The 56308-nt window shown below is 65.4% G+C and carries 56 protein-coding genes (2 of these 56 only partly in view); 26 read left to right on the forward strand and 30 right to left on the reverse strand.

The features are described 5' to 3' along the window. Positions 1-570: the 5' portion of a helix-turn-helix transcriptional regulator gene (locus ACZY1F_RS15755; RefSeq protein WP_463942880.1), read on the reverse strand. 381 nt of this gene lie to the left of the window's left edge; only the first 570 of its 951 coding nucleotides appear in the window; it begins with the start codon at positions 568-570; its stop codon lies off the left edge, out of view. 91 nt (positions 571-661) lie between these two features. Between ACZY1F_RS15755 and ACZY1F_RS15760 the strand changes: the two genes are divergently transcribed. After that, a complete protein-coding gene (locus ACZY1F_RS15760; RefSeq protein WP_463942882.1) occupies positions 662-1027 on the forward strand; it encodes a VOC family protein in 366 nt (121 codons plus the stop codon). A 181-nt stretch (positions 1028-1208) separates the two neighbouring features. After that, positions 1209-1745 carry a MepB family protein gene (locus ACZY1F_RS15765; protein WP_463942883.1) on the forward strand — a complete coding sequence of 179 codons (537 nt, stop codon included), beginning with the start codon at positions 1209-1211 and terminating at the stop codon, positions 1743-1745. A gap of 31 nt (positions 1746-1776) precedes the next feature. Here ACZY1F_RS15765 and ACZY1F_RS15770 read toward each other — a convergent pair whose 3' ends face one another. After that, positions 1777-2214, reverse strand: a complete 438-nt coding sequence (locus ACZY1F_RS15770) for a VOC family protein (RefSeq protein ID WP_463942884.1) — start codon at positions 2212-2214, stop codon at positions 1777-1779. Between the two features lie 180 nt (positions 2215-2394). Between ACZY1F_RS15770 and ACZY1F_RS15775 the strand changes: the two genes are divergently transcribed. Together ACZY1F_RS15775 and ACZY1F_RS15780 are read left to right on the forward strand one after the other, a co-directional pair. Then, positions 2395-3237 carry an arginase family protein gene (locus ACZY1F_RS15775; RefSeq protein ID WP_463942886.1) on the forward strand — a complete coding sequence of 281 codons (843 nt, stop codon included), beginning with the start codon at positions 2395-2397 and terminating at the stop codon, positions 3235-3237. A gap of 413 nt (positions 3238-3650) precedes the next feature. Beyond that, positions 3651-4442: an alpha/beta fold hydrolase gene (locus tag ACZY1F_RS15780; RefSeq protein WP_463942888.1), complete on the forward strand. Its 792-nt coding sequence runs from the start codon at positions 3651-3653 to the stop codon at positions 4440-4442. 102 nt (positions 4443-4544) lie between these two features. On the opposite strand, the gene ACZY1F_RS15785 is transcribed toward ACZY1F_RS15780, so the two are convergent. The 3 genes from ACZY1F_RS15785 to ACZY1F_RS15795 all read right to left on the reverse strand — a co-directional run bounded on the left by ACZY1F_RS15785 (position 4545) and on the right by ACZY1F_RS15795 (position 7081). Further along, entirely contained in the window at positions 4545-5312 is a 768-nt protein-coding gene (locus ACZY1F_RS15785; protein WP_463942890.1) for a glucosamine-6-phosphate deaminase, read from the reverse strand. A gap of 84 nt (positions 5313-5396) precedes the next feature. Beyond that, complete coding sequence (locus ACZY1F_RS15790) at positions 5397-6122, reverse strand: FadR/GntR family transcriptional regulator (RefSeq protein ID WP_463942986.1); 726 nt, start codon at positions 6120-6122, stop codon at positions 5397-5399. 155 nt (positions 6123-6277) lie between these two features. Further along, positions 6278-7081 (reverse strand): alpha/beta hydrolase, encoded by an 804-nt coding sequence (locus ACZY1F_RS15795; RefSeq protein WP_463942988.1) that lies wholly within the window; start codon positions 7079-7081, stop codon positions 6278-6280. Positions 7082-7292: 211 nt separating this feature from the next. Here ACZY1F_RS15795 and ACZY1F_RS15800 point away from each other — a divergent pair, with 211 nt between their 5' ends. The 5 genes from ACZY1F_RS15800 to ACZY1F_RS15820 all read left to right on the forward strand — a co-directional run bounded on the left by ACZY1F_RS15800 (position 7293) and on the right by ACZY1F_RS15820 (position 11362). Continuing rightward, positions 7293-8273, forward strand: a complete 981-nt coding sequence (locus tag ACZY1F_RS15800) for a GDSL-type esterase/lipase family protein (protein WP_463942891.1) — start codon at positions 7293-7295, stop codon at positions 8271-8273. Between the two features lie 167 nt (positions 8274-8440). After that, entirely contained in the window at positions 8441-9172 is a 732-nt protein-coding gene (locus ACZY1F_RS15805) for a GAF and ANTAR domain-containing protein (protein WP_463942893.1), read from the forward strand. Positions 9173-9423: 251 nt separating this feature from the next. Next, positions 9424-10206 (forward strand): ANTAR domain-containing response regulator, encoded by a 783-nt coding sequence (locus ACZY1F_RS15810; protein ID WP_463942895.1) that lies wholly within the window; start codon positions 9424-9426, stop codon positions 10204-10206. A 138-nt stretch (positions 10207-10344) separates the two neighbouring features. Continuing rightward, entirely contained in the window at positions 10345-11088 is a 744-nt protein-coding gene (locus ACZY1F_RS15815; RefSeq protein WP_463942897.1) for a GAF and ANTAR domain-containing protein, read from the forward strand. Further along, entirely contained in the window at positions 11075-11362 is a 288-nt protein-coding gene (locus tag ACZY1F_RS15820; protein WP_463942899.1) for a hypothetical protein, read from the forward strand. Before ACZY1F_RS15815 ends, ACZY1F_RS15820 begins: the two co-directional genes overlap by 14 nt. A 100-nt stretch (positions 11363-11462) precedes the next feature. Here ACZY1F_RS15820 and ACZY1F_RS15825 read toward each other — a convergent pair whose 3' ends face one another. From ACZY1F_RS15825 to ACZY1F_RS15840, 4 genes are all read right to left on the reverse strand, one after another. Continuing rightward, entirely contained in the window at positions 11463-12446 is a 984-nt protein-coding gene (locus ACZY1F_RS15825; RefSeq protein ID WP_463942900.1) for a ribokinase, read from the reverse strand. Beyond that, positions 12443-13870, reverse strand: a complete 1428-nt coding sequence (uriT, locus tag ACZY1F_RS15830; RefSeq protein ID WP_463942902.1) for a uridine transporter UriT — start codon at positions 13868-13870, stop codon at positions 12443-12445. Before uriT ends, ACZY1F_RS15825 begins: the two co-directional genes overlap by 4 nt. Next, positions 13871-14899, reverse strand: a complete 1029-nt coding sequence (gene uriH / locus ACZY1F_RS15835; RefSeq protein ID WP_463942904.1) for a uridine-preferring nucleoside hydrolase UriH — start codon at positions 14897-14899, stop codon at positions 13871-13873. 149 nt (positions 14900-15048) lie between these two features. Further along, positions 15049-16101, reverse strand: a complete 1053-nt coding sequence (locus tag ACZY1F_RS15840) for a LacI family DNA-binding transcriptional regulator (protein ID WP_463942906.1) — start codon at positions 16099-16101, stop codon at positions 15049-15051. 212 nt (positions 16102-16313) lie between these two features. On the opposite strand from ACZY1F_RS15840, the gene ACZY1F_RS15845 reads away from it, so the two are divergent. The 7 genes from ACZY1F_RS15845 to ACZY1F_RS15875 all read left to right on the forward strand — a co-directional run bounded on the left by ACZY1F_RS15845 (position 16314) and on the right by ACZY1F_RS15875 (position 24364). Further along, positions 16314-17492 (forward strand): Gfo/Idh/MocA family protein, encoded by a 1179-nt coding sequence (locus ACZY1F_RS15845; RefSeq protein ID WP_463942908.1) that lies wholly within the window; start codon positions 16314-16316, stop codon positions 17490-17492. 42 nt (positions 17493-17534) lie between these two features. Further along, entirely contained in the window at positions 17535-18233 is a 699-nt protein-coding gene (locus ACZY1F_RS15850; RefSeq protein WP_463942910.1) for a ThuA domain-containing protein, read from the forward strand. Next, the gene (locus tag ACZY1F_RS15855; protein ID WP_463942912.1) at positions 18218-19336 is read left to right on the forward strand and encodes a Gfo/Idh/MocA family protein; all 1119 of its coding nucleotides are present in this window, start codon (positions 18218-18220) and stop codon (positions 19334-19336) included. Before ACZY1F_RS15850 ends, ACZY1F_RS15855 begins: the two co-directional genes overlap by 16 nt. A 45-nt stretch (positions 19337-19381) precedes the next feature. After that, positions 19382-20419 (forward strand): LacI family DNA-binding transcriptional regulator, encoded by a 1038-nt coding sequence (locus ACZY1F_RS15860; RefSeq protein ID WP_463942914.1) that lies wholly within the window; start codon positions 19382-19384, stop codon positions 20417-20419. A 53-nt stretch (positions 20420-20472) separates the two neighbouring features. Continuing rightward, positions 20473-21582, forward strand: coding sequence for a GTP pyrophosphokinase (locus ACZY1F_RS15865; RefSeq protein ID WP_463942916.1), 1110 nt, complete (start codon positions 20473-20475; stop codon positions 21580-21582). Between the two features lie 177 nt (positions 21583-21759). After that, on the forward strand, positions 21760-23082 hold the full coding sequence (locus ACZY1F_RS15870; RefSeq protein WP_463942990.1) for a glycosyltransferase family 87 protein: 1323 nt from the start codon (positions 21760-21762) through the stop codon (positions 23080-23082). A gap of 61 nt (positions 23083-23143) precedes the next feature. After that, positions 23144-24364: a glycosyltransferase 87 family protein gene (locus tag ACZY1F_RS15875; protein WP_463942918.1), complete on the forward strand. Its 1221-nt coding sequence runs from the start codon at positions 23144-23146 to the stop codon at positions 24362-24364. Between the two features lie 97 nt (positions 24365-24461). Here ACZY1F_RS15875 and mptB read toward each other — a convergent pair whose 3' ends face one another. Next, a complete protein-coding gene (gene mptB / locus ACZY1F_RS15880; RefSeq protein ID WP_463942919.1) occupies positions 24462-26075 on the reverse strand; it encodes a polyprenol phosphomannose-dependent alpha 1,6 mannosyltransferase MptB in 1614 nt (537 codons plus the stop codon). A gap of 209 nt (positions 26076-26284) precedes the next feature. Here mptB and ACZY1F_RS15885 point away from each other — a divergent pair, with 209 nt between their 5' ends. Further along, entirely contained in the window at positions 26285-27811 is a 1527-nt protein-coding gene (locus ACZY1F_RS15885) for a SulP family inorganic anion transporter (protein WP_463942921.1), read from the forward strand. A gap of 34 nt (positions 27812-27845) precedes the next feature. Here the strand turns inward: ACZY1F_RS15885 and ACZY1F_RS15890 are convergent, their stop codons facing one another. The 4 genes from ACZY1F_RS15890 to ACZY1F_RS15905 all read right to left on the reverse strand — a co-directional run bounded on the left by ACZY1F_RS15890 (position 27846) and on the right by ACZY1F_RS15905 (position 33167). Further along, the gene (locus ACZY1F_RS15890; protein ID WP_463942923.1) at positions 27846-29804 is read right to left on the reverse strand and encodes a glycoside hydrolase family 32 protein; all 1959 of its coding nucleotides are present in this window, start codon (positions 29802-29804) and stop codon (positions 27846-27848) included. A 195-nt stretch (positions 29805-29999) separates the two neighbouring features. Continuing rightward, entirely contained in the window at positions 30000-31151 is a 1152-nt protein-coding gene (locus ACZY1F_RS15895; protein ID WP_463942925.1) for a GGDEF domain-containing protein, read from the reverse strand. Positions 31152-31200: 49 nt separating this feature from the next. After that, complete coding sequence (locus tag ACZY1F_RS15900) at positions 31201-31854, reverse strand: response regulator (protein WP_463942927.1); 654 nt, start codon at positions 31852-31854, stop codon at positions 31201-31203. After that, positions 31854-33167, reverse strand: a complete 1314-nt coding sequence (locus tag ACZY1F_RS15905) for a sensor histidine kinase (RefSeq protein WP_463942928.1) — start codon at positions 33165-33167, stop codon at positions 31854-31856. The genes ACZY1F_RS15900 and ACZY1F_RS15905 overlap by 1 nt, the downstream gene beginning before the upstream one ends. 165 nt (positions 33168-33332) lie before the next feature. Here ACZY1F_RS15905 and ACZY1F_RS15910 point away from each other — a divergent pair, with 165 nt between their 5' ends. The 5 genes from ACZY1F_RS15910 (at position 33333) to ACZY1F_RS15930 (ending at position 37906) form a co-directional block, all read left to right on the forward strand. Continuing rightward, positions 33333-34475, forward strand: a complete 1143-nt coding sequence (locus ACZY1F_RS15910) for an ABC transporter permease (RefSeq protein ID WP_463942930.1) — start codon at positions 33333-33335, stop codon at positions 34473-34475. 35 nt (positions 34476-34510) lie between these two features. Next, positions 34511-35287: an ABC transporter ATP-binding protein gene (locus ACZY1F_RS15915; RefSeq protein ID WP_463942932.1), complete on the forward strand. Its 777-nt coding sequence runs from the start codon at positions 34511-34513 to the stop codon at positions 35285-35287. 9 nt (positions 35288-35296) lie between these two features. After that, positions 35297-36001, forward strand: coding sequence for an alpha/beta fold hydrolase (locus ACZY1F_RS15920; RefSeq protein ID WP_463942934.1), 705 nt, complete (start codon positions 35297-35299; stop codon positions 35999-36001). Between the two features lie 664 nt (positions 36002-36665). Beyond that, the gene (locus tag ACZY1F_RS15925; protein WP_463942936.1) at positions 36666-37472 is read left to right on the forward strand and encodes an MBL fold metallo-hydrolase; all 807 of its coding nucleotides are present in this window, start codon (positions 36666-36668) and stop codon (positions 37470-37472) included. Continuing rightward, a complete protein-coding gene (locus tag ACZY1F_RS15930) occupies positions 37463-37906 on the forward strand; it encodes a nuclear transport factor 2 family protein (RefSeq protein ID WP_463942937.1) in 444 nt (147 codons plus the stop codon). The genes ACZY1F_RS15925 and ACZY1F_RS15930 overlap by 10 nt, the downstream gene beginning before the upstream one ends. Positions 37907-38018: 112 nt before the next feature. Here the strand turns inward: ACZY1F_RS15930 and ACZY1F_RS15935 are convergent, their stop codons facing one another. After that, on the reverse strand, positions 38019-39251 hold the full coding sequence (locus tag ACZY1F_RS15935; protein ID WP_463942939.1) for a multidrug effflux MFS transporter: 1233 nt from the start codon (positions 39249-39251) through the stop codon (positions 38019-38021). A 165-nt stretch (positions 39252-39416) separates the two neighbouring features. Between ACZY1F_RS15935 and arfB the strand changes: the two genes are divergently transcribed. Continuing rightward, positions 39417-39839 (forward strand): alternative ribosome rescue aminoacyl-tRNA hydrolase ArfB, encoded by a 423-nt coding sequence (arfB, locus tag ACZY1F_RS15940; RefSeq protein WP_463942940.1) that lies wholly within the window; start codon positions 39417-39419, stop codon positions 39837-39839. 53 nt (positions 39840-39892) lie between these two features. Here the strand turns inward: arfB and ACZY1F_RS15945 are convergent, their stop codons facing one another. The 9 genes from ACZY1F_RS15945 to ACZY1F_RS15985 form a co-directional block, all read right to left on the reverse strand. Continuing rightward, the gene (locus ACZY1F_RS15945) at positions 39893-40954 is read right to left on the reverse strand and encodes a HoxN/HupN/NixA family nickel/cobalt transporter (protein WP_463942942.1); all 1062 of its coding nucleotides are present in this window, start codon (positions 40952-40954) and stop codon (positions 39893-39895) included. Beyond that, complete coding sequence (locus ACZY1F_RS15950) at positions 40955-41824, reverse strand: urease accessory protein UreD (RefSeq protein WP_463942944.1); 870 nt, start codon at positions 41822-41824, stop codon at positions 40955-40957. After that, positions 41821-42435, reverse strand: a complete 615-nt coding sequence (gene ureG / locus ACZY1F_RS15955) for an urease accessory protein UreG (protein ID WP_141138964.1) — start codon at positions 42433-42435, stop codon at positions 41821-41823. The genes ACZY1F_RS15950 and ureG overlap by 4 nt, the downstream gene beginning before the upstream one ends. A gap of 43 nt (positions 42436-42478) precedes the next feature. Then, the gene (locus tag ACZY1F_RS15960) at positions 42479-43189 is read right to left on the reverse strand and encodes an urease accessory protein UreF (RefSeq protein ID WP_463942946.1); all 711 of its coding nucleotides are present in this window, start codon (positions 43187-43189) and stop codon (positions 42479-42481) included. After that, positions 43170-43655 (reverse strand): urease accessory protein UreE, encoded by a 486-nt coding sequence (ureE, locus tag ACZY1F_RS15965; RefSeq protein ID WP_463942948.1) that lies wholly within the window; start codon positions 43653-43655, stop codon positions 43170-43172. Before ureE ends, ACZY1F_RS15960 begins: the two co-directional genes overlap by 20 nt. A 24-nt stretch (positions 43656-43679) precedes the next feature. Beyond that, the gene (ureC, locus tag ACZY1F_RS15970; protein WP_463942949.1) at positions 43680-45392 is read right to left on the reverse strand and encodes an urease subunit alpha; all 1713 of its coding nucleotides are present in this window, start codon (positions 45390-45392) and stop codon (positions 43680-43682) included. Continuing rightward, on the reverse strand, positions 45389-45736 hold the full coding sequence (locus tag ACZY1F_RS15975) for an urease subunit beta (protein WP_463942950.1): 348 nt from the start codon (positions 45734-45736) through the stop codon (positions 45389-45391). Before ACZY1F_RS15975 ends, ureC begins: the two co-directional genes overlap by 4 nt. A 15-nt stretch (positions 45737-45751) precedes the next feature. Beyond that, complete coding sequence (locus ACZY1F_RS15980; protein ID WP_463942952.1) at positions 45752-46054, reverse strand: urease subunit gamma; 303 nt, start codon at positions 46052-46054, stop codon at positions 45752-45754. Positions 46055-46175: 121 nt separating this feature from the next. Next, positions 46176-46562, reverse strand: a complete 387-nt coding sequence (locus tag ACZY1F_RS15985) for a DUF1801 domain-containing protein (RefSeq protein ID WP_463942954.1) — start codon at positions 46560-46562, stop codon at positions 46176-46178. Positions 46563-46738: 176 nt separating this feature from the next. Between ACZY1F_RS15985 and ACZY1F_RS15990 the strand changes: the two genes are divergently transcribed. Beyond that, a complete protein-coding gene (locus ACZY1F_RS15990) occupies positions 46739-46960 on the forward strand; it encodes a hypothetical protein (protein WP_463942956.1) in 222 nt (73 codons plus the stop codon). Between the two features lie 87 nt (positions 46961-47047). On the opposite strand, the gene lhgD is transcribed toward ACZY1F_RS15990, so the two are convergent. From lhgD to ACZY1F_RS16015, 5 genes are all read right to left on the reverse strand, one after another. After that, positions 47048-48250 carry an L-2-hydroxyglutarate dehydrogenase gene (gene lhgD, locus ACZY1F_RS15995; RefSeq protein WP_463942958.1) on the reverse strand — a complete coding sequence of 401 codons (1203 nt, stop codon included), beginning with the start codon at positions 48248-48250 and terminating at the stop codon, positions 47048-47050. 63 nt (positions 48251-48313) lie between these two features. Then, positions 48314-50080 carry an acetyl/propionyl/methylcrotonyl-CoA carboxylase subunit alpha gene (locus ACZY1F_RS16000; RefSeq protein ID WP_463942960.1) on the reverse strand — a complete coding sequence of 589 codons (1767 nt, stop codon included), beginning with the start codon at positions 50078-50080 and terminating at the stop codon, positions 48314-48316. Positions 50081-50087: 7 nt separating this feature from the next. Then, positions 50088-51833 (reverse strand): 5-oxoprolinase subunit B/C family protein, encoded by a 1746-nt coding sequence (locus ACZY1F_RS16005; protein WP_463942961.1) that lies wholly within the window; start codon positions 51831-51833, stop codon positions 50088-50090. Between the two features lie 18 nt (positions 51834-51851). Then, positions 51852-53204: an MFS transporter gene (locus ACZY1F_RS16010; protein WP_463942992.1), complete on the reverse strand. Its 1353-nt coding sequence runs from the start codon at positions 53202-53204 to the stop codon at positions 51852-51854. A gap of 61 nt (positions 53205-53265) precedes the next feature. Beyond that, positions 53266-54024 carry a LamB/YcsF family protein gene (locus ACZY1F_RS16015; RefSeq protein ID WP_463942962.1) on the reverse strand — a complete coding sequence of 253 codons (759 nt, stop codon included), beginning with the start codon at positions 54022-54024 and terminating at the stop codon, positions 53266-53268. A 106-nt stretch (positions 54025-54130) separates the two neighbouring features. Between ACZY1F_RS16015 and ACZY1F_RS16020 the strand changes: the two genes are divergently transcribed. Then, on the forward strand, positions 54131-54859 hold the full coding sequence (locus ACZY1F_RS16020) for a GntR family transcriptional regulator (protein ID WP_463942964.1): 729 nt from the start codon (positions 54131-54133) through the stop codon (positions 54857-54859). Positions 54860-54876: 17 nt separating this feature from the next. Continuing rightward, positions 54877-55212: a hypothetical protein gene (locus ACZY1F_RS16025; RefSeq protein ID WP_463942966.1), complete on the forward strand. Its 336-nt coding sequence runs from the start codon at positions 54877-54879 to the stop codon at positions 55210-55212. A gap of 442 nt (positions 55213-55654) precedes the next feature. Here the strand turns inward: ACZY1F_RS16025 and ACZY1F_RS16030 are convergent, their stop codons facing one another. Beyond that, on the reverse strand, positions 55655-56308 hold the final stretch of the coding sequence (locus ACZY1F_RS16030) for a hypothetical protein (protein ID WP_463942968.1). The gene runs 1782 nt beyond the window's last position; the window shows 654 of its 2436 coding nt (coding positions 1783-2436); the start codon falls outside the window, past its right edge; it ends in the stop codon at positions 55655-55657.

The following is a 56308-nucleotide window of genomic DNA, read 5'->3' on the forward strand; positions in this document are numbered from 1 at the left end:
GTTGATGTCTGCCACCAAGTACCAACGGCCCGCCTTCGCCAGGAGACCGTAGGGGTCAACTGTGCGCCATGAGGCGCTCTGCTCTACGCTGCTCCGGTAAAGTATCCGCAATCGCCGGCCAGTCTGCAGATCTTTGCCAAGATCGGCGACGCCGGCACCGTGAATCTCGACGGTGAACCAAGGCAGGTTATCGACGACGACCAGCTCGGACAGCGGCAATAGGGAGCCGCCGGCCACGGAACGGCGCGAAGCGAGCTTCCTGTGGGCGGTGCGCGTTGGCGCTTCGATGCCCAGCTGACGTGCCTGCCCGGGATCCAGGCCCAGCAGTTTCAACACATCGATCTCGGTCGGGCTGAGTTTGGACACATCAAGTTGCGACCCGGGCAGCAGGACGATGCCGCCATACCGGCCGCGTTCAGCGAATACTGGCACGTCGGCATCTGCCAGGGCGGTCACGTCCCGAAGAACCGTCCGCACCGATACGTCCAACTCGCCAGCCAAGTCAGCGGCGGTCATTCTGTGGCGCGTCTGGAGCAGCAACATCATCGAGAGCAGGCGCCGGGACTTCACTTCATCATTATCGACCAATACCGGACATGAGATGTCATGTATTGCTGGCAGGCTGGCTCTGGTCAGAAAACCTCAATGAAGGAGCCTTCCCATGACAACACCGAACCTCTTCCTTATCTACGTCACGGACATCGAGCGCGCCAGGCGCTTCTACACCGACCTATTCGAGATGGAGCCCGTCGCCGTGACACCGCGGTATGTCCCCTTCGAGGTCGCCCAGGGAGTGCTATTCGCCTTGTGGTCCGGTCGCGGTGACACTGTCACAGCGTCTACTCCCCGTACCAGCGAGATCGGGCTCATGCTGCCAGGTTCAGCCGTGGCGGTGGACGACTGCTACACAAGTTGGACGGCCAAGGGTGTCACTGTGATCGAAGAGCCGCATGACGACGTCTTCGGACGCACCTTCGTGATTGCCGATCCTGACGGAAACCTCATCCGTGTTTCCCCCATGGACTGACCCGGCACCCAGGCGGCTTGTAGGCAATTCGCCTGCCTGAAGGCGGTGACCTGGACCGCCGCCCGCTGCATATTCCTTGTTCTGGAAGACGGTGACGTGCGGATAGTGTCGGGGTGGTGAGCGTGGAGCTCTTCGTTCACTGCCCGTCGTTGCCGTCGGGGATTCGTTTCGTGGGAGTGTTATGTCTGCTGTTCAGGTCCATCCGGATGTCGCCCTGGTGTTGGGGGTTCTCGGCGGCCTTGCCCTCGCCTGTTCGCCCGCCATAGTCGAGGCCGACAACCATGAGTATGGTGCCGCGGTCTCGGAAATCGGCCGGTCACCGGTTCGGTTCCGGGTCGGCAAGCTCACCCCGACGAAGGTGGGATTGTTCGTGACGGTGTGGCGGCGCTCTCCCGGCGGGTCGACCGAACCTCTGCCTGCGGAGGAGCGCATCGATGTGCTGGTGGTCTGCGTGCGGGAGGATTCACGGTTCGGGGCATTCGCGTTTCCGAAGGCGGCGCTGGTCAAGCATGGCGTCGTGTCTGTGGGGGGCGCCGGAGGCAAGCGAGGGTTTCGCGTCTATCCGCCGTGGTCAGCCACAACGAATCGGCAGGCGAAAAAGTCCCAGCAATGGCAGTGTGAGTACTTCTTCGAGATGGCTAGCGGATCCGCCGTCGATGCTCAGCGAGTTGTTCGACTCTTCGTTGAGGCACAGACAGATTCGGCGATATTTCGGTGAAGCCAAGTCAGGTGGCAGGCCGTTGGGCGTGTCAGTCTTTTTTCAGTTCCTGGGCCAGCATTACAAGGATTCCGCTGGGTCCGCGGAGATACGTGAGTTTGTAAACGTCACCGTAGGTCGCCACGCCGCGTAGCGGATGGCATCCGTGCTTCGCAGCTACCTCGAGGGCTTTGTCGATGTCGTCAACCGAGAAGGCCACGCGGTGCATGCCGATGTCGTTCGGACGAGTTGGGTTCGTCTCGATCGCTTCGGGGTGGATGTATTCGAAGAGTTCCAGTTGACCCTGACCATCCGGGGTTTGGAGCATCGCAATTTTCGCGTGGTTGCCGTCAAGCCCGACGGCGGTGTCGGCCCACTCGCCGCTGACGGTGTCACGGCCGACGACTGTGAGCCCGAGGTCGGTGAAAAAGGCGATTGTTGCTTCGAGGTCTCGAACGGCGATACCGACGTTCTCAAGTTTGATGGCCATGCGTTGAAGCTACCAAGGCGGACCGAATAGCTCCAGCGGCGAACCGGAACTCGACTGAACCGATCCCTTCCTTTGCGCGCCGAAGTCGGGGGCTGGAGGTCGCTCTGGCAGGCTAGGAACGTGATAGCAATCCTGTCTGCACCAAGCAACCTCGGTCTGCGGCCTCCAGGACGCGGCAGTGTGCCCGGCACAGCCAAAGCACCCGAGGCCCTAAGAGAAGCCGGTCTATTCATGCGGCTCGCACAGGTGGGGGCGATTGATGCTGGCGTAGTCCTTCCGGGTCGGTACGTCGACGACGACACCACTCGTTCGGCTGGCCATGTTCGCAACGAGGCTGCGATGGCCGAGCACGCCCACCGCCTAGCCGATCGTCTGGCGGGTGTTATCGAAGGGGGAAACACTCCGTTGGTGGTCGGCGGAGATTGCAGCGTCTTACTCGGAATCGGCCTCGCTCTCTCGCGGCGCGGCCGGACTGGCCTAGTTCACGTAGACGGCCACACTGACTTTCGGCACCCTGGCAACAGCGAGGAATGCGCTAGTGTCGCCGGAGAAGACCTTGCCGCTGCCGTTGGCCTGCACTGGCCAGCAATCGCGAATATGGACGGATTCGGGCCCTACTTCCCCCCTGCTCGTACCGTCCACATAGGGCACCGAGACGATGATGCAGAGGCTTCCGAAGCGCGTCGGAAACTGGGCCTCGTCGTCTCCGCTCAAGAAGCCCTTGCTCAGACGCCGGACGCCATTGCCGCTGCAGCCCTCGAAGTTGCGGGCGCTGGCTACTGGCTGCAGGTTGACGTCGACGTACTCGATCCCAGCGTGATGCCAGCCGTAGATAGCCCCGACCCAGGAGGATTCGCCGCGAATGAACTGACGGAACTTCTGGCTCAGCTCGCCCCATGGGCCTGCGGGGCGTCAGTGACCGTGTTCGACCCTGACCTCGACCCCGACGGACGGTACGCCCGGGTAGTTACCGACGTCATTGCGGACGGTCTCGCGCGATTGGGTCTGGGTGTAGCTGCCTAACCTCCCCGCTCCCGGTAAGGGATCCCTCAGCGTTCATCGAATCTCGTCTGCTGCTAAGGAGTCAAAGGTAATGGTCACGGTTCGGAAGGGTTTAGCTGTAAGGAACTAATGATCTGCTGCCCGGCTTCGGCACCGAGCGCACTGTCGGCTTCGATGGATCCTCTCCGGCCATGACCGCCCCCTTAGTACTGATGTTTCGCCCGGGAGGGTACCCCTTTGGCGGGACACACTTTTCTAGCCCGTCACGCATTCCCGACACGTGAATCGCAGCGGTATTTGGCGTTGTTTTGCCCGGGATAAATGGCACGTGCCGTTGGGCAACCCTGAAGCGACCAGATCGAGTGCGTGAAAGGGATCCTCACCCGACGATTCCTCGCACGGTTCGCGTCACCGGCATGGATTAGGGTGTCGGTATGGAGTGCCGGATCAACGAAGTCCTGGTCCATTACGTCGATCATGGCGTCGGCGTGCCGCTCGTTGCGTTGCACGGCGCCGGTGTTGATCATCGCGAGATCGAGGCGGCGATCGAGGCTATCGTTCCCGACACGCAATTCCGGCGGATCTATCCGGATCTGCCGGGGATGGGCCTCTCAACGACCGACGGCCTGACCTGCAACGACGATGTGGTGGCGCTGCTCTGCGATTTCATCGATCACCTGGGCGCGGGACCGGTGATGCTGCTCGGGCACTCTTACGGCGCCTACCTGGCTCGTGGAGTGGCCGCACGGCGACCAGACACCGTGCTCGGTCTGGCGTTGTTGTGCCCCGCCGCCGAGCGGTCCCGAAACGTGCCTGGCCACAACGTGGTCCGCCAGGACGCCGACGCGTACGACGAACTCGAACCTGGACAGCGGGCGGGCTTCGAGGACTACTTTGTTGTGCGCACACAGGCCACGGCTCGGCGGTACCGCGACCGCGTTGCGCCGGGTACGGCGCTTGTGGACGAGGCTGCCCTGGGGCGCATCTTCGCCGGGTGGACAGTCGACGTCGGACCCACCGCGTTCCCTGCGCCGACCCTGATCGTGGCGGGACGGCGGGATTCGGTCGTCGGGTTTGCCGGCGCGGCCGAATTGCTCGAGTGCTACCCGCACGCCACCCTGGCTGTCATCGAGGACGCCGGCCACGCACTCGTGCACGAACGGCCCGAACTACTTGCCGCATTGCTCGGCGACTGGCTCGATCGAGCTCGACCAGAAGATACATAACTGACCCTGCTGAATTGATCAGCGCGTGCTGACAAGGGAACCTTGCGCGCAGTCCTTCGGACCCGCGGGATAGTCCCATAGGTACAGGCACCCAGCCAGCGCTTAGACGCTGGCGGCAGCCCCGGACACGCGCACGGCGACCTGCCCGCTCCCCTGCGCCAGCTGCGAGGCTGCGGCTTCGTCAGCCACCACCGTCACGTGCATGTGCAGCTGCAGGACAGACCCGGGGCAGTCAGCGGTGACGGGCCCGTTGAGGGCGGCGGCCAGGATGCCGGCCTTGTCCGCGCCGTTGACCACCAGCAAGAGGTGGCGGGCTTCCAGGATGGTGCCCAGCCCCTGCGTGATGCAGCGGAGCGGCACCTCCTCCGGAGTGCTGAAGTAGCGGGCGTTCGCCTCGCGGGTGCGTTCCGTAAGGACTTCCACGCGGGTCCGGGAGTCCAGGGCAGAGCCAGGCTCGTTGAAGGCCAGGTGGCCGTTGTGGCCGATGCCGAGGATCTGCACGTCGATGCCGCCGACGCCGGCAATGGTGGCGTCGTAGTCAGCGGCGGCGGCTTCGGGGTCCGCGGCGCTTCCGTCCGGCACAGCTACGTTGGCGGGATCCAGGTGCAGCCGTTCAGTCACTTCGCGCCGGACAACCTCGGCGTAGCTTTCGGGGTGTCCGGCGGGCAGGCCCACGTACTCGTCCAGGGCGAAGGCACGGACGGAGTTCATGTCGAGCTGGTGGTTGGCGAGCGCCGCGTAGATGGGCAGCGGCGATCCGCCGGTGGCCACACCCAGGACGGCGTCGGGCTTGCTGCGGATGACGGCAGCGAGGATGCCGGCGGCTACTGAACCGGTGGCTGAGGCGGTAGGCACAACAAAAATTTCCACGACAAAGGGCACTCTCTACGAAAAGGGCAGGGCTAAATCCGCCCGGATCGCGGGCGGCGAAGAAAAAGGCGGAGGGAAAACAGGCTAGGCGGCCGCGACGTCCTTGAGTTTCAGGCGGATGCCGTCAAAGTGCCGCTGCAGGCGCTCGGACGCAAGGGCCTTGTCCTTGTTGGCCACGGCCTCGAAGATGTCCCAGTGGTCCTGCGTCTGCTGCTCAAGGTTAACCGGGCCGGGACCGATGGCCAGGTGGATCTTGCGGTAAACCTGCCAGAACACATCCATGAGGTTGATGAGCAGCTCATTGTTCAGGGGTGCGTACAGGCGGCGGTGGAATTCGGCGTCGTGCTCATACAGCGGCTCCCCCTTCTTCGCCGCGTCCTCCATGGCTTCCATGGTGGACCGCATGTCAGCCACGTGCTCGTCGGTGAGCAGGTCAATGGCCGGTCCGATCAGCCCGGACTCCAGGGCCTGGCGCACATCGATGAGCTCCATGGCCTCTTCGCCCTTGTGGCGCAGGGACAGCCGGCCGCGGAAGGTCAGGCCTGACACCAGGGCGCTGAAATTGTTGGGGGCCACGAACATGCCAAAGCCGTGCCGGATCTCGATGACACCCAGCGCCTGCAGCACTTTCAGGGATTCGCGGACAGTGTTGCGGCCCACGCCGAGCTCGGCGGAGAGCTCGCTTTCGGTGAGCAGGGCGTCGCCGACGTCCAGGCCGCGGTCCAGGATAAGGTCCATGATCCGCGTCTGCAGGGCATGCGAACGGAGCTGCGCGCTGAAACGGGCGGGCGATACTTCTTGCGATGCGATGGCCACGTGGGTCTCCTCCTTGCCGCGTTTTGGGATCGCGACTTGTCCTACATCTCAAGCGTACAGGAGATGGGACGTCCAATGTCTAAATATGGGGAACCTATTTTGAGCAGTTCCAACCCGGAGGCACCCAATCTAACCCAGGAGCGCCGGATCTAACCCAAAAGGGACCGAACCAGCTCGCGGCACGCCCGGTAACCAGGCGTTTTGGGATCGATAAGAGCGTAATGGTCCCCGGGAACCCTGACCAGCCGGGTGTCCATGCGTGCAGTGGTTCCGGCGTTGACATAGGACTGGGACTGGCCCAACGGCACGGTGGTGTCCTCGGATCCATGGACTGCGACAACGGGCACAGCCAGCGGAAGGGCGGTCATGGGGTCCGCGAATCGATAGCGGTGCGGATATTTCGACGACGATCCGCCCAGGAGGTTGCTCACCGCACCATTGCTGAGGTTCAGCTTCTCCGCATCGGCCAGGTTGAGCAGGCCGGACTGGCTGACGACGCCGGTGAGGTGCACCGCCGTCGCATCATCACGGCGCGGTACCTGGCGGTCGGCGTCCGGCATACCCAGCTGGGCGAGCTTGCCCCGGCCGGCAGCCCAGGCAGCCAGATGCCCGCCGGCCGAATGACCCAGCGCCACCACCGAGCCAAGGTTCAGGGCGTGGCTGGCCGCGAGGTCGCCGAGTTTGTCGATTCCGGCGAGCACGTCGATGAAAGTGTTTGGCCAGCCGCCGCCGTTTCCGGCCCGGCGGTATTCAAGGTTCCAGGCGGCCATGCCATGGGCGGCCAGGTCCCGGGCAAGGGGCTCCCCCAACTCTGCGCCGTACTGCGAGCGCCAGTAGCCGCCATGGATCACCACCACCACCCCGCGGTGCTCACCGCCGGCCGGCAGCTCCGGCAGGAAGAGCTCGCCCCATTGGCTGGCGTCCTCGCCGTATTGGTACTTGTGCCGCTTCACTGCATCCCCCTTGGCACCGCCAGCGGCGGTACCGTCCCGCTCGGCGCCGGGCGAACACGCGGCACTGAGAGTTCCAACGGCAGCCGCGGCCGCCGCGCCAACCAGCGCGCGAAAGACAAACGTCCGACGCCGCAGATCAGCCATGTGCCGAGCCTACAGCGTGGCGCCTCCCGGCAAAGTCGCCGGGCGGGGAACCGGTAGATTTGGGCCCGTGGATTCCATCAACGCGCACTGGGCCGGGGCCTTCAAGATCATCATGGACGACGACGGCTGGCAGCACTTCCGGCGGCTCGATCCGGCCCTGCTGATATCCCCGGCCACGGACGGACTGGAGAACCGGGCCACCATGGGCGCCGGTATCCGGGCGAGCTGGACGGCGTCGTCAGGAACGCTGGTCCTGGACGCGGAAGGCACCGCCGACAGTTCACCGTTTGACGTCCTGGTGGATGGGAAACTCATCCACCGGGTGCCCGCGGCAGGCCGGGTGGCATGCGAGCTCGCCCTGGGAATCCTCAAGCCCGGGACTTCGGTCCAGCTGTGGCTCCCCCAGTTTGGGACGGTGCGGATCCGGGAAGCCTCGCTGAATGGCGAGCGCGTCCAGCCGGTGACCGAGTCCGGCAAACGCTGGCTGACATACGGCAGCTCGCTGACGCATTGCCAGCAGGCTGACGGACCATCGGAAACCTGGCCTGCCCTGGTGGCGAACCGGCACGGCTGGGAGCTCACCTCGCTGGGGTTCGCCGGCGAGTGCCAGCTAGACCCCGCGGCGGAGTCAACGCTGCAGCAGCTGCCGGCCGATTTCATCTCACTCTGCCTGGGCATCAACTCCTACAACGCCGCCGTCTTTTCAGAACGCAGCTACGCCAGCCAGGTCCTGGGTTTCCTCGCGAACATCCGCAAAGCCCATCCCCTGGCACCGATTGCCGTTATTACCCCCATGCTGTCGTTGCCGCGGGAGGAGCTGCCCAACGCCGTCGGGATGACCTTGAGGGACTACCGGGACGCAACGGCCGCCGTCGTGCGTGTCCTTCGGGAACGCGGCGACCACAGGTTCCACTGCCTGGACGGCGCCGCCGTCTTCACCCCCGAAGAGGCCGCGCAACTGATGCCGGATACGCTCCATCCTGACAACGCGGGCTACCGGCTGATGGCGGCACGGCTCGGTCCGCAGCTGGCTGCCATCGCGGGGTAATACTTCACGGGCCCACCGGCGGCCATCCGGGGAGGGCGTAGTGTCAGTAGCAGGAGATTTCGGGGTGGCACATAGGTCCGGGGTTGAATGTACGGGCCGCGCGCGAATAGAGCGCACAGCCGCCAGCCGGGTCGGGTGATCCCGGCGATCCTTGGAATTGAGGCCGCATGGCCGAGAATGATGCCCTGCCGACGGCGGAGCAATTACAGGACCTGCTCCTTGAAAGTCCGGGCTTCACGGAATTCCTTTTGGGACTGACAGCGATTTCTGCGTCCTTGTTGGGCGGGGAGACGCCCCTGCTGTGTGCCATCACGGTGGAACGCGACACCGGGCCCGTGACGGTCGCCAGCAGCACGGAGTCGGCCAAGACCCTGGACGAACGCCAGTACGCTTTCGACGATGGTCCCTGCCTGACGGCGTTGCGGGAGCAGCGTACGGTCCTGATCCGTGATCTTCAGAATGACGAGGGTTGGGCCTGGTATGCCGGGGCAGTCGCGGACGAAGGCATCCGGACAATCCTGGCTGTCCCCATCCCCACCGGCAACGGTTCCCGCTCCGCCCTGAACTGCTATTCCACCCAGCTTCATACGTTTGGGCCGGACACAGTGACCGCCATAGAGGAGCACGCGGCATCGCTTTCGCGGATCCTGCGGCTGGCAATCCGGGTGCATCCTTCAGACCCCTACCCGGAGCATTTGAGGTCGGCGCTGCGGTCCCGGGCCGTTGTGGACTCCGCTATAGCCCTGATCATGGTGCAGAACCGCTGCAGCCATGAAACCGCCGTCAAGCTGCTGCACCTTGCCTCCCGCAGCAGCAACCTCCGGCTGCATAACATCGCCGAGGACATCCTGCGCCGCGCGTCGGACATCCCTGTCGTCACAGGACGCGGGGAGAAATGACGGACGACGGCGGATTGGGCACCCACAGCCTGCCTTCAAGGCGGACCGGCGCAAGTTTGCGGCCGCACAGTTCCAGGACGGAAACATCAGCCTCCCCGGGTTATGGACCTGCTGTTACGGGATCGGCGGAAACGTCGACCAGTTCGGGCTGGACGCCTATCTGCGCGACCTGATGGAATTGGCCCCCCTGCAAATGGATCTTATCCAGACCGCCATCAAGGAGATCACGGCGGACGGACCAGGAAGTACTCATGTCCCAGGACTTTGATATCCGCGAACTCGAGTTCGGCAGCGTTGGACGTGACGGCGCCAGCCTGCACGACTTTGTCCTGCACCTCCAGGACCTCGTCCTTGCAAGCTCCGACGTCCGTGAATTCCTGGCGGACACGGCCACGATTTTCGCCGCGCAACTGTCGCAGCCCGGGAACCACTTGTCCTGCGGGATCACGCTAGTCCGGCAGAAGCGGCCGGTCGCTGTGGGCAGCAACGATACCCTCGCCCGGACCCTGGACGAACTGCAAAACAGTACCGGCGAGGGACCTCTTCTGGCTGCCTTTCGGACAGCAACCATGGTCCACGTCCCTGACCTGGACGCCGATCTCCGTTGGCCGAAATACAACAAGGCAGCCCGCCAGGCGGGCATCGGCTCCATCCTGGCCGTCCCAATGCATCTGCAGGCTCCTTCGCAGTCTGCGGTAATCCTCTACTCCCCCAACGCGAACGGGTTTCCCCAGTACGGAATCGATGCGGCTGTTGGGCTGACAGGCATCGCCGCCAAGGCGCTCGACTTGGCCCTGAACATCGCGCAGTTGCGTGATGCCCGTGACGACCTCTCCGCCGCCCTGAAATCGCGCACCGTCATCGACACGGCCATCGGGGTCATCATGGCGCAGAGCCGGTGCAGCCGCGATGCGGCATTCCAGATATTGGTTAAGGCGTCCAGTCACCGCAACATGAAGCTAAAGGAGGTGGCCGCCGGCATCATTTCCGGAATTGCCGGCGAACAGGTATTTCCCACCACTTACGATGAATAGCCGCAAAGCCGGTAATCGTGCACGCCAAGGTCCGTAACCCATCCCACACGTTAGGCTTTACCTGATGCGCTGCACGGTCAAGAACAGGCTCATCCGGCCCGCGGAGGCCGGTCACGCAGAATGGCCGGAGGCAAAACCATGATCAAGAAGTATCCCCTGGATGAACTGTCCACTGCCTTGGGCAGGATTATGGGGCTGCTCCTCACGGAAGAAAAAGTGGACCACGCGGTCCAGCATCTCGCCCGCGCCGTCAGGGATTCCATCCCGGGCACTCTTGGGGCAGGTGTCTCACTCCTTGATCCCCATGCCCGCCCGGTCAGTTACGGATCGACCGACAGCGTGGTGGAACGCGCTGACGCCCTGCAGTATGAACTGGTCCAGGGACCCTGCCTGGCAGCCTGGGCCACCCAAGAGAGCATCCTCATCCATGACGTCGCAACTGAAGCCCGCTGGCCAAACTGGAGCGCCGCCGTCGTTGGCATTCCAATCCGCTCAGTGATCAGCACCCCGCTGATCGCCGACGGGCAAGCAGTAGGTGCAATGAAGATTTACGCCGCCTCTCCCGGCGCTTTTGAAGATGCCACGACGGCCCTAATGGAGCTTTTCGCCGCGCCGACGGCAACACTCCTGTCCCATATCCAGACTGCCGAAACCCCGGAACGCATCAGTGAGGGCCTCCAAGCAGCCCTCTACAGCAGGGACCTGATCAACCGGGCCTGCGGAATACTCATGGAGCGACGCACGCTCACCGAGGACGCTGCCCTTCAGCACCTGATGCGACAGGCCCGCGCTACGCGCAGCACGCTTAAGGAAGTCAGCGCTACTGTCCTGGCGGGCGTCGCTTCCAACCCGCGTAGAGGCAGTGGTGATGGGCTTCGATAGCAGCGAACCGGAGCAACGCCGCAGGCTCCAGGCAGCATTGAATGCAACACACGTCAGCACCGGCGATCTGTGGCTCTATTACTTCGGCATCGGCGGCTCCGTCGGCGAGTATGAAGTGGAGGCCTACCTGCAGGGACTCCTCTCCCTCCCCGAACTGCAACGGGACCTGCTGGCCATGGCGGCAAACGAACTTTCCTCCGACCAAGCCGGCCCGCGGGCACCCTATGCGGACGAGCTGGGATCAGGGGATCCATCCCGTCCCGAGGATCCCTAGCGGGCCAGACCCTCTCTCACTTAATCCCCCTTTTGGCCGAACGCTCTCTCACTTTTTCAGGGACCAGTTCAAAGTGAGAGAGCGTTCCCTAAGAACGGGGCTACAGCGCTGCGGCACCCGAGGCGAGCAGGCACTCCACGTCTGCCACCTGCGGATAGGCTGCCTGCGTTCCTTTGCGCGTGGTGGCCAGCGCGGCGGCAACCGAGGCGAAAGCGGCGGCGTCAGCTAATGGCGCACCGGCTGCCAGGCGGGCGGCTACCGCCCCAGTGAAGGCGTCGCCCGCGCCGGTGGTGTCCACGGCCTTGACCTTGATGGGCGCTACCCGGACCAGCTGCTGCCCGGCAGGAGCCAGCGAATCCAGCACCACTGAGCCGTTGGCCCCCAGCGTGACCAGGACGCGTTGCAGGCCCCGCTCGGCGAAGTGCCGCCTGACCGCTTCCCAATCGCTGACGTCCGCGTCGCTGCCGGGAATGGCGGCGGAGCCGAGGAACAGCGACGCCTCATGGGAGTTGACCAGCAGGACGTCGGTCAGGTCTGCCAGCTGCTGCGGGATTTCCGCGTAAGGCGAGAGATTCAGCAGAACTGTAGCGCCGGCGTCGTGCCCTGCCTTAGCGGCGGCCTCAACCGTGTCAAGGCTGACCTCCAGGCAGAGGCAAACCACCGCGGCGCCGTCGAACGCTGCAGCCTCGACGGCGACGTCCGCCGGCGAGAGGGTGCCGTTGGCGCCTGCCGAGATGATGATGTTGTTCTCGCCGTTGGAATCCACGGCGATGACGGCGACGCCGGTGACTTCAGTCGCCGAGGCGCGAACACCGGAGATGTCCACCCCGGCGCCGGCAGCCGAGGACAGGAGCATGTCGCCGTTGGCGTCCGCACCAACGGCGCCTACCAGGCTGACGGCCCCGCCCAAAAGGCTGGCGGCGACGGCCTGGTTGGCGCTCTTGCCACCCGGGTTCACGGCGAAACCGTTGCCGTGCACCGTCTCACCAGGCAGTGGCAGCCGCTCACAATAGATGGTCAGGTCAGCATTCAGGGATCCGACGACGACGATCCGGCCTTGGGTGCCGGCCGTTGCGGAAGTCATTCGGCCACCTCCGCCTCGACGGGCTTGGGGATCAGGAGCGACGCGGCGAACGCGGCCACCGTGATGACCAGGCCCGTCACCACCACGGAGAGGTATGAGGCTTTCGCGTCGCCCAGTGCCGAGGTGGCCACCAGCACTGCGGGCAGCACCAGGAAGCTCAGGCCGGCGCCCAGGTTGAAGGCGCCCGCGTTCATGCCGGGCAGGAATCCCGGGTTTCCAGCGGGTGAGAGGACAACTCCGAGTCCGTTCAGCATGATGTTGACCGTACCGGCGTACATGATGCCCAGCAAGACCGTTCCGGCGATCATCATGGGCAGGCTGCTGAGGCCGAAGAACGCGATGACGGCCAAGGCGGCGATGCTGCCCAGCATGCCGATGCGCAGGACCTTGGTGTAGCCGAGCACCGGCGCGAGCCTGCCGCTGATGGGACCCACCAGCCAGCCGAGCAGGGCGTACGGGGTGAGGATGATCAGCGACATTTCCGTGGGGCCAATGCCGAATCCCGGGTCAGCCGCCTGAACGTACGCCGGCACGATCCCGTTGATGACGGCGAAAATACCGGTCATGGTCAGCGTGGTGGTCAGCAACGGCGCCCAGGTGGAGCGCTGGCGCAGGTGGACGGTTTCCACCATGGGCTGCTTGGCGCGCTTTTCCACAGTCCAGAACGCGTAAAACGCGACGGCGGCGACCACCACCAGCCCGATCGCCAGCAGGAGCGTGCCCGGCGAGAAGGCGCCCACCAGCTTGGAGCCCTCGTTGAGGGCCGTGAGCAGCGCACCAACTGCGACGACGATGAAGAACACGCCCAGCCAGTCCATCGAGGTGCCGGCGGCCGGCTTGCTTTCGCCGGCGAGGAAGGCGATCAGGGCTGTGGCCACGAGGGCCAGGACCACCATCAGCCAGAAGATGCTGCGGAACCCGAAGTGCTCGGCGAAGTAGCCGCCCACGAACGAGTCAACGCCGGCCACGCCGCCGTTGACCGCGGTGATGAGGCCCATAAGGGTCCCGTATTTACGCGGGTTGCTGACGGCGGAGCGCAGCATGATCAGGCACAACGGCACGGTGGGGCCGCTGACGCCCTGGATGATACGGCCCACAAAGAGCCAGGTCACGTCCGGGGCCATGGCCGCAATGACCGAACCGACAGCCATCAGCAGCATCATGCCGATCAGGATCTTCTTGCGCCCGATGATGTCGCTCAGGCGGGGCAGGAAGAGGGAGAACAGGGCGGCCGCGGTGAAGAACCAGGTCTGCGAGAGGCCAATGACGGCCTGATCGGTGTTCAGTTCCTTGCCCATGGTGACCAGGGCGGGGCTGAGCATGGAGGCGTTGAGCTGGAAGGCGACGCACGCGGCCAGCAGGGCGACCATCAGGGCGGTGACGTTGCCCCGGCTGGTCTTTGCCTCGGTAAGGGTGGCACTCATTTACTTGCCTCCCGTGACTGCTGCGAGGCCGGCAACCTCAAGAACGGCCGGTTCGCCGATGCGGACCAGGGCATCCGTGACGAGGTCCCAGAAACGGGCGTGGTCCAGGTCAACGGCCACGGAGGTGGTGCAGTCGTCCGGCGCGGGGGCCCGGAAGTCGGCCACGGTCATGCCGAGGGTCAGCGTGCCCTGGAGCTCGATGTCCACCGGAACCTTGCGGGTAGTGACGATGCTGGGATCGATCACGTAGGCCACGGCGCAGGGATCATGGACGGGCGGGAAGTCAAAGCCCTGGGCGTCCTTGTAGGTCTGGGTGAAAAACTCCATCAGTTCCATCACGAACTTGGCGGGTCCGGTGCCCACAGCCTCAATCTTCGCCACCACATCCGGGGTGGCGAGGGCCTGGTGGGTGAGGTCCAGTCCCACCATCACCACCGGCCACTTCTCGTTGAACACGATGTGGGCGGCCTCGGGGTCGATGATGATGTTGAACTCGGCCACGGCGCTCCAGTTGCCCACGTGGTATCCGCCGCCCATGAGGACAACTTCCTTGACGCGTTCCACGATGCGCGGTTCCTTGCGGGCAGCCAGGGCGATGTTGGTGAGGCCGCCGGTGGGGACCAGGGTGACCGTGCCCGGTTCGTGGGCCATCACGGTGTCGATGATGAGGTCCACGGCGTGGCGCGGGTCCAACTCGATGGTGGACTCGGGCTGCGCGGGGCCGTCCATGCCCGTCTCGCCATGGATGGACGGCGCGGTTTCGATGGTGCGGACCAGGGGCCGGCCGCAGCCGGCGGCAAATGGCACGCCGGTGATGCCGGCGATGGTCCCAACGGCTAGCGCGTTCTTGGTGACCTTTTCGAGTGTCTGGTTGCCCACCACGGTGGTGACGGCCAGCAGTTCAATGTCCGGGTTCCCGTGTGCGAGCAGGATGGCCACGGCGTCGTCATGCCCGGGGTCGCAGTCAAGAATGATTTTCCTGGGGGCGGGTTTTATCGGTTTGGATTCCACGTTAAATCTCCACGTCATTGGGGCCTGCCGAGGCAGTGGCCGAAAGTATTCAGTGTGATCATGGCACCCGCCCGGGCTGCGCGTCAAGCGCTTAACGTTGTCGCACGTCAAGCGCTTGACGCATAGACGCACCGGCAGTTCAGGGCAAGCAGTTCAGGGCAAGCAGTTCAGGCCGATTGCCCGCACTGCTGGGGCGGAGCAGTGGATTCGCGGATGACGAGGTTCGTGGCCAGCTCGACCCTGCGGGAGTCCAACGTCTCGCCGCGCATTTGGCGCAGGATGAATCGAAGCGCGGCCCGGCCCATCTCCTGCAACGGTTGGGCCACTGAGGTCAGCGCGGGTACGGATTCCTCCGCCTGGTACGTGCCGTCAAACCCCACCAGGCTCATGTCCTCCGGCACCCGCACGTTCTGCCGCCGGGCCTCGGCAAGCGCACCCAGGGCAACCGTGTCGTTTGCCGCAAAAACTGCAGTAGGACGCTCATCCAGCTGCAGCAGCTGCCTCATGCCCCGGACCCCGGCCTCGGACCGGAAGCTGCCCTGGACAATGTATCGATCGTCCACCGGGACGTTCCTTGCCCGCAAGGCGGCCAGGTAGCCGTGGAGCCGCGCCTGATTGCATTCGGCGCCGTCCGGACCGCCCAGGTAGGCGATCCTGCGGTGGCCAAGATCCAGCAGATGGGACGTTGCGTCTTTGCCGCCGGCCCAGTTGGTGGCGCCGATGCTGACCACGTTTCCGGCCGGTGGGTTGAGCGGATCAATGACCACAGTGGGAACTCCCCTGCGGTTGAAGGCATCAAGCTGGGGCTCACTGAAGGCGGAGGTCACCATAATCATTCCGCAGCGCCCCTCGTCCACAATCCGGCGGGCACGCTGTTCCGGGGTCAACCGCGAAGACCCCTGCTTGCTGGTGACGTTCAGCAGCACTTCAATGTCCGCGGCGCCGGCCGCATCCAGGATCCCGTTGAGGACTTCGATCGAGTAAGCGGAATCCAGAGAATCAAAGACCACCTCCACCGCCTGCCGGCCCGCAAGGTTCCGCCGCTGCTGGACCGGGGACTTGTAGCCCGTGCGCGCCAGCACGGCCATCACTTTGGATCGGGTCTCCGCCGCCACATCATCCCGTCCGTTGATGACCTTCGAGACCGTGGGCGCGGAAACGCCGGCCTCCTGGGCAATCGCTGCCAGGGTGAGCTTTCCCCGTTGCTCGCTGACGGTCATTTGGTTCTCCTTGGCTTTCGAAATATTTCGCTCCGTCAATTTTGCAGCCATCCACAGATTGCGTCAACGCATTGGCGGAATGCGGACCACAAAATGCCTTGACGCGCATTTGCAGTTCCGTTATTTTTGGTTGATTCTATCGAAAGCATTGCCGAAATGTTTCGAAGATATGAGCAGGCAACTCCAGTCACAGTGCCGTCGAAAGGAAATCAATGACTTCCGCAAAACCTTTGCGCGTCGGCATGGTGGGCTACGCCTTTATGGGCACCGCCCACTCCCACGCATGGCGGACCGCTCCCCGGTTCTTTGACCTGCCGCTTGAACCCGAGCTCACGGCTATAGCGGGCCGGAACGAGGACAGAGTCCGCGCCGCGGCCAACAAACTGGGCTGGGACTCCGTGGAGACGGACTGGCGGCGGCTGATAGAGCGCGATGACATTGACCTGATCGACATCTGTACGCCTGGTGACACGCACGCCGAGATCGCGATCGCCGCCCTCGAAGCGGGCAAGCACGTGCTGTGCGAAAAGCCTCTCGCCAACTCCGTGGAGGAAGCGGAGCGGATGACTGTTGCCGCGGAGGCGGCCGCCAAACGCGGAGTGTTCTCGTTGTGCGGCTTCAGCTACCGGCGGACGCCCGCGCTGGCGCTGGCCAGGCGGTTCGTGGAGCAGGGCCGGATCGGGACCATCCGGCACGTGCGGGCGCAGTACCTGCAGGACTGGCTCTCAGACGAGAACGCGCCCATGACGTGGCGCTTGGACAAGAGCAAGTCCGGTTCCGGCGCCCTCGGCGACATCGGTGCGCACAGCATCGACGCTGCGCAATGGATTACCGGGCAGAAGATAACAGGCGTTTCGGCCCTGCTGGAAACATTTGTTGCTGAGCGACCGTTGGCCGGCGATCGTGTCGGCCTGGGCGGACACGGTGAGTCGGGCAATGATGCGCCGCGCGGTTCCGTCACGGTCGACGACGCCGCGATCTTCAGTGCCCGGTTCGACGGCGGTCCCATCGGTGTCTTCGAGGCCACCCGTTACGCGTTGGGCTGCAAGAACGCGATGCGGCTCGAGCTGAACGGTACCAAGGGGTCTCTGGCCTTCGATTTCGAGGAAATGAACGTGTTGTCCTTCTACGACGCGGCCGAATCCCCCGACGCCGGCTTCCGGCGGATTTTAGTCACCGAGCCTGAGCATCCGTACGTCGGCAACTGGTGGCCCACCGGCCACGGCTTGGGCTATGAACACGGTTTCACCCACCAGGTGGTGGACTTCGTCACCGCCATCGCGGAAAACCGCCAGCCGAAACCGTCTTTCGCCGATGCCTTACAGGTCCAGCAGGTGCTGGCCGCCGTGGAGGACAGCGCGGCGAACTCCAGCCAGTGGCAGAACGTCTAAGACGTTGAGCACAGAACACGGAACCCCAGCAAAGGAATACCCATGACAGACAGAAAGACCGCACTCGTGGTCCGTGGCGGCTGGGATGGCCACCAGCCCATAGAGGCCACGGAGCTTTTCATTCCCTACCTGAAGGACAACGGCTTTGACGTCCGGGTCGAAGAATCCCCCAAAATCTACGCCGATGCCGGCTACCTGGCCGGCGTTGATCTCATCATGCAGTGCATGACGATGTCCACCATCGAGAAGGATGAATTCGAGGGCCTGCGGGCCGCCGTCGAGAATGGAACCGGCCTGGCCGGCTGGCACGGCGGGATCGCCGACTCCTACCGGAACACCTCGGACTACCTCCACCTGATCGGCGGACAGTTTGCCTGCCATCCCGGCAAACACCCCGACGAGCGCAGCGGCGAACAGTCCGACAACTACGTTCCGTACACCATCAACATGCTTCCCGCCGCGGAAATCCATCCCATTACGCGCGGCATCAGCGACTTCGAACTGGTCACCGAGCAGTACTGGGTGCTGGCCGACGACTACGTCGACGTCCTCGCCACCACCACCCAGAAGGTCCGCGCCTGGGATCCCTGGAACCGCGAGGTGACCTCGCCGGCCATCTGGACCCGGCAATGGGGCCAAGGCAGAATCTTCGTCGCCACCCCTGGGCACCGGGTGGAAATCCTCCAGGACAGCAACGTCCGCACCATCATCGAAAGGGGCCTGCTGTGGGCAAGCCGTTGAAAGTAGGAATCATTGGGTGCGGGGCCATCGTTGCCCAGTACCTCGCCAACTTCCGGCGGCTCGATGCCATCGATCTGGTGGCCGTGGCGGATCTGGATCCGTCCCGCGCGCAGGCTGTAGCCGAAGACTACGACGGCGTCCGGGCGCTCACGGTCGATGAACTGATCGCCGCCGACGACGTGGACCTGGTCCTGAACCTGACCATCCCGGCCGCCCACGCCCAGGTGGCCCTCAAAGCAATCGCCGCGGGCAAAAGCGTTTACGGCGAAAAGCCGCTGGCGGCCACGACGGGCGAGGCCCGCCAGGTGCTGGAAGCGGCGCGCGCCGCCGGCGTCCGTGTCGGCTGCGCCCCGGATACCGTTCTCGGAACCGGCATCCAGACCGCCCGCAAAGCGATCGACGACGGCCTGATCGGGTCCCCCATCTCGGCCACCGCCACGATGGTCACGCCCGGCCATGAACGCTGGCACCCCAACCCGGATTTTTACTATCAACCCGGCGGGGGCCCACTGCTGGACATGGGCCCGTATTACGTCAGTGCGCTGGTTTCCCTGCTGGGTCCGGTGGTCTCCGTGACCGGGGCGGCCAGCCGTACGCGGACCCAGCGGACCATCGGGTCGGGCCCGCGGGAGGGCGAGGTGATCCCGGTCAACTTCGACTCGCACGTGACGGGTATCCTGGTCCACGCCAACGGGGCGTTGTCCACCCTGGTCATGAGCTTCGACGCCGTCAAGACCAGGTCCTCCAACATGGAGATTCACGGCGAGCGCGGCTCCTTGGTGGTTCCTGATCCGAACCGCTTCGACGGCGACGTGGAACTGTTCACCCTCGGCGCCGGGACCTGGAAAACCCTTCCGGTCTCGGCAGGGTACAGGGGCTCCGGCCGGGGGTTCGGCATCGCCGATCTCGCGGCGACGCCGGAGGGAGCAGAGCCGCGCGCCGGCGGCCAGTTGGCCTATCACGTCCTCGACGTCATGGAGTCTGTGCTCGAATCGGCCCGCACCGGATCCTCTGTCCCGGTCCAAAGCACGGCGTCGCGACCGGAACTTGTGCCGCTCACAGCGTCACCGGATGACGCCCGCGTTCAGGAGGTCAGTGCCTAAGATCGCGGGTGCAGTGCGGGCGTTCCGGCCTACTACGATCGAGGTATGGAATCCGCGGAGCAGGTGCAGCAATCCGTCCGCTCGCGGCGCATCACGGCGGCCATGGTTGCGGCCCGCGCCGGCGTCTCGACGGCGACGGTTTCCCTGGTGGCCAACGGCAAGACTGCCGGCCGCGTCTCTGAGGACAACATCATCAGGGTGCGGGAGGCCATTTCCGAGCTCGGCTATGTCGTGGACAGCGTGGGCAGTTCGCTGGCCAAGGGCGTCAGTTCCATCGTTTTACTCGTGGCCCCGGACATCTCCAACCCGTTTTTCGCCAACGTGATCGCCGGGGTCCGGGAGTCGCTCGGGGCTGATTACCAGCTGCTGCTGTCCGTCACCGACGCCGGGGAGTTCCCGCAGGCGGACGACGTACGTAAGCTGATGGCGCTCCGGCCGGCAGGGCTTCTGGTTGACGCTCCCAACGCCGAATTCCTGGAGGAACTTTCCGCCGCCGGCCCCGTGGTCCTGCTGGATGCGCCGGGCCTCGAGGCCTACGCCCCGTCCGTCAATCTGGACGTTGCGCACGGCGCGCGCCAGCTGGCCGCGCATTTGGCGGATGTTGGGCACCGCCGGGTGGCCTACGTGGACAGCGTGACAGGCACGGCCACGTTTGAGGTCAGACGCCGCGCCTTCCTGGCCGCGGCCAGCGCACATGGAATGTCGGTGCCCGCTGACGGCATCATCAGTACCACCATCGACGTCGGTGCGTCCGCAGCCGCGTTCGCCGCCGCCTGGCCGGCATGGCAGGAGGCCGGGGTCACCGCCGTCGCCTGCTGCACGGATACCCACGCCTACGGGGTGCTGCAGGAAGCACGCGTGGCAGGCGTGCAGATTCCGGGCCAGCTGGCCATCGCCGGCTTCGATGATCTGCCGTACTCCGCGACCAGCAATCCCAGCCTGACCAGCGTGCACCTGCCGGCAACCTCGCTGGGGCTGAAGGCAGGTGGGCAGCTGCGCCTGCTTATGGAAGGCCGCCGGCTGGAGCAGCCGCAGCTGACTCTTGAAAGCTCACTGGTGATCCGCAACTCCACATCGGCATAACACTGCGCCACGCGTGACACTCCTCTGTCACACCCCCGCCGTAAGCTGGGGGCATGCCGAGTAACTGGGACAGCCTGGACATCAGCCTGCGTGAATCCGTGCAGGAAAACGTGGAGATCTACGAGCGCGTCCGCCCTGCCCTGAAGCTGGTCACCAAGGACGTTCTCCACATCCTCCGTGACATGTTGAAGGACACCGAAGTCACGCCGCTGTTTGTCACCGGGCGCACCAAATCGGTGGAATCGTTCCGGGAGAAGATTTCCCGGATCGAGGACCCGCTGGAACCCGGCGGACCCCCGGCGCTGAAGTTCCCGGACCCGTTCCGCACCCTCAACGACATGGTGGGCGTGCGCGTCATCACCAAGCTGCCGGCCGAGAATGCCTTGGTGGCCAACATCATCAAGCGCCAGCGCCAGATATTCGACTGCCGCGGTGACCGCGAGAAGGACATCGGTTCCATCGAGTCCGGCACGTACGGCTATTCCAGCCGCCACCTCATCCTGCGCACCATCCAGAACGAGGCCGTCAAGGAATACCAGCAGGCCTTCAACCCGGACATCCCGGCCAACGGCAGCTACTTCTTCGAATGCCAGATCCGCACCGTCTTTGCCCACGCCTGGAGCGAGATCGAGCACGACATCCGCTTCAAGGCCGAGGACCCCCGCGCCTGGACACCGCATTTCGACCGGCAGTTCACCGCCACCGCCGCCATGCTGGAAACCGTGGAAAGCGCCTTCGCGGACCTCCACGAACGCTACGAGGAAGTCCGTAGCTACTGGGATGTCGAGGGTGAGGGGGCCGCCCAGCTCACACCCAACCGGATCCGTGACGTCTGGCGCACGCTGCTCCCGCACGTGGACCGCAAAGTCGATGACGACTGGGGCTGGGCTGCCGAGCTCATGGCCGCCCACGGCCTCAACCAGACCGTCCAGCTGGCCGGCCTGCTCAGCGCCCAGCGGATCACCGAGGTCCGCAAGGCGCTGGACCACCGGTACTCCCCCGGCCCGGACCGCCTGCTGGATGACCTCCTGCTCTGGCAGTACGGCACCAAACACATTGACCTCACCGCAGAGACGCCCGACGCCGTGCCACACCCGCGGCGCGACAGCCTCCTGCGGCGGCTCAAACAGATCGAGCGCTACCGCCAGGCCAAGGCGACCTAACCGTTTCAAGCCCTGGAAAGAGACGGGCGCGGGGTCGCAGATTATTGGCCACCACGGACAGTCAACTACCCTTGACTGGTAGGGGCGGCTGTTGTAAATGGACCCCCGATGCTTCCGGTTCCCGCCCAGCGGCACGATCCGGCACCCGTTTTGCCCCTCTCTGACAAGGATTCCGCCATTTCCACGGACGCATTCTTCGCCTCGCTCACCCGGATCCGCAACGTCATTCTGCCGACGCCTGTACGGTCCTGGCTGAACACTTCCCGTGGGCTGCTCACCGGCTTCATCCTGGTGCACCTCGGATTCCTGATCTTCGGTGCGCTGCTTTCCCTTCGCGGCGAAGCGTTCAGTGACACGTTCATTTACCGTGACTGGGCTGCGGCTGGTTTCAACGAGGCAAACCTCAGCGGTGGCCCCAGCCCGTGGGTCTATCCAATCCTGGCCCTGATCCCGATGGCGCTGGCAGGGCTGGCGGGACCGGGACCGTTCTTCTTCCTCTGGGTGCTGATGACCACCCTCCTTAACGGCTGGGGCTTGGCCAAGCTAACTGACCGTGGCCGCAACCAGGACGCCATCCCGGCGGGCTGGTGGTGGCTCTGCTTCACGCTGTTGATGGGCTGGCTCGGCTTCGCACGCGTGGACGGCCTCACAGCTCCGATCGTTCTGGTTGCTTTGGCCTACGGAGTGGGCCGGCCGTTCATCGCCTCTGTCATCCTCGCCGCCGCCACCTGGGTAAAGGTCTGGCCGGCCGCGGTGATGCTGGCCCTCTTCGCCGTCGTCAAGAACCGTCTGCTGGTGGTACTTGCCGGCGTGGCCACGACAGCGGTGGTGGTGGCACTCGCCGCCACGATTGGCAGCGTGCCGAAGCTGCTGAACTTCCTGACCCAGCAGGGCGACCGGGGCATGCAGCTGGAGGCAACTTTCACCACCCCGTGGCTGTGGCTGTCCGTGCTGAACATCGGCGACTCCCGGATGTACATGAACACCGACATCAACTCCATGCAGGTGGACGGCCCCGGTACCGCGGTGATGTCCGTCCTGATGCAGCCGCTCCTGATCCTCGCCGCGCTGCTCGTGGCCGGGCTAACGTTCTGGGCACTGCACAATGGCAAGCTGAACCAGGATGCAAACGGCGGTGGCGTGGACCGCACCGAACTGCTGCTCGCAGGAGCCCTCACCCTCACCACCGCCTTTGTGGTCTTCAACAAGGTGGGCTCACCCCAGTTCATGGTGTGGCTGGCGCCCGCCGTGGCAGTGGGCCTGGCGCACAGCTGGCGTGAATGGCGGGTTCCCGCGGCCATGCTCATCGCCATCGCGGTGGCCACGTTCTTCATCTACCCGCTGTTCTACGATGCCCTCAGTCACAACAACCCCCTCATGGCCGGTGTGCTGACCATCCGCAACGTTCTCCTGGTGGTCCTGTTCCTGTGGTCGGTCCGGCGCCTGTACTCGCTGGGCAAAAAGACGTCCGCGTCCGTCCCCGCGCTCAAGGAGTCCTGAGATTTCCACGAAGTTCTTCGACCGGCTGGTCAGCGTCCGCAGCACCGTCCTGCCCGCGCGCGTGGTGGACTGGTTTGCCCGTCCGTCCAGCGTCTGGTGGGGCTTCGCCGTCATCCACCTGTATTTCCTGGGCTGGATGGCATCGTTCTTCCTCAACGGCGATACGTTCAGCGACACCGAGCAGTACCGCCAGTGGGCCATGGACGGCTACAACCCGGACAGCCTGGACGGCAAGATCAGCCCCTGGGTGTACCCGGTGCTGGCGCAGATCCCGATCTTCCTCGCGAACATTGCCGGACCCGGCCTGTACCTCCTGTGCTGGTTCCTGATCATCACAGCGCTCAACGCCGTCGGGCTTGCTTTCCTGACCCGCGGACCGCGGAAGGCGAAGGGTATCGCTCCGGCCTGGTGGTGGCTGTTTTTCACCGTCTTTATGGGTTACCTCAGTTTCGCCCGGGTGGAGGGAATCACCGCCCCCATCGTGCTGATTGCCCTGCTGTACGCAGCCGAACGCCCCGTCGTGGCAGGGATCCTGCTGAGCGTGGCCACCTGGCTCAAGGTGTGGCCGGCAGCGGTCCTGGTGCCGATCGTTATTGCCAGCCGCAAGCGGATCCAGGTGCTGGCCTCCGGCGTGGCGGTCACCGCCGTCGTGGGCCTGGGCACGTACCTGTCCGGCGGGCTGCCGCACATCATGGACTTCCTGACCAACCAGGGCGAACGTGGCATGCAACTTGAAGCCACGTTCTCCACGCCATGGGTGTGGCTCAGCGTGTTCAACATCGCCGGGTCCAAGATGGCGGACAACACCGCCATCAACTCCACCGAGGTCTACGGCCCCGGCGCCAGCGTGGCCGCGTTCCTGATGCAGCCGCTGCTGATCCTCGCCGCCGTGGTGGCGGCCGTCCTGCTGGTCCGGGCACTGAACCGCGGCGCCGAGCGGGAAGAACTCTTCCTCGAGGGCGCGCTGATGATGACCACGGCGTTCATAGTGTTCAACAAGGTGGGTTCCCCGCAGTTCATTATCTGGCTGGCCCCCGTGATCATCGCCGGGCTGACCCACGATTGGAACCGCTGGAAGGTGCCGGCCGCGCTGCTGATGGGTATCGCCGTGACCACGTTTGTGATCTATCCGCTGTTCTACACCCCGCTCATCCACGCCCACCCGGTCATGGCCGCCATCCTCACCACGCGCAACGTATTGCTGGTAGTGCTGCTGTGGTGGTCGGTGAAGCGGACCGCGGAGCTTGGGCGGAAGTCGACGGCGGTCCCGCAGGCCGTCTGACGCGGACCGTCTTCTGGTTGGGCTACCGCCTGGGTTTCCGACGCAAGGCCGCGTCTTAATTCCGCTCGTTTAGAGCCTTTTGGCGGAGCTGGGTGCCTCAGCGGTCACTGCGGCGCTGGTCCATGACCCAACGCCAGCCACGCCGGGCCCAGTCCGAGGGTTTGCCCTCGATCAGCAGCTTCCGCGTGTGGATGTCCAGGACCAGCAGGTAGAACGTGAACAGCAGGGCCGTCACGAACGCCAAGGAGGACGCGTCGATGGGAAGCTCCACAAAGGACCAGACCGAGAGCTGGTCCTGCGCGCCGAATACGACAAAGAACGTCACGGCGACGTAGAGGCTCCGGATCTGCCAGTCGTTCCGGATACCTGTCACGGCCAGGAACGGCAGGAACCAGAGGATGTACCAGGGCTGGATGATGGGCGAGAGCATTACGACGGCGGTGAACGCCAGAGCCAGCCGACGGACCGCCCGCGAGTAGTCGCCACGGAACATCAGCAGCAGTACCAGCCCGATCGCCGCCCACTTCATGCCCGTCCGCAAGAGGTCCGCAATGGTGCCGCCCGGCAGTCCCAGCACGTTGCCGAGGAACTCCACCTGCTGCCCCAGGAAGCCTGACGGCGAGTAGCCGGTGTACCCCGGCGTCGGGTCCATGATGGCCCAGACCCAGCCCAACCCGAGGTTGAACGGGATCCCGCTGACGGCCAGCGCCGCGAAACTGATTCCCGCCGTCGCACCCCAAATAAGGAACTTCCGCGTCCACGACGCGGCCGGTCCTGCCCACATAACCCCGATGAACGGCAGGAGCAGCACGGTGATCGGCTTGATCCCGATGGAGGCCGTGACCAGCAGGATTCCGGCCAGGTAGCGCTTCGTCGCGGCGAAGTAGACACCGGCGACGGCGAGGCCCACCATCAGCGCGTCGTTGTGGGCACTGGCCACGAAGCTGATCAGGAACAGCGGGTTGGCCACCGCAATCCAGAGTGCCCGGGCGCCGTTGATGCCGTGCAGTTCGGCCAGTTTGGGCACGTAAATGACGCAGAGCAGGACCCCGACGCCGGCGATCAGGCGGAACAGCAGAACGGATACGTCGGGCTGCGCCCCTGTCAGCTCTACCACGCCGCGGGCGAGCCACAGGAAGTAGGGCCCGTAAGGGGTCCTGTTCTCGGCCCAGGCCGGGTCCGCGCCGAGGGCGAACCAGTTGTTGAGGGTGGAGATTCCCACGGTGTACGGGTTCTGGCCTTCCATGACCAGGCGGCCCTGGCCAGTGTAGGCGTAGACATCGCGGGAGAAGATGGGGACAGCCAGCAGGAGCGGCAGGGACCAGGCGGAGATGGCTATGACCACCGACCGCAGCGAGTGTTCGCCCCAGTCGTCCAGCCGCTGGCCCAGCCGGAGCCAGGACCGCATCAGGAGCATGGCCCCCAGTGTCAGGAGCACGGTGGACAGCGTCACGCCCCAGCCCTCGGTCCGCAGCGCGATGACCACCGGCTGCCGGATCATGGGTGAGCCGTTGGCGATCCAGCCCGTTCCGATAGAACCCACAAACATCATGAGGGCGCCGAGGAACCCCTGCCAGGTGGCGATGAACACCCTGCGTTTGGTGGACGGAGCTACGGCGGGCGCGGCAGGAGTCGGGAGCTCGGCCGCTGTCTTTTTGGACGGACCGGGGACGCTCTCCGAAGTGCTGATGTTTGAACCGCCTGCCGTCATGTCTTTTGGTCCCCTACTTACGTTACGGCGCTGGCTGGACTAGCTATAGGCCGGTCTACAACCCAGCCATTTTAGCAGTTGGCTTAGCGTGTGCCCCAGACTGGTAGGGGCGGACGTGCCCCCTATTCCGCAATGAGGCGTCCCGCCGCCCCTCCCCGCCTAAGAATGAAGCCACCACTGCCGCTTCACGAGCACGATTGGACCCAGCCATGGCCGCACGAAGCGCCCCCGATGCCCGGACCGGAACGCCTCAGCAGCTCCAATCAGTCCGCGCCACCCTTCGCTCGCCGCGGCGGCTGAAGACCGAGGCGCTGGCAGGCCTTGTGGTGGCGCTGGCGCTGATCCCGGAGGCGATCGCCTTCTCGGTGATCGCTGGCGTGGATCCGCGGATCGGCCTGTTCGCCTCGTTCACCATGGCTGTCACCATCTCCTTTGTAGGCGGCCGGCCCGCCATGATTTCCGCCGCCACAGGCGCCGTCGCCCTGGTCATCGCCCCGCTGATGCGCAGCCACGGCCTGGACCACCTGATCGCAGCGGTGATCCTGGCCGGCGTTTTCCAGATCCTGTTGGCGGTCCTCGGCGTCACACGGCTGATGCGGTTCATCCCGCGTTCGGTGATGGTGGGTTTTGTGAACGCCCTGGCCATCCTGGTGTTTATGGCCCAGATTCCCGAACTGATCGGCGTGCCGTGGATGGTGTATCCGCTGGTGGTGATCGGCTTGGTGATTGTGGTGGGACTGCCAAGAATTACGACGGCGGTACCCTCACCTTTGGTGGCCATCGTGGTACTCACCCTGTTTGCCGTGCTGGCAGGCGTGGACGTCCCCACCGTCCAAGACAAGGGCCAGCTGCCCGAGAGCCTGCCGTCCCTGTTCTTGCCGAACGTCCCGCTGACGTGGGAGACATTCCAGGTCGTGGCACCGTTCTCACTGTCCATGGCACTGGTGGGTCTGCTCGAATCGCTGATGACCGCCAAGCTGGTGGACGACATCACTGACACCCGCTCCAACAAGACCCGCGAGTCCTGGGGCCAGGGAGTCGCGAACATCGTCACCGGCTTCTTCGGCGGCATGGGCGGCTGCGCCGTGATCGGCCAGACCATGATCAATGTCAAGGGATCCGGGGCACGGAGCCGGGTGTCCACGTTCCTGGCCGGCGTCTTCCTGCTGGTCCTTGTGGTGGTGCTCGGCGACGTGGTGGGCCTGATCCCGATGGCCGCGCTGGTGGCCGTGATGATCTTCGTTTCAGCCATCACCTTCGACTGGCACTCCATCGCCCCGCGGACCCTGCGCCGCATGCCCAGGTCCGAGACCGCCGTTATGGTGATCACGGTGGCAGTCGTATCGGCCACCCACAACCTGGCCATCGGCGTCGGGGCCGGAGTGCTGGCGGCCACGGCCCTGTTCGCCCGGCGGGTGGCGCACTTCGTCACAGTGGAGCGGACCGTGGTCGAACTTAACGGCGAAAACGTGGCCACCTACACCGTGGACGGCGAGCTGTTTTTTGCCTCGTCCAACGACCTGTACACGCAGTTCGAGTACGCCCTGGACGCCGAGCCGGGCATCAGCCGTGTAATCGTGGACCTGCACGCTTCGCACCTCTGGGATGCCTCAACCATCGCGGTGCTCGACGGCGTGACCGAGAAGTACCGGCGGCACGGTCGGGACGTGGAGCTGATCGGGTTGAACGCCGCCAGCGTCGTTATGCGGGAACGGCTGGCGGGAAAGCTGAACTGATGTCCTGCGCCGGGGCGGCTCAGGGCGGAGCGGCTCAGGAAGCAGCGGCCATCGGCGTGTAACTGAAGGACTTCAGCGTCAGTGTCCCGTCCTTGGTCGATGCTTTCAGGCCCTTGGGAGCGCCAGCGGGAAACGCCAGCGACGTCAGGGTCCTCTCGCCGCCGTTGACGAATACTTCAACGGAGCTGTAGTCCACATAGATTGTCAGCTGCACCTTGCCCTCGCGGGGAGCGGATTCTGCCCGCCGGACCGCGCCGTAATCGGGTCCGAGTCCGGCGGTTTCCTTGGCTGCGCCGTCACGGGAGACGAACGCGGTTTCCGATTCGAAGTCGTAGCCCACTGTGGCGAAGGCCCCGTTTTCGGCGAGCAGCTCCACTTTGGCCTCGGAGCCGTCGTCCCCGGCCGCGCGTTCGAGCGTGAGGTCAAGCCGGTAGGCACCGCCGTGGAGCTCGGGCAGCCCGGGAGCACCGTCCGGAGTCAGTTTCCGGTTCTCCGCAGTGACCGTCTCGCCTTCGAGTGACTTCAGCGCGTTGGTGGGCGTGGAGACGAGCGTTGGTCTTCCGGAGACCGATTTGAGCCGGATGTCCCTGACTATAGTGTCGGTGCCGCCGTGCCAGTCGTCCGTGGGCAGCTTTCGCGCGTAGGCCCAGTTGTTCAGCCAGGCGATGGCGTGGCGGGAACCCATGCGCTGGCTTTCCGTGAGCCGGGGGTCCTCCCAGGTCACGGCGGCGTAGAAATCGGAGCCGTCGTCGAGCCACTGGTGTTTCTCGTCTGACGGCGTGAACCGTGTGCCGTCCCAGGTTCCGGTCCAGTAGGCGACGCCCGTGGACTTTCCCTCCTCGGCCCCGTTGGCGCTGGCCGCGAGCACCCAGGTCCGCTTGGCCGGGTCGCCGTCAACGTCGAGCTGGAAGAGCTCGGGGCATTCAAGAACGCCCAGGCCTTCGCGCTCAAAACCGGACAGGTAGCGCCATTCCTTGAGGTTGGAGGAGGCGTACAGTCCAATCTTTTCGCCCTCCGCCAGGACCATGACCCACTGGTTGTTGGCCTCATCGCGGATGATTTTGGGGTCGCGCCAGTGCTGCTCCCCGGGGTTGTCCATCACCGGGTTGCCGTCATAGGCCTTGAACGAATACCCCTTATCGGTGGAATAGAACAGCGACTGCCGCTGCACTCCCTCGTCCTGCTGGGTCATGACGGCGATGACGGCGTCCTCGCCGAACCCCGCGGAGTTCCCGTGATCCACCACGGCGCTGCCCGTTTCGATGTCGCCAAGGCCGTTTTTGTACTTTTCGATGGCCACACCCTCGTCCTTCCAGTGCACCAGGTCAGTGCTGGTGAGGTGGTACCACTCGGTGCCGTTCTCCCCGGGGTAGCCGGAGTTGTAGAGGTAGTAGTAGTGCCACTGACCGTCAAGCCAGAAGGGCCGCTGGGGATCGTTCATCCAGTTTTCCCGGGGCGTGATGTGGTAGCTGGGCCGGTATCCGGAGGCGCCGTCCGGACGCGCGAACGCCGACTCTGCCGGCGCCGGCACCTCCGGGCCGGCGCCGAGGTCGGACAACATGGCCCCCACCGCTTCGGGCGTGATGCAGCCGGGCCTCGGAATCTCCGCGGAGCCTGCCCGCGCCACCTGGTCCCGAACGCTGGAGCGCGCGTAGACTTCCCCGCCCACCCGGGCGGCGGCCACCCAGCCGTCGGCGCATTCGATGGCGCGGAGGTCGGAGAGACCCTCGGTCCGAAGCGGATACGCCAGGCCTTCCAGGCTGCGGTCTCCCCCGGTCAGCCAGAATGAGCCGTAATGGCCCTTCGCCGCTTTGGCTTCGGACTGCGCTTTGGCAACGTCAGCCAGCGCTTGCTCGGCCGGGCTGCCCGGGTCCGGCTGAGAGCCCAAACCCACCACCATTGCCGCGGCCACCAGGACCAATGCACCGGCAGCGGCCACCGCGGCCCACAGGGCCCGTGGCGTGAGTTTGTTGGGAAAAAACCTGAATGACATGTTTGCCGATCATTGTGATGCACGAATGCCGGCGCGAGGTTCAAGCCGGCGCCGGCATTTTCATCATGTTGGTCTGATTTGACTCAATTTTACAGGCCTCGCACCCCGGTGCTCTCGCGGCGGTCGCCACGAAGACCCTACGCGGGCGTTGCGCCTGGAGTTCGCTTCAGGCGCAGGGCGCCGGGCGCAGGGAAACTAATTGTTGCCTTCGCTGTGGACGGTGCGGTTCCGTCCCAATGACTTGGCAGCGTAGAGGGCCCGGTCGGCAGCGGCGACGAGGTCCTCCAGGTCGGAGGTCCCGGCGTCGTACAGTGCCACACCGTAGCTGACTGTGGGCATCTGCAGTCCGTCCGCTGTGGGGACCTGGGCGAGGCGCCGGCTGATCTCCTCCGCGGTTTTCTCAGCCCGTCCGGCGGTGGCGCCGGGAATAAGGAGGACGAACTCTTCCCCGCCGTACCTGCCCGCCAGGTCGGTGGACCTTACGGTGTCCCGGCACGCTCCAGCGAAGGCCTGCAGGGCGAGGTCCCCGGCCGCGTGGCCGTGGGTGTCGTTGACTGCCTTGAAGTTGTCCAGGTCCGCGAGGATCAGGGCGCCCGTTCCCGGGGTAACGGACCTGTCGCCCAACAGCTCGGTGGCCAGGTCCAGGAAGGCTTTGCGGTTGAGTAGGCCGGTGAGATCGTCCCGGGTGGCCACCATGCGTAAGGCCCGGGTCTGCTGTTCGGTGCTCAGGGCGGCCATGCTGAAGGAAACCACCACCAGCAGCACCATGGTCACCAAGGTGGTCCCCGCGGAGCCGAAGAACGTGGCGAACGTGCGTCCGTTTGGGCCCTCCAACACGAAGTACGCCAGCCGGCCGAAATAGAACACGGACATCGCCGCCGCGGCGGCAGCCATCGGCACGCGCACGCGGGAATAGCCAGGTTCCAGCCGCCAGAGTTCCCGGGATGCCAGCCCGATGGTCAGGCACATCGCGGCGAGGAAGACGGCACCGCCGGCCCAGACGTTAGTGCCGGGATTGTCGACGGCGGATGCCACCAGCGTGACCATCGGCAGCCCCGTGAAGAGCCACCGGAGCGGCCGCAGGTCCCGGAGCGAGCGTGCGCCAGCCCAGACGGCCACTCCGCCGAGAACCAGCAGGACGTTGCCAAGGGTGTTGGCCCACCACTGATGGCCGGTTCCGTTCAAGAGGAAAGCGGCGGACCCGGCGAGGAAGAACACCAGTGCGGTGCACCACCAGCCGCTGTACGGCGAGCGAGTGGAGCGGTAGGCCGAAAAGTAGAACAGTAAGACCAGGACCAAAGCCATCACACCGAAGGCGACCCGCAGCGTGGCGGTATCCAGGACCATTTCCGAAGTTCCCCTGCCGACGAAGCGATGAACGCCCAGTATGGCACCGTTACTGGCCCGGCGGGCGGATGATCCGCCGTTGCGTGGCCAGGGCGATGGCGGAGGTCCGGTTGTCCACGCCGAGCTTGCCGTAGATGTGCACCAGATGGGTCTTGACGGTGGCCTCGGAAATGAAAAGCCGCTTGGCGATGGCTCGGTTGGTCAGGCCGGTGGCCAGCAGTTCCAGCAACTGCACCTCGCGGGTGGTGAGCGCGGTTTCCGGGCTGCTGATCCGCGACATCAGCAGTGCGGCTACCTTGGGCGCCAGGGCCGTCTGGCCGGCCGCCGCCGACAATACCGCCTGGCGGATCTGCTCCGGCGGGGCGTCCTTGAGCATGTAGCCGCTGGCGCCTGCCTCGACGGCGGCAAGGATATCCGCCTCGGTGTCATAGGTGGTCAGGATCAGGACCGGCGGTGGGGTGTCCAGCTGCCGGATTGCCGCGGTGGCGGTGATACCGTCCATCCCGGCGCCCATCTGCAGATCCATCAGCACCACGTCCACGCGCTCCCCCAGGGTCCGCAGCCGCGCGAGTTCGCGCAGCGCCGCATCCCCGTCGGCTGCCTCGGCGGCAACGCTGAAGTCCTCGAATTCGGCGAGCATGGCGCGCAGGCCCGCGCGGACCACAGGGTGGTCATCCACCAGGAGAATGCGGAGATTACCCATCAGTCCCGTTCCCCCTTCGGCGCTGCTTCGCCGGCGATGAGCGGCAGCCGGACCGCGACGACGGTCCCATCGCCGGGTGCCGTCTCCACGTCCACGGATCCGCCCAGTTCACCCACCCGGGCAGCCAGCGAGCGCAGCCCGAACCCGCTGCCGTCCGCCCGGCCGGCCACGCCGGAACCCGGCGCTTCCGGCACAAAGCCCGTGCCGTCGTCGTACACGTCCAGGGTGACCTCGTCCCCGAGGAACGCGAGGGTGACGACGGCGGTGCTTGCCTTGGCGTGGAGCCTGACGTTGGCGAGGCTGGCCTGGGCGGCCCGGAGCAGGGTGACGCTGTACTGCGGCGGCAGCTCCGCCGGATCGCCCACCAGCTCGAAGCGGCAGCGGAGGCCGTCTCCGCGGGCGGCGGCCAGGGTTTCGGTTTCGCCGCAGAGCCGCTGCAGGCTTTCCGGGAGCGACGACTCCTGGAGCTGGGGTGAGGAGAGACCGCGGACAAAACTGCGGGCCTCCGCGAGGTTTTCCGACGCCGTCTGCTGCACCAGCGCGAAGCGCTCGGCGGCCGTGGCAAGATCGCCGCCGGCCAGGGACTTCTCAGCCGCCCGCGCTACCAGGACGATACTGGACAAGCCCTGGGCGAGGGTGTCGTGGATTTCGCGGGCCAGGCGCTCACGTTCAGCTGCGACGCCGGCCTCGTGCTGGGTCCTGGCCAGTTCGGCCCGGGTCCTGCGGAGTTCGTCCGCGGCCAGCCGCTGCGCCTGACTCTCTTCGTAGAGCGCGCGGTATGCGATCCCGGTGACCACTGCGAAAACGGCACCCAGCGACGGTCCCAGGACCATGGGCAGGGAGGGCGACGGCAGTCCGCTGGCCACCCACTGCGAGGCCACCACGGCGGCCGTCATGGCGGCGATGGTGAGCAGCGCAATCCGGCGCGGCAGGACGTGCAGGTGGAGGAAGAAGAGCGGAAACGCGACCCAGGAAAATTCGGCGCTGCCTGCGAGGAGGATGCCCCACAGTGCTGTAACAACACCCAGCCACGGGGCGGCGTAGGGGTGCGGGTTGAAGCCGGAGCGGCCGGCGGCGAAGCGTTTTTCCAGGACGGTGCCGGCGAGGTATGCCCCGGCCAGGGCGACGGCTAGCGCGGACCAGGCGTAGCGTCGCGCCCCTACCGATGTGCCGCCGTCGGCCGGTCCGTCCGCGAGGTGGATCCGCAGGATGGCGACCAGCAGCAGCACGGCAAAACTGACGTGAAGCGTCACCCGCAGGAACCGCAGGATGGCAGCCCCCGACGGGGTGGTCTGTGGGTCCGCGGCAGGCATTTCATCAGCTTATGCGCCGGCGGAGGTGTACGGATCAACCAAAAGGTTGACCACCCGGTCAGCCCTTTATCCCGCCCGGCTCAACCAGGTCCCCGATGTGGGCCGGGCCGATGCGCCGGAGAGTGGATTCAGAAGGAATTCCACCTCCACTGAAGGAAGTACAACGTGTTTCTCGCTATTCGCGATATCCGGTTCGCCAAGGGCAGGTTCGCCCTGATGGGCGGCGTGGTAGCCCTGGTGACGCTGCTGCTGGTGCTGCTCTCCGGGCTCACCGCCGGGCTGGGCGACCAGTCCACGTCGGCCATCGGGAAGCTGGGTGCCGGGTCTGGTGCGGGCTCCGGCGCTGAGGCCAAGCCGGTGGACACCATCGTTTTTGGCGCCCCGGGCACCAACCAGCCGGCGGCGTCCTTCACCGAAAGCGAAGTGACGGCGGCGCAGGTGGACAGCTGGAAGCGCACCGCCGGGGTGGCCAGGGCCGAGGCCCTGGGCATCAGCCAGTCCCGCCTCCAGGGCGGCGATGGCGGCACCGCTAATGTGGCGGTATTCGGCGTCGCCGAGGACGGGCTGCTGGCGCCGTCGCCGGTCCGGGAAGGCTCGGTGGTGATCGGCGCGACCGTCGCCGCAGACCTGTCGCTCAACGTCGGCGACACGGCCACGGTGGGTGGCACTGAACTGACCGTTACCGCCGTCGTGGCTGACCAGTGGTATTCCCATACCGGCGTGGTGTGGACGGCGCTGCCCACCTGGGCCGAGGTGGCGCACCTGGCTCCGGCTGCCGGCAGCGCGCCGGGGAGCATGCCGGTGGCCACCGTCGTCGCGGTCACCTATCAGGACGGGGCTGCAGCGGACGAGGCGGCGGCCAATGCGCTGGCACGCACCGTCAGCACCTCCCGCACAGGTTCGTTCCAGGCGCTGGGGTCCTTCAAAAGCGAAAACGGGTCGCTGCTGCTGATGCAGGCGTTCCTCTACGGGATTTCGGCGCTGGTCATTGTGGCGTTCCTGACGGTGTGGACGGTGCAGCGCACCCGCGATATCGCGGTCCTTAAGGCCATGGGCGCGTCCGGCGGCTACGTGCTGCGCGATGCCATGACCCAGGCCGCCATCGTGCTGCTGGCCGGCGCGGGCCTGGGCGGGACGGCCGGAATTCTGGGCGGGTTCGCTGCAGCCCAGGCCGCGCCGTTCCTGGTCACGCCGGCCACCACGCTGCTTCCAGTGCTGGGAATTGTGGCCTTGGGCATGGCGGGCGCCGCGCTGGCAGTCCGCCGGGTGACCACCGTCGATCCGCTGATTGCCCTCGGCGGCAACTGAACCCCTCTCCTTCACCTCCCGAAAGGAAATCCCCCATGACTGTTACTACTGCTGCGTCCCTCACCCCTAGAACCAGCTCGGCCCCCGACCACCCGCTGACGCTCAGCAACGTCACCCTCGAATACCCGGACGGCGGCGGAACCGTCAAGGCCCTGGACAGGGTCAGCCTCCAGGTCCCGGCGGGCCGGATGGTCTCGCTGGTAGGCCCATCCGGCTCGGGCAAATCCAGCCTCCTGGCCGTGACCGCAACCCTGGTCCGCCCCACCAATGGGGACGTGGTCATTGATGGAACCAACACCGCGGAACTCAAGGACAAGGAACTGACGGCGCTGCGCCGGGAGACGGTGGGCATCATCTTCCAGCAGCCCAACCTCCTGGCGTCCCTGACCGCCGTCGAGCAGTTGATGATTGGCCACCACCTGCGCGGCAAGCCGCTGAAGGCCGCGCGTTCGCGGGCCCGTGAGCTACTGGACCTTGTAGGGCTGGGTGCGTCCGCAGACAAGCGCCCGCACCAGCTGTCGGGCGGGCAGCGGCAGCGGGTGAACATTGCCCGGGCGCTGATGGGCAGCCCGAAAGTGCTGCTGGTGGACGAGCCGACGGCGGCGCTGGACCACGCGCGCAGCGCGTCGATCATCGGGCTGCTGCGCCAGGTGACGGACGAGTTCCAGGTTGCCACGGTGATGGTCACCCACGATACGGAATTCGTCCCGCTGACCGACGCCGTCGCTGTAATGCGCGACGGCGGCCTGACCGCCCCGGTGTTGCCCGGCGCCTTGCTTAGTGCCTTACCGAGCGCCGGGGTCGCGGAGTAGGGTTCCGTCATGGACATCATCCTGGTACCCGGTTTCTGGTTGGACGCGTCGTCGTGGGAGAAGGTGACGCCGGCGCTGGCGGCGGCGGGGCACACCCCCCACCCGCTAACCCTGCCCGGCCTTGAATCCGTCGATGCACCCCGGGCGGGCATCAGCCTGCAGGACCATATTGCCGCCGTCGTGAATTTTGTTGACGGTCTCGATGGGAAAGTGGTCCTCGTGGGGCACTCCGGCGGGGGCGCGATCATCCACGGCGTGGCGGATGCGAGGCCTGACCGGGTGGCACGGAACATCTACGTGGACAGCGGACCGCTGGGCGAGGGCGGCGTCATCAACGATGAGCTGCCAGCCGACGGCGACGACGTGCCGCTGCCGCCGTGGGACGGCTTCGAAGAGGCTGACCTGGTGGACCTCACTGACGAACTGCGCACATCCTTCCGGGCGCGCGCCATTCCGCAGCCCAAGGGCGTGGCGTACGGCCGGCAGCACCTGCACGACGTCCGCCGCTACGAGGTCCCCGCCACGGTGATTGCGTGCGAATTCCCGTCGTCGCTCCTCACCGAATGGATCGACGCCGGCCACCCCTTCACCGCGGAGTTGGCCCGCATCCGCGACGTCGACTACGTGGACCTCCCCACCGGCCACTGGCCCCAGTTCACGAAACCTGTGGAACTGGGCCAGGCGATCCTGGCGGCGGTGGAGCGGGCGGTGTGACGCCCGGCCTGCATTGGTGGCGTCGGCTGGTCTCCCGCCTTCCGTCTGCGTTGATCCGACTCTGATGGAGCGTTCGGATTTTCGCGGTGCCTGGCTAGTTAATGCATGCTCTGGATCAGGATTCATCTGATGAGATACGCAACGTATTACCCTACAAAATGTCAGCAATCGAGGCTGTGGTGGTCCAGCCTGATCGGAACACGATGTCCGGGTCGGGAGGCGTTACTGCCCTCGAAAGTGAGCGACGATGCGAACCGGCTTGAGTACCTCTTGGGGCGCGACCTGGAGCAGGAATTCGGCATCAGTCACTCGATTTTTGAACTTCTCTGATCGAGCGCGAGAACTCCGCTTCTGATGCCCGGGTCAGGTGATCCGTCTCGCCGCACACGGCCAAGACGTGCTCCTTCGCGCCAGCAGCCGCCATGTAGAAAACTTCGAACGGCATCTCCTCAACCTGCTAACGCCCGCGGAGGCCGAGGTATTCTCGGCTTTCGTGGAAAAGATCAGCAAAAACGCCGCGCGGGAGCTGCCGATCATGCCGTAACTATTATTGGCCCACCCTCGGGAATAGCTGACTGGTCAGCTATTGTTGAATGGAGTGAGCGTGCCTTGCGCGACTCGCCCCGGCTATTCTTCCGGGGACTTCCGAGAAAGGTTCACCAGCATGTCACTGAATTTTGAGGTCTTCGATCTCGACTTCCCCGCAGGTTCACCCAACAAGTCAGCAACGTTGATTACCGGCTCCTCAAAGGCTCTCCTCGTGGACGCCGGCTTTACCCTGGCTGATGGCCACCGACTCGTTGCGGCGGTCTTGGACTCCGGCAAGGACCTGGAAACGGTCTTCATCAGCCACGCCGACCCCGATTATTACTTCGGCTTGGAAGTCATCGCCGACGCGTTCCCGAATGCCACGATCCTGGCGACCCCCATCGTGATTGAACACATCCAGGCAACCTACGAGGGCAAGCTCAAGGCTTGGGCGGCGTTGGGGGCCAACCTTCCAACGCGCCTTGCCACGATCACTCCCCTGACCGCGGACGCCATCGACCTCGAGGGGTACCGCTTCGAACTCCGGGGCGGCTCAGAGACCCTCCCTGACAGGCACTACCTGTACAACGCGGGCCAGAACGCAGTCGTCGGTGGAGTCCTGGTCTTCCAGGAGGAACACGTATGGACCGCAGACACCGCAACTCCCGAAAAGCGCTCGGCATGGATCGAGCTCCTTGACCAGATGGAGGCTCTGAAACCAGAGCTCGTCATCGCAGGCCACCGACTGCCGGGAACCGCCAACGACGCCTCGGGCATCGACTACACCCGGTCCTACCTCCAGGAATTCGAGCGGATCCTCGCCCGCTCAGCGGACGGGGCGTCTGTCACGGCTGCCCTGATCGAAAGCTATCCGAACTCCGGGATGCTCATTGCCGCGCAAATCGGGCCCAAGGTCGCCAAGGGGGAAATGACATGGGGCTGAGCGGTACCACCGAGCCCGCCCCCTCAACCTCGCCCCGCGACGTCGTCCGCCGGCAGTACCTGGCATCAGCAGCTGGTGACCTCGAAGCGCTCCGCGCCACCATGGCCCCCGATGTCGAGTGGACGGAGATGGCAGGCTTCCCCCTCGCCGGAACCTACCGGACACCCGCGGGAGTCACATCAAACGTCATGGAAATCCTCGGCCGGGACTGGGATGACTGGACCGCCCACGACGACACCTACATCGTCGAAGACGAAAACGTCGTGGTCCTGGCCAGATACACCGCCAAGCACCGGGCCACCGGGAAACCCCTGAACGTCCGGGTGGCCCACCACTTCATCGTTCGCGGCGGACTGATCGTCCGCTTCGAACAGTTCGTTGACACCGCAAAAGTCGCCGAAGCAAGTCAGCCAACAGCCATCCGTAGTTGGTGACCGCGCCACGTTCGTAAGCTTCATCGGCACAGACCGGCTCAGGCATCAGCTCACGCAATGTTTTCTCCTTCTGGCCGCGGTAGAGCTGGCGGAGTGGCGCTCGAAGAGTGACTTACGTCCGGGCATGGACACTTGGGATCCGCCGCCTCCTCACCAGCCCCAAGCACAGGACGGCTGCTGCCGCGGAAACGGCCGCGACTATCCCGAACGGGACGGCGTCGTTGGCGCCGCCGATGCCGACCAGGGGTGCGGCGATGCCGCCGAAGGCGTACCGGGCCAGCCCCAGCAATGAGGAGGCCGTCCCGGCGATATCGGGATAATCCTTGAGTGCCAGTGAGGTGGCCGGCGGGCTGGTGACGGCCACCCCACTAACCATGGTGAACAGTGACAGGATGATCGCTACCAGCGGCAGGTGCAGGAGCGCCGTCGCCAGCAGCCCCAAGGCACCGGCCGCGGTCATGATCAGACCCAGTGTGAGGGTTCCACGTTCGGACCACCGTTCGGAAAGCCGGCCGGCGATGAATCCGAAGACCATAAAGCCGAATGAAATCAGGCCGAAGGCCAAGGAGTACCCCACCGGGGAGAGCCCATACATGCCCTGGAGTATGTACGTTGCCCCGCTCAGATAGGCGAAGACCGCCGAGTACGTGAAACCCGTGATCAGCACGGCTCCGACGAACACCGGATCAGCGAGGAGCCGGCGGAAATCCTGGATTGAGTGGGAGAGGCCTCCGGTCACCCGACGGTTCGCCGGCAAGGTCTCCTGGAAGACCACCAATGACGCCAGCAGGACGGCGACGCCGACGGCTGCGAGGAACAGGAAGACTCCGCGCCAGTCGGTGACGGTTGCCAGTTGCCCGCCGATGACAGGCCCAACGATGGCAGCCAGTCCTCCGAGAACCGTAAGGCGGCCGTAGTAGCGAATCAGCTTGGCGCCCGAGTAGACGTCCCGCCCGGCGGCCTGCGCAATAACGATGCCCACGGCTCCGGCCAGGCCCTGGACGAACCTTGCGATAATGAGCGTCTCGACGGTTGGGCTCAGCGCACAGAGCGCAGAGGTAAGTGTGTACGCAACAACGCCGATCAGCAGCGGCGTCCGCCGCCCCAGGCGGTCCGAAAGCGGCCCGGCGACTACTTGGCCGATGGCGAGGCCCAGCAGACACGCGGTGATGGTCAACTGTGCCACCGACGTCGTGCTTTGCAGCTCACCGGTGAGGGCTGGGAGGACCGGGAGGTAGAGGTCCATGGAGATGGGACCGAAGATGGTCAGCAGGCCGAGCACAATCGCCAGGGGGCGGCCGACTGCCTGCTCGCGTGCGGGAATCGGGGATACGACGGCGGTCACGCTGGCTCCGTTCTACGGGTTGAGGGCAAAGACTGGGGTCACGTTCAATAAAACCCGGTCTTCCCCGTCCTAGCGAGGGCCCTGCTGATCAGGGGCCTGCCAGTACCTCCCTCCGCCGAGCCGTTCGGGGCTTGGATCAGGCCCATAGTGTGCAACGCTGGTTGCATGGATCTGGAGGTGTCGCCCGCGCTCACGATTCCCGCGTCGGAACTCCGCTGGCGGTTCTCACGTTCGTCCGGGCCAGGCGGTCAGCACGTCAACACGACGGACAGCCGCGCCGAACTCTCATGGAACATAGCTGGCTCCGCCGCCCTTTCGGATGACCAGCGGCAGATGCTGCTGAGACGTCTCGGACCACGCCTCGTCACCGGAGCGATCACCGTTGCCTCCTCCGAGCAACGCTCCCAGCTCCGCAACCGCGAGACTGCCCTGGCCAAACTCGCCGACCTCCTAAGAGAAGGCCTGGCGCCCGAAGGCCCCCGCCGCCGGGCGACCAAACCCACCCGGGGTTCGAACCGCCGTCGCCTCGCCACGAAGGTACAGCGGTCAGCGACGAAACAGCAACGCCGGCGGCCGTCCGCCGAGTAGCGCCACCCAGCGGTCCCGCTGGCCGGACCAAGCGGCGCTCCCGCCGTCGGGCCCTATCCCTGCGCGTTTCCGCCCGTTGTGGCTGACGGGGCTTCGCCGGCGCGGCGCACCCAGGTATGCGCAGCCCAGATGAACAGCAGCAGCCCCACGAGGACCAGCCCGGCGTGGCCGAGGTCGAGTTCGGCCAGGAAGGTGGTCACCGGGTCGGTGAGCCCGAGCATCCCGTGCAGTACGCCGGCGATGGTGATGACCGAGATGAACAGGGCAGAGGCTGCGGACACACCGGTGATGACCATGTTGAAATCGATACGGCGCCTGGGGTCCACAACTGCGCTCCCGTACATTTTCATCATCGCGACGCCGTTCACCGTGTCGCATAGGGTCATCGCCGCCATAAAGCCGAAGGGCAGGGACATCAGCGCGACCGGGGAGATGCCGGCCAGGGCGGCGGTCGCCGTGAGGAGCAGGAACGCAATGGTGGAGGCCGTATCGAAGCCGAGGCCGAAGAGGAACCCCAGGACGAAAATATCGCGGGGACGGTTAACCCGGGAGAGCGGCTTGTCGAGCAGCCGGGCCACCAGCCCGGTCGGCGCCAGTTCCTCGCGGGTGACGGGCGCGCCGCCCTTGACCCGGCGGTACAACAGGGCGGTCCGTCGGAACGCGGCAGCGTTGTAAATACCGATGGTCAATAGGAACAGGCCCGAGACGGACGCCCCGGTAAGGCTCAAAACCATGTTCACGGACGAGCCGTCATTAAGTGCGTCCTGAATGATGCCGGCACCACTGACCACAAGTACCCCGGCAAGCACAACCACCATGCTGTGGCCCATGCTGAACGCGAAGCCTACGCTGACCGGGCTGCGGCCCTGGGCCGCGAAGCGCCGGGTGGAGTTATCGATCGCGGCGATGTGGTCCCAGTCGTAGCTGTGCTTCACGCCGGCCAGGTACGCGGTGATCAGCAGGCCGAACACCACGGGGTTGTGGTTGGTGCGCAGCGAATCGGCCAGCAGCGCGAGCATCACCACATGGAGGGCGGCGACAGCCGCGAACGTCACCGCCAACCGGCGGGCTGTCGGGAGGGCTTCCCGCTCGTGGTGGTTCAAGAGGTCCTTCATTTAATACTTTCGAAGGTTGAGACGGGGCTGGCCATGCCAGCGGAAGCGCAGAAAATCGATGCCGGCGCGGATGACGGCGTCCAGCGGCTCCGTGGCGTGGGACAGGGCCCGGACGGCCAGGCCGCCGTCGAGCAGTGACATGCCCAGATTGCACCCGACGGCAAGCGGCAACAGCTCCTCATGCAGCTCGTTCAGCAGTGCGGCGTCCACACGGGCATCCATGACCAGGAGGGAACCAACGTGGGTGTAGTCCTCTAGGAAGGCCATGCCGTCTATCGGGGCGGCACCGGTCAGCGGGCGGATCAGCAGGTTGTCGAGCACCGCCAGGCGCCCGTCGACCGAGATCTCGTTCCGCAGGCGGATCTCGTCGTAGCCGAACAGGGCACCGTCCGGTGACCATCCCGGGGTGACGATCTCGGCCATCACCAGCGAGGCGCTGCTGTCCATCTCAACCACCGTGGCCTGCCGGTAGGTTGCCCCGCGGTAGGCGATCAGCGGGTCCGGCACAGATTCCAGGCTCGCGTTGGGGCCGAGCCGGATGTGCGTCCGCTGTTCGGCGCGAGTCTCTGGCGTGCGGTAGACCTTCGTAGCTGACTGGGTGGTCAGCAGGAGCCGGGCCCCTGTTTCAACGGTGATATCGATTTCATACTCGTCGCCGCCGACGTACCCGCCGCCGGGATTGACCACCACGTAGCAGACCTGGCCGGTGTCATCGAGGTAGTGCGGCCGGAGGATGCGCAGCGCCCCCTGATGGTACTGGCTCGTGGCGATGCAGCGGTCTCCCCGCACCCCTACGGTGAGCGCAAGCGTCCCGGCGAGTTCGACGGCGGCGCCGGTCACCGGGAGTGCGGGCGCAGGCGCCCCCGTCACTGGCGTAGGTCAAGCATGAGCACGTCGCGCCTGATCCAGTTGATGACGTGTTCCAGTCCTTCGTCGGTTTTGAGGTTCGTAAAGCAGTAAGGCTTGTTGCCGCGGAACTCGAGGGTGTCCGCCTCCATCACGGAGAGGTCAGCACCCACATACGGGGCCAGGTCCTTTTTGTTGATGATGAAGAAGTCGGACTTGATCATCCCCTGGCCGGCCTTGCGCGGGATCTTCTCCCCCTGAGCCACGTCGATGATGTAGATCGAGAAGTCCACGAGCTCCGGGCTGAACGTGGCAGAGAGGTTGTCTCCCCCGCTTTCGATGAACACGACTTCAAGGCCGGGGTGTCGCAGCCGCAGCTCCTCCACGGCCGCCGAGTTCATCGACGTGTCCTCCCGGATCGCCGTGTGCGGGCAGCCGCCGGTTTCGATTCCGATGATGCGGTCCAGCGGCAGGATGCCGTTGGCCGCGAGGATCTTGGCGTCCTCGATGGTGTAGATGTCGTTGGTGATCGCGGCCATCGAGATCTCGGCGCTGAGGTGGCGGGTCAGGCGTTCCACGAGCTGGGTCTTGCCTGCGCCGACGGGACCGCCGACGCCGATTTTGATGAGTTTCATGGTGCTCCTTGCTAGGCATTTGGGTGCGGCGGACCGCGGACGGCTAAGACATAAACATGCGGACGCGCTGGCGTTCGTGGCGCATCTGGGCGATTTCGAGGCCCGGGGCCGTGATGCCGAAATCGTCGGCCTCGAGTGCCTGGATCCGGCGTACGGCGTCCATGATCTTGGGATGTGCTCCCAGCAGCACACGCTGCCCGGCGTCCTGCCCGATGGGGATGGCACGGATCGCATTTTGGGTCAGGGACGTGACCGCAGTGAAGAGGTAGCTCGCGAGCAGTTCCTCCAGCGGGACGCCCAACTGGCGGCCGGCAACGCCGAACGCAACAGCCGGATGCCCGGCGCAACGCCCCGCTCCGACGTCGGCCGCGTAGCCCGCGAGCCGGGCACCCGGCGCCACCGTACCGGCGATGGCCAACATCCGTGCGCCCATCTTGATCCCCGCTTCGCGGACCTCACGGGGTAACGCCGCCGCGGCTATCAACCGGTCGACCCGGGCAATATCGTCCGCCGAGGTCGCCTCGAACGCCAGGCGCAGGGCAAACCCGTCACTGTAGGTCAGTTGGACGCCCACAAACTGGCTCAACCAGCTGGCGAAGCCCGCTTCGCCGTCGATGAGGCCGCGTTCCAGGAACGTCTCCATGCCGAAGGAATGACTGAACCCGCCGGTGGGGAGCGCGGAGTCAGAGAGCTGCAACAGCGGCAGCAGGTACGACGGCGGCTCGTTCACGCGCTCAGTGGGTGTGTTCGGCATGGCGGAACGGCACGGGCACCACACGTTCCTGGCGCGAGTACGGCACGCCCACGTGGGTCAGGTAGTCCTCGACCGTGTGGTCGTACTGCACCACCATCACCTCTGCGGCATATTCACTATCGGCGTCGAAAAACTGCGCCTGCATGTGCCGGTTGCCGAGATTGTGCGCCACGACCCCCATTTCACGGATGCTGCGCGCGGCAATAACCAGGACGTCCGTTGCCAGTGCCGTCACCACGATGACGGTTTTGTGGTCGCGGAACAGGATGTCGCCGTCGCGGAGATCCCGCACCGGGCCGGCGTCCTCGCTGAGCCGGATGCCCAGCTCACGGCCGTGGTCGGTGGTCACGCGCTGGATTTTCTTGACGAGTTCCGCGCTCGGCAGCAGGACCTGCTCCTCGTGAAGGCCGGCCAGTTCGCCGTCTGGGAGATCGTGCCGGTTGGCGATGACGTGGTCAATAATCATATATGCCCCCTTGGGAATATGCGTCTAAAAGAGGAAGTAGCGCTGCGCCATGGGCAGCACAGTGGAGGGCTCCGCCGTGATCGGCTCGCCGTCGACAGTCACCGAGTAGGTTTCCGGGTCGACCCCGATATCCGGTGTGGCGCCGTTGTGCTTCATGTCCGCTTTGGTGAGCGTGCGAATCCCGCTCACCGGCCGGATTACGCGGCGCAGGCCCAGCTGTTCGGGGACTCCGGCGGCGATGGCGGCCTTGGAAAGGAAGGTGATCGAGGAGGAGTGTACCGCGGTGCCGAGTGCCCCGAAGTTGCTGCGCAAGGTGCGTGGCTGCGGGGTGGGGATTGAGGCATTGGGATCCCCCATAACGCTCATGACAGCCTGCCCGCCCTTGAGCACGAGCTCGGGCTTGACGCCGAAGAACATCGGGTCCCAGAGCACGAGGTCGGCGAATTTGCCCTCCTCGATGCTTCCCACCGAGTCCGCGATGCCGTGGGCGATCGCCGGGTTGATCGTGTATTTGGCCACGTAGCGCTTGAGCCGGAAGTTGTCCCCCACCTCGGGGTCGCCGTCGAGCTTTCCGCGTTGGCGCTTCATGGCGTCCGCTACCTGCCAGGTCCGCAGGACTACCTCGCCCACCCGGCCCATCGCCTGGGAATCGGAGCTGGTGATGGAGAAGATGCCCATGTCGTGCAGCACGTCCTCCGCGGCGATGGTCTCCTTGCGGATACGCGAATCGGCGAAGGCCACATCTTCGGGGATGTCCGGGCTCAGGTGGTGGCAGACCATCAGCATGTCGAGGTGTTCGTCGATGGTGTTGACCGTGTACGGCAGGGTGGGATTGGTCGACGCCGGCAGGACGTTGGGCAGCGCCGCGATCTTGATGATGTCCGGAGCATGCCCGCCGCCGGCGCCCTCGGTGTGGAAGGTGTGGATGACGCGGTCGCCGATGGCACGGATGGTGTCTTCGACGAAGCCGCACTCGTTGAGGGTGTCGGAGTGGATGGCCACCTGCACGTCATACTCGTCAGCCACACGCAAGGACATGTCGATCGAGGACGTGGTGGAGCCCCAGTCTTCGTGCACCTTCAGCCCGATCGCTCCAGCCCGGATCTGCTCCGCAAGGGGCTCGATGGCACTGGCGTGGCCCTTGCCGAGCAGTCCGATGTTGATCGGCAGGTTCTCCACGGCCTGAAGCATGCGGGAAATGTGCCAGGCGCCGGGTGTAACGGTGGTGGCCTTGCTCGCGTCGCTCGGTCCGGTACCGCCACCGATCAGAGTGGTGATTCCTGAGGCCAGCGCCACCGGCACCTGATCGGGGCTCACGAAGTGCACGTGCGTATCGATGCCGCCGGCGGTAAGGATCTTGCCCTCGCCCGCGATGATGTCGGTGGCGACGCCGATGGTGATGTTCACGCCCCGGGAAATCTGGGGGTTGCCGGCCTTGCCGATTTTGAAGATGTGCCCGTCGCGCAGGGCCACATCGGCCTTGTAGATGCCGGTGTAGTCCAGCACGATCACGTTGGTGATCACGGTGTCCGGAATGTCGTCGTCCCGGACCAGTTGCCCGTTCTGGCCCATGCCGTCACGGATGACCTTGCCGCCGCCAAACACGACTTCTTCACCGTAGTTGGTGTGGTCGTGCTCAATCTCGAGGAACAGGTCAGTATCAGCTAGCCGAACGGCGTCGCCGGTGGTGGGGCCGTAGAGGTCCGAGTATTGCTTGCGGCTCAGCTCGAAGCTCATTTGGTGTCGTCCTGGAGGTCGATCAGGCCGCGGCTCGGCTCGAGGGGGCCGTTGATGCGGTCCCGGAACCCGTAGACCGCACGGTCGCCAGAGTACGCGAGCAGGTTGACCGTCTTTTCATCCCCGGGCTCGAACCGCACTGCCGTACCCGCCGGGATGTCCAGCCGGAAGCCGTGGGCCGCCTCCCGGTCGAATTCGAGGGCATCATTCACCTCGAAGAAATGATAATGGGACCCCACCTGGATGGGGCGGTCACCGCGGTTGATCACGGCAAGGGAACGGGGAATGAGGCCTGCATTGCACGTGATGGGCTCCGTGCGGAGGATGTATTCGCCGGGTTTCATTGGGGTTCTCCTCGCCTAGCGAATGGGGTTGTGCACGGTGACGAGCTTGGTGCCGTCCGGGAACGTCGCTTCGACCTGGACGTCGTGGATCATGTCGGCGACGCCTTCCATGACATCTTCCCTGGTCAGGATGGTGGTGCCGTAGCTCATAAGGTCCGCGACCCGGCGTCCGTCGCGGGCGCCCTCCACCAGCTCGTACGCAAGAATCGCGATGGATTCCGGATGGTTGAGCTTGAGTCCGCGTTTCTGCCGCCGTCGTGCGAGGTCGGCAGCAACCACGATCATCAGTTTTTCGCTTTCGCGTGGCGTTAGATGCATAAAAGCCTCCTAATTCATTCGCGATAAATCGCGAGCTCCCACTCGTTATCTACAACCGGCCAAAGAAAAGACCGGGAGGCCCGTGGATGACTGAAGACTATCAGAGTCCCACGGCAGTAACTCAGGCCCGAACCCACTCCCGCACCAGTGCCACGAATTCCTCCTGCCGGGCCGCCGCGTCCTCCGCGCTGCGAAAAATCACCTGGCCGCGGTCTTGCCCGATCATTTCCAGCAGCCCGCTCCATTTGGAGGCATCAAAAGGAAATTCCTCTTCGACGGCCTTTGCACCCCGGTGAAAAATCAACTGAACATGATGAAGCGGCCGCAAGTTAAATGTGACCCGGTCAACGGAGCTGAAGCAGAAGCTCGGCGCCCTCCACTTAATCCGCTCCGTGATGGCGTCATCCGCGTCCAGGATAGCCACCCGAAGGCTCTCAACCACAGGCTTCAACGGGTGCTCCAGTGACTCAAGAAACGAATCAACAGCCGGATTCCGATTTAGTGTCATGAAGCCTAGTCAAACACTTTCCCATGCCGTTTCCGACGGCGCCGATCCCTGCTGCGCGGCAGGCTGTAGTACTAGAGTGTGTTTCATCCGGGGATGGCGAGCTACCGCATCCGCGGGATCCGCGGCGATGATGCCGCCGCGTTGTGACTGTTGTTTCGTTCGAGCAAAGGATGATCATGGCCGTTTCAATTGAACTGGGCAAGAAACTCGACAAGGACTACGAGAACAAGAGCCTGGAGGAAGTCCTCGACGCCCCGCCGTCCGCCCTTGCGGGCCTCACGGAGAAGCACGCCGAACTTCTCGCTGGCATGGGGATTAAGACAGTCCGCGATCTCGGCAGTAACAAATACTTTGCCGTGGCAGGCGTCCTGGTGGCCCTGTCCAAGCATGTCGACTGAAGTACCTCAACGCGCAGGAAGGCCCGGCCGGGTGAGAACACCGGCCGGGCCTTCCTGGTTAATCAGCTCCGAAGACCAGAGTTCTACCTAGTCCCGCACCAGCACGTGGCGATCGATCACGTGGTCCGCGATGGCCATGCACGAGGTGGCTGCCGGCGACGGCGCATTCCGCAGCAGGGTCACCGGCCCCACCTGGTCGACGGCGAAATCGTCGAGCAGCGAACCGTCACGGCCCCACGCCTGCGCCCGAACGCCGGCGGCCGTCTTCGCCGTCAGGTCCGCCATGGTGAGCTCGGGAATGAAGCGCTTGGCCTTGCGGTAGTACATGGACTTCACCAGCGATGCGCTGATCTCGTCGATCCCCATCCGCCAATGCTTCCTGGCCAGCGGAACGGCCCCGGGCCAGGTCAGGGACTCCCAGGTGTCCTTGAGCGAGAACGTGCGCCAGCCGTAGCCCTCCCTGGCCAGCGCCGGGACGGCGTTCGGGCCGACGTGGACGTCGTCGTAAACGCCACGGGTGAAGTGCACTCCCAGGAACGGGAAGCGCGGGTCGGGCACCGGGTAAATCATGCCCCTGACGAGATTGTTGCGTTCGGGCTTCAGCGCCCAGTATTCGCCGCGGAAGGGCAGGATTTTCGGCGAAGGGTCGGCACCCACCAGGCGGGCCACGGCGTCGGACTGCAGTCCGGCGCAGGCCACCACCCGGTCGAAGACGTGTTCAGACACGGGCGTTACCACGCGCACTCCGGCCGGTTCGATGACCATCGACACCACCTCCTGCCCGAGGATGACGGTGCCGCCCGCCGCGCGGACGTCCTGCGCCATCGCTTCGGTGATGGCCGCATAGTCGACGACGGCGGTGTGGGGTGAGTGGACCGCCGCCACACCTGCCACGTGCGGCTCGATGTCGTGCAGCCGCGCCACGTCATCGATGCGGGCCAAGTCAGGAACGCCGTTGGCCTTGGACCGCTTTTCGATTTCGGCCAGGGCCGGCAGCTCCGTTTCGTCGACGGCGACCACCAGTTTGCCCACCTCACGGTACGGAAGGTTCTTCTCCCGGCAGTACTCTTCCAGCGCGGAGCGGCCTGCTACGCACAGCTGCGCTTTCAGGGACCCGCCGGCGTAGTAGAGGCCGGCATGTACCACCCCCGAGTTGTGGCCGGTCTGGTGCGCGGCCAGCCGGTCCTCCTTCTCGAAGACGGTGACGTCCCCGATCCCGCGCTGCATAAAGGCCCGGGCGACGGCGATGCCCACGATCCCGCCGCCGATGATTCCAATGCGTTCACTCACGTCAGGCCGTCCTTATCGCCGGGGTTTGACCAGCGTATAGAACGGGCATCCGGACGGGAAGTGTCAGCCGATCAGCGCCAGCACGGCTCCGGCGTTCACAACGCCGCCGGGCCGGGCCCTGAGATCGGTCAGCGTACCGGCGCGGTGGGCGGCCACCTGGGTCTCCATCTTCATCGCCTCAAGCACGACGACGGCGTCCCCCGCCGCCACCTCGGCACCCGGCTCCACGAGCCACTTCACTACGGTCCCGGCCATGTCGGCCAGCAGCTCGCCGGGATCAGCGGCAGCACCGCCGTCGGCAGCGCCATCCAAAGCCGTCCCGTCAAGGGAAACCCCCGCCGGAACGCCCGCACCGGAGCGGGCCCAGCCATCCAGCAGGTCAGCGGGAAGGCCGACGGCGAGGCGCCGGCCGTCCACCTCAACGGTGATGGTGCGCCGCTCGCCGTCCGGAACGGACGTGCCGAACTCCGGATCGGCCGCGATGGAATCCGCGAAGTCGGTCTCGATCCAGCGCGTGTGGATACCGAGCGCGGCTTCGGACGTGAAGTCCGGCGCCTGAACAACGGCCCGGTGGAACGGTAGGACGGTGGCCACGCCGGTGATCTCCATTTCGGCGAGGGCGCGGCGGGCCCGGCGGAGCGCCTGCTGGCGGTCGGCGCCGGTGACGATCAGCTTGGCCAGCAGGGAATCGAACTGCGGCGCCACAACCGAGCCGGAGCGGACCCCGGAGTCCAGCCGGACGCCGGGTCCCGTCGGGCCGCTGAAGGTGGCGATGGTGCCTGGCGACGGCAGGAAGCCCCGGCCTACATCCTCCGCGTTGAGCCGGAATTCGAACGAGTGGCCGCGCGGCGTGGGATCGGCGGTGAAGCGCAGCGGTTCGCCAGCGGCGATCCGGAACTGCTCCTGGACCAGGTCCACGCCGGTGGTCTCCTCGGTGATGGGGTGCTCCACCTGCAGGCGCGTGTTCACCTCGAGGAACGCGACGGTGCCGTCGGCGGCCACCAGGAACTCCACCGTCCCGGCGCCCGAATAGGAGGCTTCACGGCATACTGCCTTGGCGGCGTCGTAAATCTGCTGGGTCTGCGCTTCGGTCAGGAAGGGTGCGGGGGCTTCTTCCACGAGTTTCTGGTGCCGGCGCTGCAGCGAGCAGTCGCGGGTACCCACCACCACCACGTTGCCGTGCTGGTCCGCCAGGACCTGCGCCTCCACGTGCCGGGGCCGGTCCAGGTACCGCTCCACAAAGCACTCGCCGCGGCCGAAGGCCACCACCGCTTCACGGACCGCGGAATCGAAGGACTCCTCGATCTGGTCCATCTCGCGGACCACTTTAAGCCCGCGTCCACCGCCGCCGAAGGCCGCCTTGATGGCGATCGGCAGTCCGTGCTCCTCGGCGAACTTGCGGACCTCGGCCGCCGAATCCACCGGACCTTCGCTCCCGGCCACCAACGGGGCACCGGCGCGGACGGCGATCTCTCGCGCCGTGATTTTGTTGCCCAGCTGGAGGATGGCCTCCGGGTTGGGGCCGATCCAGGTCAGGCCGGCGTCCAGGACCGCCTGGGCAAACCCGGCGTTTTCGGACAGGAAGCCGTAGCCCGGGTGCACCGCGTCCGCCCCGGACTCCGCGGCCACGCGCAGCAGGTTGGGGATATCGAGGTACGTTTCCGACGGCGCGTTGCCGCCCAGGCTGTACGCCTCGGTGGCCGCGCCCACGTGCATGGCGTCGGCATCGACGTCAGCGTAGACGGCCACGGACTCCAGCCCGGCGTCTTCGCAGGCACGGGCGATGCGGACGGCGATTTCTCCGCGGTTGGCGATCAGGACCTTGCGCATCAGTTGCTCACTTTGTCTGGGAATTTTTTGTCTGGGAAATGTTGGGGGATGATTCGGAAAAGCTGGTGGGCAGCCCGTAGCCGGGAGCCCAGCGGAACCGGATGGACCCGCCGATGGGAACCTGGGCGGCCAGGTCCAGCTGGTGGTCCACCACGACGGCGATCACGGGGTAGCCGCCGGTGATGGGGTGGTCGGCCAGGAAGAGAACCGGCTGTCCTTCCGGCGGGATCTGCAGCGCGCCGGCCATGGTTCCCTCGCTGGGCAGCTCCCCGTCCCGGCTCCGGCTGAGCGCCTCGCCGTCCAGGCGCATGCCCACGCGGTTCGAGCGGGGCGTCACCGCCCACTCCTGGGCGCAGAGCGATTCCAGCGCGGCGGCGTCAAACCAGTCATCGCGGGGTCCGGGGACGATGTCCAGGACCGTAACGCCGGTGTCCGGGAAGTCGGGCTGCAGTTCGGGGTTGCCCACCACGTTGGAGGACGTGGCGGCGGCGGCACCCAGCAGCTGCCCGGCGGCCAGCGGTGCCGGCCCGATCCCGGACATGGTGTCCGTGGACCGGCTCCCCAGCACAGCATCGGCTGCCGCCCCGCCGCGGATGGCCAGGTAGCTGCGGAAGCCGAGTTCGGGCGCTCCGATGGTCAGGATCTCGCCGTCGAGCAGGGCGAACGCCGTGGCCATGGGCACCTCGCGCACCTGGTCGGGCCGGTCAAGCTCTGACTCGTCACCGTCGTCGTCCGGATCGTTTGAGGCGGGAACGTCCGACGGCGTCACTACAGTCAGTGCCGACGGTGCGCCGGCCACAGCCAGCACCTGGTCCCCCACGGCCTGCACACGCAGCCCGCCGGCAACGGATTCGACGACGGCGGCGGACGGGTCGTTGCCCACGATCCGGTTGGCGCGGCGCAGGGAGGACCGGTCCAGTGCCCCGGCGGAGGACACCCCGAGCCCGGCGTGACCGGGGCGGCCGAGGTCCTGGATCAGGCTCTGGAGTCCGGGCGAGAGGATCAGCAGACCGGACTGGACGTCCGGTTCCTGGGTGGCCGGAGCTTCGGAATCCGCCGCCCCAGCCTGGGTGGCCGTAACTTCAATGAGCTCGCGTACCGCACTGAACTGCACGCGGTCACCGGGCGCGGCCAGGGCCGGCTGCTCCCGGCTAAGGTCCCACATGTGGGCCGCGGTGCGGCCGATCAGCTGCCAGCCGCCCGGGGACTTCCGCGGGTAGACGGCAGAATAATTGCCGGCCAGGGCCACGGAACCTGCGGGGACGGCGGTCCGGGGCGAACTCCGGCGCGGGACTTCAAGGTCCTGGTTCTCCCCAACCATGTAGCTGAAGCCCGGGGCGAAGCCGCCGAACGCTACCGTCCAGACCTGCCCGGTGTGGGCCGCGATGACGCCGTCGGCGCCCAGCCCGGTGAGCCGACCCACTTCGGCGAGGTCGTCGCCGTCGTACACGGTCTCAATCTGCACCAGTTTGCCTTCGGCGTGGGACTGGACCGTCAGGTCCATCTCCAGCAGCCGGGCCGCCATCCTGCGCGCCGCAGCGGGGGAATCCGCCTTGACCATCACGGTTTCGGCGGCGGCCAGGACGTCCACCTGGCCGGGCAGCGGCTCCTCCAGCAGGAGGGCCTGCAGGGCCAGGACGTCGTGGAGCCCGGAGAGTTCGGCGAGTACCGCCGTCGTACCCACCGGCTTGACGGACAGCACTCTGACGGCGAGCACCCGGGCCGCCGTGGTGGCGCTACTGACTGTTTCCATGGGATCAGGCCGCGCCGCTTAGGCGTGGCTCTCCTGCGCGCCGTCGTTGTGCAGCAGGTGGAGGTCCTCGTCCGGCTGCGGGTCGCGGCCCAGGCGCATGCCCACGATGGTGATGATGGCCGCCAGGAGGATGTACGCGGCGATCAGGTACCAGCCGCCGGACGCTGCGCCGTAAAGGGCGGTGAAGATCAACGGCGCCACGGCGCCGCCGATGACGCCGGCAAGCGTGTAGGCCAGGGAGCTGCCGGCGTAGCGGAGGCGGGCCGGGAACTGCTCGGTGATAAAGGCTGCCTGCGGGCCGTACATAAAGGCGTGCAGGGCCAGTCCGATCACCACGCCGATGATCAGCATCACCACGGACTTGCCCGCGATCATCAGGAAGAACAGGGGGATGTAGACGGCGGTGGCGGCGGCGGCAATGCCGTACACCCAGCGGCGGTTGAACCGGTCAGTGAGTGCGCCGGCGAACGGGATGAGGAAGAGCTGGAACGCGGAGCCGATCAGGATGGCGGCCAGCACGTTGCCGGTGGTCATGCCGAGTTCCTTGGTGGCGTAGACGGCCACAAAGACGGTGAACAGTGCGTAGAGCACGTCCGGGCAGACGCGGGACAGGGCGGCGGCGATCAGCGCACGTGGCTGGGTGGTGAAGACTTCCTTGATGGGTGCCTTCGGCTGGTCGCCGTGGGCTGCGATGGCCTTGAAGACCGGGGTTTCCTCGAGCTTGAGGCGGATGATCAGGCCGAAGACCACCAGCAGGGCGGAGGCCAGGAAGGCTACCCGCCAGCCCCAGGAGAGGAACGCTTCGGTGCTCAGCGAGGCTGCCAGGATGGCGAGTACGCCGTTGGCCATAAGGTTGCCGGCGGGCGGGCCGATCTGGGCTGCGGAGGACCAGAAACCGCGCTTGCTGGGGTCGCCGAATTCGCTGGACAGCAGCACAGCACCGCCCCATTCACCGCCGACGCCGATGCCCTGGGCCAGGCGCAGGAGCACCAGGAGGATGGGGGCCCAGATGCCGATCGCTGAGTAGTCAGGCAGCGCACCGATGAGGACGGTGGCGACGCCGATCAGCACCAGGGTGAAGACCAGGACGTACTTGCGGCCCACCTTGTCGCCGAGCCGTCCGAAGATAATGCCGCCGATGGGGCGGGCGAGGTAGCCCACCGCGAACGCGGAGAAGGAGAGGAGGAGACCCACGAATTCGTCGTCCGAGGGGAAGAAGATCTTGGGGAAGACGAGGGCTGACGCCACCGAGTAGATCGCGAAGTCGTAGTACTCAAGCGAGGTGCCGGTGAGGCTGGCGACGTACGCCTTGAGCGCACCGGGCGGCGGCTTCCGCGCGGCGGCCTTTGCTGCCTTGTTCGTGCTGGTCATGGTTTCCTCCGGGGGATGCGGGGTGGTGCAGGGGGCCTGTTTTGCGGCCATGGGATGGGGGCTAGAGGAACGAGCCGATGCTGACGCCGGCGTCGCCGAGAGCGGACTTCACTGCTGTGGCCATCGCTACGGCCCCCGGTGAGTCACCATGCACGCAGATGCTTTCTGCGCGGATTTTGAGGATGGAACCGTCGATTGCGCGGACCGCTGATTCAGTGGCCATCCGTAGGACATGTTGCGCCACTTGTTCCGGATCCTCAAGGACTGCTCCGTGTTGGGATCGCGAGACGAGCGTGCCGTCCGGATTGTAGGCCCGGTCCGCGAACGCTTCGGTCACGGCGCGCAGGCCGGCGGCTTCGGCAAGCCGCAGGACTTCCGAGCCCGGGAGGCCGAGGATCGGCAGGGTGGGGTCAACCGATTTCACGGCGTCGACGACGGCCTGGGCCTGCGCCGTGTGCGTGACGATGGCGTTGTACAGTCCGCCGTGCGGCTTCACATACTGGACCCGGGCTCCCTCAACTGCGGCCAAAGCCTGCAGGGCCCCGATCTGGTACACAACGTCGTCGGCCAGTTCTGTGGGGCTGATGTCCATAAAGCGGCGTCCGAAACCGGCGAGGTCGCGGTAACCGACGTGGGCGCCGATGACAACGCCGGCAGCAGCTGCTTCTTTGCAGGTGTTGCGGATGACGCTGGGATCGCCGGCGTGGAATCCGCAGGCCACGTTCGCGCTCGAAACCGAGCCGAACATCGCCAGGTCATCGCCGAGGCTCCAGCGTCCGAAGGACTCGCCGACGTCGCTGTTCAGGTCAATCGTTGCCATTTGTGATTCCCGTCTCATTGGGTGGTCCTACTAGGATGCCCTAAATTTACAAATTGTTCAACGATCCTTCGATTCCACAATGTGACGACCGTGTAAATTCTCGTGTATGGCCTCTTCAGACCCGCTCGTCCCCTCTTCCCGACTTTCTTTGAACAGCAGCCCGGCGCGGACCGCTGCGGGCCGCCTTCGGGTGGCCGTTCCGTCCGTGGCGGAGCGGGTGGCGGATGAACTCCGCCTGCAGCTGGCGGAAGGAGCGCTGCTCCCGGGAACGCGGCTCACCGAATCCACCATCGCGGAGGACCTGGGCGTCTCCCGTAACACCGTGCGTGAGGCTTTCGTTGAACTTGCCAGCGAACGCCTGGTGGTCCGTCATCCCAACCGCGGCGTCTTTGTGGCAAGCCTGGAGGCCGGCGATATCCACGACGTATATACGGTCCGCCGCGCCATCGAGGTCAGCGCCCTGCGAGCCGGAGGCAGCCCCGAGGATGTGGCCGCCGTCCGGGCCGCCGTCGAGGAAGGCAAACGTGCGGCGGCAGCCGGTGACGACGAAGCCCTGGGCACCGCCAACCAGCATTTCCACGGCGCCATTGTGGCCATGGCCGGAAGCCCGCGGCTGGACAGCATCATGGGCCAGGTCCTGGCCGAGATGCGCCTGTTCTTCCATAAGGCCACCATGGACGCGCAGTTTTACCAGCACTACCTGAAGGACAATGAAACGATCTGCCTGGCCCTGGAATCCGGGGAACTGGACCGTGCGGCTGACCTTCTCCTGGCGTATCTGGACCGCTCCGAAGACAACCTGAGCGAAGTGCACGGCGAAGCCGGAACAGACTGAACCGGTAGGCTGAACTGATGAAACGCCGCCTTGCCGCCCTGACCGCCATCCCCGTTCTTCTCTTCATTGCCGGCTGTGGATCGGTCCAGGAAGTCGCCGAAACCGCCGCGAACGATGCCGCGTCCAAGGTGGCCACCGCAGCCGCCGACGAAGTCAAAAAGCAGGTCTGCGCCGTGGTGGAAGACGGGCTGGTCAGCGTCCAGGACAAGGCCTTGCTGGGCGGGCTGGTGTCCACAGCGGACGCTGCCGGGGTCCCCGCGGAAATTACGACGCCGCTGGGCCAGATCGCCGATGCCGGAGACCAGGTGCCGGCCGAGTCAGTTGCGGCGCTGACGGAAGCCTGCTCGGCTTAGCGCTCCGCGCCGTGGCTGCCCAGGAACGCCGCGCTCACAGCAACCATCCAAGCCATGGATTCCGGTACTGATCGCAGGAAACTTACAGCGGCAAGCGATCCAAGGGAAAATTCGTGTCCCGGCGTCCGAACGCAGTCATTGAAAAAGGCGTCCCGACCCGCGGAAATGCCGATTTTTGGCAAGGAACGGAGTTCTCGCGGCTACTACTCCCGTTGTTTGAACGCCGATAATGGAGATTATGTCGAGTTGTCATTATGACAGGACATAATCACTCCTACGTAAAGCATAGCAATCGCTCCCCCAGGGCGCCAGACCAGCGGGCTTCAACCCTGTGCCGGGCGTCTGGGGGCCAGAGCCCCAAAATGATGTAACTCAGGGATGGTGGTCGGGAGTGCCGTGGGTGAACACTTTGGGCCTGCGGATTCTACTTTTCGAAGCACTGCTACCGCTTTCTGCTTTTCTTCGTCTTTAGGCGCAAAGTGGGTCGACGGGCCGATGGAGGAAGCGCCTTTGGCATTCGTGTAGGAGCAATGAGCCTTGACTCTTTAAGGCGCTGATCCATGTAGTCCGTCTGAATGTAGGGATCGTTGAGGTATCGCACGGAAACGATTTGGTAGTTGGTGTCGATGAGTAGCTCAAGGCTTCTGTCGGCGCGAAGCTGGTATTTCTTGAGCGTTCCATATGTCGCTAAGCGGTCCAGGCATAGCTGAAGCGTCCAACGTTCAGGTCTAGAGCCAAAGAAGAGTGCGGCGTGGCCCGAGGGCCCGACAAAGTTCTGTACAGAAGTGTGGAATCCGCCGTCATCGCGTGTCAGGGTAACGAGCCGCTTCGCATAATTTCCGATGCCCTGTTGGGCGATCTGTGAAAGGTTGGTCAGGTCGGCACCGAATCGGAGCCATCCCGGCTTGTGTTCTGCCTCCAGAAAGTCCAGAAGTCCGGTGACAAATTCAGTGTTTTCTCGGGCCGGCTTCACAGCAGGAACATTGGTCTGTCCGGTTGCGTAATACATCCAGGCGTCGAGGGGATCAGTCAGGGTGCTGACCCTGGTGGGTATATGGCCTTTCGCGAACCGCCGGCGGTCGGCAGCGGTAGGAGG

Source organism: Pseudarthrobacter xylosi (assembly GCF_055412765.1).

Bases quoted from the DNA above. Each gene is read 5' to 3' on its own strand.
- ACZY1F_RS15780 (WP_463942888.1), top strand. From the start codon at position 3,651: ATGGAGTGCCGGATCAACGAAGTCCTGGTCCATTACGTCGATCATGGC.
- ACZY1F_RS15805 (WP_463942893.1), top strand. From the start codon at position 8,441: ATGGCCGAGAATGATGCCCTGCCGACGGCGGAGCAATTACAGGACCTG.
- uriT (WP_463942902.1), bottom strand. From the start codon at position 13,870: ATGAGTGCCACCCTTACCGAGGCAAAGACCAGCCGGGGCAACGTCACC.
- ACZY1F_RS15905 (WP_463942928.1), bottom strand. From the start codon at position 33,167: ATGCCTGCCGCGGACCCACAGACCACCCCGTCGGGGGCTGCCATCCTG.
- arfB (WP_463942940.1), top strand. From the start codon at position 39,417: ATGGATCTGGAGGTGTCGCCCGCGCTCACGATTCCCGCGTCGGAACTC.
- ACZY1F_RS15760 (WP_463942882.1), top strand. From the start codon at position 662: ATGACAACACCGAACCTCTTCCTTATCTACGTCACGGACATCGAGCGC.
- ACZY1F_RS15815 (WP_463942897.1), top strand. From the start codon at position 10,345: ATGATCAAGAAGTATCCCCTGGATGAACTGTCCACTGCCTTGGGCAGG.
- ACZY1F_RS15845 (WP_463942908.1), top strand. From the start codon at position 16,314: ATGACTTCCGCAAAACCTTTGCGCGTCGGCATGGTGGGCTACGCCTTT.
- ACZY1F_RS16010 (WP_463942992.1), bottom strand. From the start codon at position 53,204: ATGACCAGCACGAACAAGGCAGCAAAGGCCGCCGCGCGGAAGCCGCCG.
- ACZY1F_RS15990 (WP_463942956.1), top strand. From the start codon at position 46,739: ATGGCCGTTTCAATTGAACTGGGCAAGAAACTCGACAAGGACTACGAG.
- ACZY1F_RS15885 (WP_463942921.1), top strand. From the start codon at position 26,285: ATGGCCGCACGAAGCGCCCCCGATGCCCGGACCGGAACGCCTCAGCAG.
- ACZY1F_RS15980 (WP_463942952.1), bottom strand. From the start codon at position 46,054: ATGCATCTAACGCCACGCGAAAGCGAAAAACTGATGATCGTGGTTGCT.
- ACZY1F_RS15960 (WP_463942946.1), bottom strand. From the start codon at position 43,189: ATGCCGAACACACCCACTGAGCGCGTGAACGAGCCGCCGTCGTACCTG.
- ACZY1F_RS15930 (WP_463942937.1), top strand. From the start codon at position 37,463: ATGGGGCTGAGCGGTACCACCGAGCCCGCCCCCTCAACCTCGCCCCGC.
- ACZY1F_RS16015 (WP_463942962.1), bottom strand. From the start codon at position 54,024: ATGGCAACGATTGACCTGAACAGCGACGTCGGCGAGTCCTTCGGACGC.
- ACZY1F_RS15820 (WP_463942899.1), top strand. From the start codon at position 11,075: ATGGGCTTCGATAGCAGCGAACCGGAGCAACGCCGCAGGCTCCAGGCA.
- ACZY1F_RS15810 (WP_463942895.1), top strand. From the start codon at position 9,424: ATGTCCCAGGACTTTGATATCCGCGAACTCGAGTTCGGCAGCGTTGGA.
- ACZY1F_RS16025 (WP_463942966.1), top strand. From the start codon at position 54,877: ATGAAACGCCGCCTTGCCGCCCTGACCGCCATCCCCGTTCTTCTCTTC.
- ureC (WP_463942949.1), bottom strand. From the start codon at position 45,392: ATGAGCTTCGAGCTGAGCCGCAAGCAATACTCGGACCTCTACGGCCCC.
- ACZY1F_RS15895 (WP_463942925.1), bottom strand. From the start codon at position 31,151: ATGGTCCTGGATACCGCCACGCTGCGGGTCGCCTTCGGTGTGATGGCT.
- uriH (WP_463942904.1), bottom strand. From the start codon at position 14,899: ATGACGTGGAGATTTAACGTGGAATCCAAACCGATAAAACCCGCCCCC.
- ACZY1F_RS15920 (WP_463942934.1), top strand. From the start codon at position 35,297: ATGGACATCATCCTGGTACCCGGTTTCTGGTTGGACGCGTCGTCGTGG.
- ACZY1F_RS15765 (WP_463942883.1), top strand. From the start codon at position 1,209: ATGTCTGCTGTTCAGGTCCATCCGGATGTCGCCCTGGTGTTGGGGGTT.
- ACZY1F_RS15850 (WP_463942910.1), top strand. From the start codon at position 17,535: ATGACAGACAGAAAGACCGCACTCGTGGTCCGTGGCGGCTGGGATGGC.
- ACZY1F_RS15860 (WP_463942914.1), top strand. From the start codon at position 19,382: ATGGAATCCGCGGAGCAGGTGCAGCAATCCGTCCGCTCGCGGCGCATC.
- ureE (WP_463942948.1), bottom strand. From the start codon at position 43,655: ATGATTATTGACCACGTCATCGCCAACCGGCACGATCTCCCAGACGGC.
- ACZY1F_RS15945 (WP_463942942.1), bottom strand. From the start codon at position 40,954: ATGAAGGACCTCTTGAACCACCACGAGCGGGAAGCCCTCCCGACAGCC.
- ACZY1F_RS16005 (WP_463942961.1), bottom strand. From the start codon at position 51,833: ATGGAAACAGTCAGTAGCGCCACCACGGCGGCCCGGGTGCTCGCCGTC.
- ACZY1F_RS15890 (WP_463942923.1), bottom strand. From the start codon at position 29,804: ATGTCATTCAGGTTTTTTCCCAACAAACTCACGCCACGGGCCCTGTGG.
- ACZY1F_RS16020 (WP_463942964.1), top strand. From the start codon at position 54,131: ATGGCCTCTTCAGACCCGCTCGTCCCCTCTTCCCGACTTTCTTTGAAC.
- ACZY1F_RS15915 (WP_463942932.1), top strand. From the start codon at position 34,511: ATGACTGTTACTACTGCTGCGTCCCTCACCCCTAGAACCAGCTCGGCC.
- ACZY1F_RS15925 (WP_463942936.1), top strand. From the start codon at position 36,666: ATGTCACTGAATTTTGAGGTCTTCGATCTCGACTTCCCCGCAGGTTCA.
- ACZY1F_RS15975 (WP_463942950.1), bottom strand. From the start codon at position 45,736: ATGAAACCCGGCGAATACATCCTCCGCACGGAGCCCATCACGTGCAAT.
- ureG (WP_141138964.1), bottom strand. From the start codon at position 42,435: ATGAAACTCATCAAAATCGGCGTCGGCGGTCCCGTCGGCGCAGGCAAG.
- ACZY1F_RS15840 (WP_463942906.1), bottom strand. From the start codon at position 16,101: ATGACCGTCAGCGAGCAACGGGGAAAGCTCACCCTGGCAGCGATTGCC.
- ACZY1F_RS15900 (WP_463942927.1), bottom strand. From the start codon at position 31,854: ATGGGTAATCTCCGCATTCTCCTGGTGGATGACCACCCTGTGGTCCGC.
- ACZY1F_RS16000 (WP_463942960.1), bottom strand. From the start codon at position 50,080: ATGCGCAAGGTCCTGATCGCCAACCGCGGAGAAATCGCCGTCCGCATC.
- mptB (WP_463942919.1), bottom strand. From the start codon at position 26,075: ATGACGGCAGGCGGTTCAAACATCAGCACTTCGGAGAGCGTCCCCGGT.
- ACZY1F_RS15825 (WP_463942900.1), bottom strand. From the start codon at position 12,446: ATGACTTCCGCAACGGCCGGCACCCAAGGCCGGATCGTCGTCGTCGGA.
- ACZY1F_RS15770 (WP_463942884.1), bottom strand. From the start codon at position 2,214: ATGGCCATCAAACTTGAGAACGTCGGTATCGCCGTTCGAGACCTCGAA.
- ACZY1F_RS15865 (WP_463942916.1), top strand. From the start codon at position 20,473: ATGCCGAGTAACTGGGACAGCCTGGACATCAGCCTGCGTGAATCCGTG.
- ACZY1F_RS15985 (WP_463942954.1), bottom strand. From the start codon at position 46,562: ATGACACTAAATCGGAATCCGGCTGTTGATTCGTTTCTTGAGTCACTG.